Consider the following 54,531-nt stretch of genomic DNA (forward strand, 5'->3'; position numbering starts at 1 on the left):
TCCGGCGTCACCTCGGGGTGGTGCGCGGAGGGCTCGCATACGTGGTGATCCGGAACTGGTTCATGCGCCCCTCCGACGGCGCGCGACCGGGGCTCGCTGAGATCGGGTTCGTCGCCACCGAGCCGGCCTTCCAGGGTCGCGGCGTCGCGACCGCGTTGCTGCGTCACCTGCTGGCGTTGCCCGAGTATCGCGAGTACGTGCTCGAGGACATCAAGGACACCAACGCACCAGCACTCCACGTCTACGCGAAGCTCGGCTTCACGGTGTACAAGCGTCGAAAGGTGCGCTTCGCCCGACGCGTCGGATTCACCGAGCTCGTGTCGATGAAGCTCATTCAGGACCCGGCACCGCAGGCCGACAGTGGGCGATCACCCGGAGTCGTCTGACGATCGGCGCCTCCGACCGCCCGCACGTCAGCGTCAACCGAAGGTGAAGCAGTACACCTCGATGCCGGCATCGAGGAACTCGATCTCGAACCTTCGGTTCCCGATCGGCCCCGGTTGGCGGATCAGCTGGAAGGTGGTCTGCTCGCCAACCACGCCGCGACCGTCGGATGTCACATCGGTTCCGTGCGCGTCATCCACGGGTCGGCCGTCGAGCGTGACCCGGAACGGTATCGAGGAGCCGGCGGCCCGCGGGCCCATCACGAGGTTGACGTCCCGGGCGTGGAACTGGAACGCGACCCTCGCACCCGGGGTGTTCGAGCCGGCGGCATGCCGCGCGACGGTCCAATTCCCTGAGAGATCCCACGAGTTCAGCGACAGGTGCTCCGAGTCGGCGTACTCGTGCGGCAGGTCGAACGCCGCGACGCGCTCCGATGCGAAACCGCTGCTCTGGCTGTACCCGAGGTAGGTCTCAGGAGATCGCAGCGATTGCCAGTCGGCCGCAACCTCGAGTCCTCGGGGCTCGACGTCCACGAGGTCCTGGTCGAGATCTCGAGCCCCCGCGTCAAGCAGGAGTCGTTGGATCACCATCTCGGTCTGCGCATACTCCCCCTCACCGAAGTGGTGGTGGCGGATCCGACCCTCTGCGTCGCCGATGTAGACCGCCGGCCAGAAGTGGTTGGCGAAGGCACCCCACACCCGGTAGTCGCTGTCGACCACGACGGGGTACTCGACGCCGAGCTTTCGGGTCTGTGCGGCCACGTTGTCGAGGTCTGCCTCGAACCCGAACTCGGGGGTGTGCACTCCAACCACGGTCAAGCCCGCTTCCGCGTACTTCGCGGCCCAGGCCCGGACATAGGGAAGTGTCCGAATCCAGTTGACGCACGTGTACGTCCAGAAGTCGACGAGCACGACCCGGCCGCGCAGCGCGTCGGGTGTCAGCGGATCGGAGTTGAGCCATGCCGTCGCTCCGTCGAACGGGGCGAGTCGCCCTTCGTCGGGAAGCGCGCCGCCGTCGCTCGCCAGCCAATGGGCGATGGAACGGATGATGCCGCTGCGGGCGCGACCATCGGAGCCCATCGTGGCATCGGCGTCGATCAGGTTCTGCGAATCGTTCATCGGGATACCTCCAGGGAAGCGTTGCTCGGTCATTCGGACTGGTCCGTTGCGCTCGGTGCCCCGTCGGTTGCGGGTATCGCTCCCTGGGCGAGCTTGAGGCGAGTCCAGACGTTCATGTTGATGATCACCGCCGCGATCTCGGCGATCTCCTGCTCGTTGAAGTGGAGGCGAAGCTCATCGTGCAATTCGGCGAACCGCGCGATGTCGTAGGTCGTGAGGCCTTCGCAGTACGCGAGCGCGGCCTTCTCGTCGGGCGAGAACATGGCGCTCTCGCGCCAGCCGGCGAGATGGGCGACCACCTCGGACGGGATCCCGACTCGGTCCGCCTCGTGGGTGTGCAGGACCAGGCAATAGGGGCACGGATTGAGCTGGGCCACGCGAAGCCGAAGCAGTTCGGCAAGACGTGGCGTCAGCGACAGCTGCGCCGTGTACCCGAACCGAAGGGCCATCTGCTTCGCGAGCTCGTGGAATGGCGTGAGATCTGGATCGAAGCGCGCATTCTCGAACCGCACCTCGGAGCGGCCATCCCCGACCGGTCGTGGTGCGGAAGTTCGAATCGGCGCCTTGGTCATGACCATCCCGGCTGTCAACGCCTGATCTCGGGAAGCTTGTCGCCGATGTGTCCGGGCGCCGTGACGGCGAGCACCCGTTGCACGAAGGCGTCGTACTCCTCCATGAAGTGACGCAGAAAGTCGGCCGTCGCGTCGTTCCTGACCTCGCCGTCGTCGCCGAACACGTCGGAACTGAACGTGATGTACGCCTCGGGTGCGTTCAACTGCGGGGCATCCAGGAAGCTCAGCACGCTCCGCATCGAGGACTGCATCACCGCGGTTCCGATGCCGCCGGGCGAGGCGCCGATGATGCCGGTGGGTTTCATCGCGAAGGAGTTCGATCCCCACGGCCGGGAGCCCCAGTCGATGGCGTTCTTGAGGGCGCCGGGGATCGAGCGGTTGTACTCCGGCGACACGAAGAGGATGCCGTCGGATGCCTCGATCGCCTGTTTGAGTGCTCGCGCGGGTGGCGGGAAATTCGCGTCGTAGTCCTGGCTGTAGAGCGGCAGGTCGCGGATCGAGATCTCGGTGAACTCGAGGTCATCCGGTGCGAGTTTGAGCAGGGCCTTCGAGAGCGTTCGGTTGATCGACGTGCTCGAGAGGCTGCCGACGAAGTAGCCGATCTTGTGGGCGTGCATGAGCGAAGTTCCTTCCTCGGGTGTCCGCCGCGACGTCGGCCATGACGGAGCTCCCTTCGTGCGTCTCAGTGGTCTCCGGCGACGGAGATGATCGTCTTCCCCTGCACGCGCCGGTCGGGCGCGAAGGCCGCCGCGGACTCGGCAAGGGGCCGCACCGCGCCGATGATCGGTCTGAGGCGACCATCCTGGAGACGACGTCCCAGATCGGCGAGACGGATGCGGTCCGGCTCGACGACGAAGAAGATCGCCTGGCCGTTCTCCGGTTGCCGCGGTGGCGGGCCGGCGATGGTCACGATCCGGCCTCCTGGGCGCAGGACGCCGAGGGATTGCTCGAAGACCTCCCCGCCGAGCACGTCGAAGACGAGATCCACCTGGCCGAGGGCCTCGAGTCGATCGGCCTGCAGGTCCACGAACTCGTCCGCACCGAGTTCGAGCGCGGCGTCCCGGTCCTTGGCGCGTCCGGTGCCGATCACCCGTGCTCCCACCTCGTGGGCGAGCTGGACCGCGATGGAGCCGACACCGCCGGCCGCCCCGTGGATGAGCACCGTCTGCCCGGCCTCGAGGCGTCCGTGGTCGAACAACCCCTGCCACGACGTGAGACCCGAGATCGGCACTGCCGCGGCGGTGACGAAGTCCACGCTCGCGGGCAGCGGGGCGAGGTTCCGCGCCTCGACGGCGGCGAACTCCGCCAGGGAACCGTTGCGAGTCCAATCCGTCAATCCGAACACGCGCTGCCCCACGGTGAGCCCGCTGGTGCCGTAGCCGAGCTCCACGACGACGCCGGCCAACTCATGGCCCGGCACGCTGGGCGTGCGGTCCCGGCCGGCACGGTCGACCCAGGTACCCGGCCAGGTCAGCTCGCCGGTCGTGAACCCGGCGGCGTGCACACGAACGATGACGTCGTTCTCGGCGGCGTGCGGGTGATCGATGTCGATCAGCGTCATCGCCTCGACGCCGAGACCTTCCTTGGCGACCGTGATGGCCTTCATCGGCATCATGCCGCCTCGAGGAACGACGTCAGGAGCCCGAGCATCTCCTCCGGAGCCTGTTCGGCGACCCAATGACCGACACCCGGAATGACGGCGGTTTCGACGTTGATCGCGGCCGGCAAGATGCCGCCTGCCGCCGCCGGACCCCAGCTGTTCTCCCCTCCGATCCCGAGCACCGGGATCGTGAGCTTCTCCTGCTGGCGCTGGCCGTTCTGCTCGAGGGTGGCATCCCATGCCCGGTAGAGCCCGAAGCTGGCACGCAGCGCATCCTTGTTGCGGTTGTACAGATCGACGTAGTACCTGATGACTGGGTTCGGCAGCGTCTGCCCGCCGCCCTGGATCGCGAACTCGTACCGATAGAACTCGTCGGCGTTGCTGCGGACCATGTTGATGATCAGCTCGTCGTCGACGCGGTTGAACGGGATGTGCCAGAGCCGGTTGTTGAGGAACTCGGGAAGGAACAGCGGCGGCGGAGGGTGTTCTTCGTCGACCAGGCCGGGAGGGCCGGGGATCTCCGCGACCACCATCCGCTCCACGCGGTCTCGGTGATCCGCGGCCAGCGCGTACGAGATGATGTAGCCGGTGTCGTGGCCGACCAGGGCGAACCGGTCATGGCCGAGTTCCCCCATCAGCGCGGCGAGGTCGTCGGCGAGGGTCGCGGAATCGTAGCCGTCGGCGGGCGTGTCGGTCAGCCCGATACCGCGCTGGTCGACTGCGACGACGGTGAAGGCCTGGGCCAGCGTCGGCATCAGGAAGCGCCACGCGTACCAGTTCTCCGGCCAGCCGTGCACGAGGAGCAGCGGCGGCCCGTCGCCGCCGATCACGGCGTGCTGGCGGATCCCATTGGCGTGGACGAAACGATCCTCGAACGTGTCGAGGAATCCGTCGGGAAGCTGCGGGGCGTCGACGGCCGAGCCGTACTGGCCACCGTTTCGAGCAGCGGCCGGCGACGCGGCGCCGGCCAGGATCGATATGCCGGTCGCGGCCGCGACGCCGCCGATCAGTCCGCGACGAGAAAGCCCGCCGCGTCCAGCTGACGGGGATGTCTCGTCACCGTTCGTTCCGGCACGTTCGGTGTTCATTGGTGTCTCCCTGCTTCGATTGGCGTGTGTGATCTCGGCGCTCGGCGTAGGGAGAAGACCACCGATGTCGGGTCGGCATGTCGGGAAGGGGCGGCTGGACGGCGCCAAGCCGTCATCGCCCGGCGGATCCGGGCGATGACGCTGCGTCGTCAACGCAGTGGGCGGAATGCGGCCCGCATCTCGGCAGTGAACAGTTCCGGTTCCTCCCAGGCGGCGAAGTGGCCGCCCCGCTCGGCCTCGTTGAAGTAGGCGAGGCCGGGGTAGACCGCCTCCGCCCAGCTGCGCGGCGTGGCCCAGATCTCGCCCGGGAACGTCGTGAACCCGACCGGCACCGTGACGGGGGGCGGCGCCTGGCCGCTCGCCAGGGAGGCGGCCAGCGCTCGCGCGTCCTCCCAGTACGACCGGGCCGCTGAGTCCGCGGTGCCGGTCAGCCAGTAGAGCGTGATGTTGTCGAGGATGCTGTCCCGGGTGAGACCGCCCACGGGATCACCGTCGACGAACGCACGCGAGATCTTGACGTAGCTGTCCGTGTCGTGGTCGAGCAACCATGCCGCCAGCCCGATGGGCGAGTCCAGCAGCGAGTATCCGATCGTCTGCGGCCGCGTGGCCATCTCGAGGAAGTAGCCGAAGCCGTCCTCCTTGAAGGTCGCGAATGCCGCGGCCGCCGCTCGCTCCTGTTCGGATTCCCTCGGCAGGTGATCGCCGATCGCGAGCACCGCCGTGAGGAGGCTCAAGTGGTATCCGGCCAGGCCCTCGACGGCCTGGCGTCCCATCAGGTCCGTGACCAGGGCACCGACATCGCCGCCCTGGCCTACGTACCGGGTGTATCCGAGGCGCCCCATCAACTCCGCCCACGCGCGCGCCGTGCGGGCCGAGTCCCACCCGAGCTCGGTCGGCTCCCCTGAGAAGCCGTACCCCGGCAGCGACGGCAACACGAGGTGGAATGCATCCTCGGCGGTGCCACCGTATGCGGTCGGGTCGGTCAGCGGGCCGACGGTCTCCAGGAGCTCGACCACCGAGCCGGGCCAGCCATGCGTCATGATCAGCGGCAACGCGTTCTCGTGCTGGGAACGCACGTGGATGAAGTGGATGTCCACTCCATCGATCTCGGTGACGAACTGCGGCAACGCGTTCAACCGCGCCTCGCCGCGTCGCCAGTCGTACTCGCCCGCCCAGTACTGGGCCAGCGCCTGCATCGTCGCCGACTGCACTCCCTGCGATCGGTCGGCAACGAGCTCCCGAGTGGGCCAGCGGGTCGCCGCGATGCGCCGTCGCAAGTCGTCGATCGCGTCCTGCGGTACGTCGACGGTGAATGGGCGGAGGGCGGTCGCGTCGCCGGCTTGATCGGCCTCGGGCCTGGGTTCGGTGATGGTCATGACCTGCTCCTTCAGAGATCGTGGCAGCGGATGCCCGCGACTCGAATCTCTCGCGGGACTCGCCGGTGCGCGTCCGTTGGATCCCCCAATCCCGAGAGGATGGGCGAGAGAGATGAGGGGAACCCCTCAAGCCCTTGCGCCGGCCCGACCCGGCCCCAGGTCGGCCTAGGCGAAGCCGTGCCGGAGTGCGTACGCGGTCGCTTCGCTGCGTCGGGCCACGCCGATCTTGCGGTAGAGGCTGGTGATGTGTCGCTCGACCGTGCGGTCGCTGAGCCACATGAGGCCCGCGATCTCCTTGTTGCTCAGGCCCTGGGCGAGCAGCCCGAGCGTCTCGATCTCTCGGCGCGTCAAGTGGAGGAGTGGCGAGCGCGCGTGTGCGGCATCGGCTCGGTCGGAGGGTGCCTTCGGGATCGCGCGCTCGACTTTGGTTCGAACCGCTCCGTATGACGACTCGACGTCGGCGACGAAGTGAGCGGCATCCCGGATGCGACGCGAGATCGACTCGAGCGACGCATGGGTATCGTCGACGAGGGATCGGAGGAGCTCGCTGTGGCGGAGCAGTGCGGCCTCGGCGGCGGACCGTGCCGCGTGCTCGCGGGCGAGGCGACGTGCGGTGTGGATCGCGATCGCCGCCTGGCTCACCGCGACGCGCAGCAGGTGCGTCTCCATCGCCGTCGGGAAGTCGCTGCGTCCGGAGGACACGAGCACCAGGCCGGTCTCCCATGGCAACTCGAGCGGGAGGAGGGTCACCCTGAACACGCCGAGCTCCGGCGCGTCGACCTCGGAAGTCGTCAGACCGGGCGTCCGCGTCTCGCATGCGTCAAGCGCCAGTCCCAGCTCGACAGGTATCCGTGGCCCTGACGGCCGCCAGGACTCGAGCGCCCCGCCGTCTCCCAGCGGGTCGTCGAAGCGCGCGTATGCCCCATCGAGACGGATGACGCTGAACAGCACACTCAACAGGCCCGTGGCGATCTCGATCGGCTCATGATCGACCCACATCGCCGGCAGCGCAAGGAGTGCGCCGAGGTCGCGCAGCCACCGCCGGGAATCCGCGACCGCAGTGTCATCCTGCTCCGGCATCAGAGAATCGCCGGTCAACACTGCATCCACGTCCCCTCCGTTCGCTCAGCGATCCGCCCGCAGGCTGCGCTCCTGCAAGAACTCCGACGGAGGAATGAAGAACGGGTTCTCCTGCAGTACCCCACCGATCAGGACCAGCGGATGCGTGCGGAGGATGTCGATGGTGAAGGCGCCGTCGAACTTCGCAGCGTCGTACGAACAGATGACGACGTGCTCGTGGCGCGCGTGGATGAAGTTCGCTCGTGCCTCGAACTCGATGAGGTGATCGGAGGCGTCGGATCGATCGGCCGCCCAGCCCATGTCGCACCACATCCGGATGCGCGGCGAGTCGTGTCCGACGAGTACCTCGTCGAGCAGCTCCAGCATCGCGGTCTGGTCGAAGCGGCCGCCACGGAGGTACGTCTCGGTCCAGGTGCGCACTTCGGCCTGCCGACGCTCGAGGAGCGATCCCGCGTCGTACCCGAGGTGCCGAAGCCGGTTGACCGGTGCTGCTGACGCCGCCGGGTCGACCAGATACAGCAGCCGGTCGCCTCCATCGATCCCCTCCCTGATGAATGGATCGAGAACGGCATCCGCTTCGCCCTCGTTCACGAAGGCGCACACGTGGCGATATCGATCGAGCACCTCGCCCGCGAACGTGACGGCGCTCGCCGTGGGGCGCTCGTCCGCGGCCATTTCGATCTCCCTCCACCGGTCGGGGGGCCCGGGGGTCGCATCGCGAGCCGTCGGGCGGTTCGGCGCTGTGATCACTGCCACTCGTGAGGAAAACTCAAGCTCTCAGTAGAGCCAACACGATATCAGGGCGCGAGGCGTCGGACGAGGATTAAGGACCGAACGATCAGGTACGGCCTGCGTCGTCCGAGGCGAGGTCACCGCCGCCGGATCTTCTCCATCGAGCCGCGACCATTCCCATGGCCCGTGCAAGCCCTCCCGGCTTGCCCACCCGGCTGCTAGCGTGGCCCGCACTCCGAGTGGCCCGCACTCTGAAAGGATCGCCGATGCCGTCGACCCCGTACCTCTTCCGCCCGCCGCGCAGCACGCCCGAGTCGCGGGGCGGCCGGCCGCCCGAACCGCGCACCGAGCGCGTCGACGGGATGGTCATCGAATGGGATGTCACGGTCGCCACCGAGGCCGGACGCACCGTGATCGCTGACGTCTACCGCCCCGACGGCGGGGCGCCGGCGCCCGTCCTCATCGCCTGGTCGCCGTACGGCAAGCACAACCCCGCCCCGATCGGCGTGATCTATCCCGACAGCGGGGTGCGACCAGAGGACATCGGCCCGAAGACGACGTTCGAGGCCCCCGACCCCGACTACTGGATCCCGCACGGCTATGCGATCGTCGTCGCCGACATCCCGGGCACCTGGCATGCCACCGGGCCGGCGACGTACTGCTCGCCCGAGGAGGCCGAGGACTTCCGGGACTTCATCGAATGGGCGGGAACGCAGGAGTGGAGCAATGGGAAGGTCGGCCTCTCGGGCGTCTCGTACCTCACGGTCTCCCAGTGGCGCGTGGCCGAACTGAACCCGCCTCACCTTGCCGCCATCAATCCGTGGGAGGGGTGGAGCGACACGTATCGCGAGGTGGCCCGGCACGGCGGCATCCCCGAGACCTCGTTCTGGCCGTACATCTGGGAGCGCTGGGGCGCGAGCACCGGCGAGATCGAGGACCTCGAACAGGAGACGACCGCGCATCCGTTCTTCGACGACTTCTGGGAGACCAAGGCGGCCCGGCTCGAACGCATCGAGGTGCCGGCGTGGGTCGTCGGCAGTTGGTCGGACCAGGGACTGCATAGTCGGGGCACCCTCGAGGGCTTCCGGCGCATGGCGTCGCCGCAGAAGTGGCTCGACATCCATGGGCGCAAGAAGTGGGCCGAGTACTACCGTCCCGAGAACGTGGAGCGGCAGCGTCTGTTCTTCGATCGGTTCCTCAAGGGCGTCGACAACGACTGGGAGGACCGCCCGACCGTGTTGTACGAGGTGCGAGAGGCGGACGGGCGGGGTGAGGTCGCCGCGGCGGTTGCCTGGCCCCTCCCCGGGGCGCGATACGCACCGCTGTACCTCGGCGACGACGGAACCCTCGCCGAGACCGCGCCCGATGCGGAGTCGTTCGTCGAGTACGACGGACTCTCGAGCGGCATCGGCGCCCACCGAATGCTGTTCGAGTACACCTTCACGCGGCGCACGGTGCTCGTCGGCCACGCGACCGCCGAACTCAACGTCTCTGCGCCCGATGCCGACGACATGGACCTGTTCGTCGGGTTGTTCAAGCGCGGGACCGACGGCGAGGTGGTGGGGTTCGCGCACTACGCCCAGTTCGAGGACGGCCCGGTCGCGCTCGGATGGCTGCGAGCCTCACATCGGACGCTCGACCCCGAGCGATCCGAGCCGTTCCTGCCGGTGCTCGCGCATCGGCAGGAGTTGCCGCTGGAAGCGGACGGACCGACGCACGTGACGATCGAGATCCTGCCGTCGGGCACGGTCTTCGAGGCGGGCGAGTCGCTCGTCCTGGTGGTGCAGGGCAGGGACATCATGGACCACCCCCAGCTCGTGTACGCCCGCCATCGCGACACCGTGAATCATGGTCGGCAGCGCGTGCACCTCGGGGGCGCCGATCCGTCCCGGGTCGTGCTGCCGTACCTCGACTGAGCGCACTTCCGTCCTGCGAATCTGATGCGAGCCCTCACGTACGGGGCCGAGTGGGCGTAGGTTTGCGTTATATCGCGTGTTTCGACCCGGATGGCGACGCACCGGTGCACGATGTCGAGGGGGCCCACAAGCCCCCGGCCGTGACATCCGCTCACCGCGAAGCGCCGCCTCCGGAACGTGGAGGTGGTCGTCGTGGAGGTGCTCTTGTGGGTGTTCCTCGCATTCCTGTTCATGGTCGTCGTGGCGATGACCACCGCATTCCTCGTCGTGCGAGCGATCATCAGGCGCCTCCGCCGGAGCCGTGCGGTCGGCGGTGCGGTGCTTCGCACCCGTGCTCGCCTGAGTCATGGGGCTCGCGGTCGGGTGCGACGACTTCGCGTGCGGCTGCACGACACGCTCGACAGCGGCCGATCGGCGATCGAGCTCGCCGACGGCGGTGACGGGCCACGTGGTGAGCTCTCGCGGCTCTTCCGCCGCATCCGGCAGGAGGGCGAGGCCCTCGACCGACAGCTCCGGCTGATGGAGAGCGAGACGGATGCCGCGGTGCTGGCCGAAGACCTCCCGGGCGCCGCCGACCGTGTCGAACAGGTCGCAGCTCTCGTCCGTCGCCTGCGCTCGGCCGTCGCCTCTGGACTCGGCGACCTCTCCGACGACAGCCTCACCACGCTGCGCTCCGACGTCGACCGCGAGGTCGCTGCGCTGCACACCGGAGTCGAAGCGCTCCGCGCACTGAACCGACGCGACGCGCTCTTCGAGCCGGCCGCGGCCGGCCGATCGCCTCGACCGTTGGAGAGAAGGGGACCCCGATCATGAGCGACAACACCTCGCGGATGCGAACGATCTTCCGCAGCAAGACATCGAAGGCCCTCAACAAGGTCGAGGATCCTCGTGAACTGCTCGACGACAGCTACGACCAGCAGGTCAAGCTCCTGCAACAGGTGCGCAAGGCCCTCGCTGAGGTCGCCACGGCGAAGAAGCGGATCGACCTGCAGGGTCAGGAGCTCGGTGCGCGCTACCAGCGTCTCGCCCACCAGGCACAGGAGGCACTGGCCGGAGGACGCGAGGACCTGGCGCGAGCCGCCCTCGAGCGTCGCTCCCTGATCGAGCGCCAGGTCGCCCAGCTGCAGGAGCAGTACGCGGGCATGCAGAAGCAGACCGCTCAGCTCGAGGAGCGGGAGCGCCGACTCGCCGAACAGGTGGCCGCGTTCCGCATCGAGAAGGAGACCATCAAGGCCACCTACACCGCGTCGGAGGCGCAGGTGAAGGCGAACGAGGCCGTCGCCGGCATCGGCGCGACGGTGAACGACGTCGGAACCAGCCTCGACCGGGCACGCGACCGCGTCGCCCAGATGCAGGCCCGCGCCGCCGCGACCGACCAGTTGCTCGCCAGCGGCGCGCTCCGCGACCTCACCGCCGCGCCCGACGCCGACATCGAGCAGCAGCTCGCATCGCTCAGTGCCAAGTCCGAAGTGGAGCGGCAGCTGCAGGCGATGAAGGATGCCGCGGGCGGGGCGCCGACCGGCGACTCCGGCCGCCGCGACGACGGCGAGGAGTGGCTCAGTATCGGGCCGGGCTCGCCGACGCCGTAGGAGCACGGAGGCAGTCAGCCCAGGTCGCTCAGGGCGTCGATGAGCTCCCCGACGGTGTGCGCGGAGTTCGACGGATGCCGCAGCGGACGGTCGGGGTGGAGCACGTAGTGGTTGCGCCGTCCGCGTCGCTCGCGCTCGACGTATCCGGTGGCCTCGAGGTCGTTCAGGATCGTGACGGCCGACCTCGTACTGACCCCGACGGCCGAGGCGAGTTGCTCGATCGTGGCATCCGGATTCTTCGCCACCTCCAGGAGCACGTGGGCATGGTGCGTGAGGAACGTCCACTGCGGCATGGGTTCATTGTGGCGTCTCAGCGGCGGCGGGCGCGGCTCTCGGCCAACTCCTCCTCCGTGGCCTCGCGGAACATCGGGGTATCCGGTGCGCTCATCGGTCGCCGGCCCTGCCCACGGGTGGCGATGAGGCTCGCGACGACGGTCACCGCGAGGATGCCGACGATGACGCCGAGCGAGAGGGTCGTCGGGACCTTCCACACGTCGTGGAGGGCCATCTTCGCGCCCACCCAGATGAGGATCGCAGCGAGTCCGATCTTGAGGTAGATGAAGCGGTGCACGAGATCGGCGAGCAGGAAGTACATCGCGCGCAGGCCGAGGATCGCGAACGCGTTCGCCGTGAACACCAGGAACGGCTCGCTCGTGACGGCGAAGATGGCGGGGATCGAATCGACGGCGAAGACGATGTCGGTCACCTCGATGAGCACGAGCACCGCGAGGAGTGGCGTCGCGACGAGGGCACCGCCGACACGCGTGACGAGTTTCTGGCCGTGGTAGACGTCGGTCATCGGAACGAACCGGCGGAACACCCGCAGGACTCGTGAGTTGGCGGGGTCACCGTGATCGTTGCGGTGACGGAGCATCTGGATGCCGGTGACCACCAGCAGCGCGGCGAAGACGTAGAGCACCCACGCGAAGCTCTCGAGCAGGGCCGCGCCGAGCGCGATGAAGATGCCGCGGAAGACGAGCGCGCCGAGGACCCCGAGGAACAGCACCCGGTGCTGGTAGCGCGCCGGAACCCCGAAGCTCGCGAAGATGATCGCCCAGACGAAGACGTTGTCGACGGCGAGCGATTTCTCGATGACGAAGCCCGCGAAGTACTGCTGGCCGAACTCGGCTCCGAACAGGCTCCAGATGATCACGCCGAAGACGAGACCCGAGAGCACCCAGAACACCGACCAACCGGCCGCCTCCCGGAGTCCGATCTCGTGCGCCGAACGATGCGCGACCAGGTCGATGACGAGCATCACGACGATGACGGCGAGCACGGCGAGCCATGCCCAGAGTGGGACGTCCACGATTCTCCTTTCCTTCGCATCAGTGAAGCATGCTTCACGTGTCCAATTGATACGTGAAGTGAACTTCACAGGTAATCGGAAGGAACCCGAAGGGTCTGCACGCCTGCTGCGCTCAGGGCGAGCGCAGATGCGGCACGATCGACGCGAGGGTCGCTTCCACCTCCGGCGCAATCCGAGACGATTGCCGAGGCTCCGGACATCCCCCAGTGAGCGCAAGGAATCGGAGGGGCATGTCGACAGACGACCTCGCCCTGCTCGGCCGGATGGCCCAGGGCGACACGTCCGCGCTGACCGTGCTCTACGAGCGCTACAGCCGGGTCGTCTACGCGCGTGCCTTCTCGACCGTCGAATCGCGCCCCGATGCGGAGGAACTCATGCAGGACGTCTTCCTGCTGCTCTGGAAGAAGCGGCGGAAGGTCGAGATCCACGGGGAGACCGTGCTCCCGTGGCTCCTCGTCTCCGTGCGCTACCTCGGCATGAACCGGCGACGGCACAACACACGACGATCCGCGGACTCGCTGAACGATCGCGGCGAGCTCGCCGGAGGCAGCGACCCCGAACGGATCGTGGCGCATCGACGGTTCATCGAGGTCATCGAGGCATCCATCGCCAAGCTCGGGCCGATCGACCGGGCGATCCTCCAGCTGTGCGTCGTCGAGGGGCTGACGTACAAAGAGGCCGCGGCCCGACTGCAGACGAGTCATGCGGTGATACGCAACCGGCTCGGCCGCGCTCGCGCCGCCGTCCGAGCGGATGCCGCCGCCTACCTGGGGGAGGAGGGGTGATGATCGACGTCGAACCGTCACTGCAGGAGTACGAGGAGCTGGGCCGCCGACTCGTCGCGAGGGCGATGCGGCACGAGCGGGTCAGAACCATCCGCCGGCGGGTCGCCACCGGCGGCGTGATCGGTGCGCTCGCGATCGGCGGCATCGGGGCCGCCTGGGTCGCGCTCGCCGACGCCGCGCTCCGAACCAATGCGGCCTACTGCCACGCCGAGGCCGATGCGTCGTCCCCCTTCGTCACGGTCGGCGCGCCCGACGCCGAGGCGCCCGACGGTTCGCTCCTGCACCGTGGCGTGGACCCGATCGAGCTCTGCACCGCGGTGTGGCGTATCGGTGCCGTCGGCCCGCACGCCACCCAGCCTCCCGTCGACGGGGTGACCTACGACGTGCCCGACCTCACGGCCTGCCTCCGGCTCGACGGCATCGTCGCCGTGTTCCCCGTCGAGGCGGGCCGGCCGGGCGACGCGCTCTGCCGCGAGGTCGGCCTCTCCCCCTGGCGCGAATGACCGGTTCAGCGGTCCGCGAGCGAGCGCGCGACGACATGGACGACATGGGAAAGGGAGGGCGGCCCCCCAGCCTGCCCTCCCTCTCCCGAGGACGGCGTCCCCCCGTCGCCGTTCTCCCCGTCGCGTCACCCGCTAGCGAGCGACCCGCCAGGAATCCGCCCGGTCGTTCATGCTGCCGAGCTGGCTCGCGTTGGACACGTACCCGTAGGCCGAACCGCCGTAGTTCTCGTCGTCGAACACTGCGGTGCGGCAGTTGAGGAAGCTCCGGAACGAGGAGACCCGACCGCTCCAACCGATGGCTCCGAGGCTCGTGTACCCGTAGGCGTAGCTGGAGCATCCCGTGGACACCCCCGTGATGATGGCCGAGCCGCCGCCGTAGTTGATGTTGTCGTACACGATGCTCACGACGTAGGCCGCCTGCGCGACCACGCCCGACCGAGCGTCGGCGGCGCCGTACTCCGCTGCCCGGAACGGCTTGCCACCGATCGTGGTCCCTTCGGGCGCCGCGATCTGCACGCCCTTCTGCCGGAGGACTTCGGCGACGAGATCGGCGCCGGGCTCGACGCACAGGCTCTCCTGGGTGACCCCGTCGACCCAGCAGTGGTTCGTGGTGCCCCGATCCGGCGCGGCGAGTGCCGGGGCTCCCCCGGTCAATGCGAGCCCTGCAGCTGAGACGAGCGCAGTGGTGACGGCAGCGATCCTTCGACGCATTCGACTTCCCTTCCCCGGACGATCTAGCTGGATGAAATCGCACGCACGCGGTCGGATGCAACGATCCGAGCGGAGTTGAGACGCATTGCGCGTGCGGAACATTCGAGATCGAGGGAAGCTGTCGAGCAATGGCCCCGGTCGCCACCGCTCCGGGGATCACCATGATCCTCATTCGGTCGAGGACGATCCGATTCCGGAAACATCCTCGCCATCGGCTCTTCGTAGCGCCCGCAACCTGCTTATCGTGCCTCCACAGCCGTGGTCGAGGCGTCGAAGCCGGGGGGGAACTTCGCCGCTCCGACCGCCGCTGCGTCCCCACCCCCAGCATCATCGGAGACCCGCCATGGGCATGCTCATCTACAACGGTCGGATGTCGCTTCCCGTCGACGATCGAACCCTCGCCCACCTTCAGGCGGTCGTCGTGAACAAGCTCCGTCGACGCGAGAGCTTCGCGTTCACGGCCATGGTCGACCGCTCGGAGGTCGTCTCGTGGATCGGGACGTCGACGCCGCTGGAATTCGTCTATTCGGGCAACCGCCGGCCGCTGCTCAATCGCGCCTGGCTCGAATTGCTCGCCGAGTCGGCCTCGTCGAACCGGGGCCTCGTCATCCTTCCCGAACCGCCGGAGCTGCCGGAGCTGCAGGAGCCGACTGAACAGCGCGACACGGTGGCGGTGCCCGGCGAATCGGTGCCGGTCAGCGTCTGAGGGTGTCCGACGGCCGTTCCCCGAATTCGCGCCGGTACTGGTCGGCGAACCGTGGGAGGTGCGCGAAGCCCCAGCGGCGTGCCACCGCGGCGACCGTCACCTCGCTGCCGCGGGCGAGCAGCTCCGACCGGATGGCGTCGAGCCGGATGCGGCGAAGGTACTGCATCGGGGTCTCACCACGCTCACGCGTGAATGCCGCGTGCAGCCCACGCGTGGAGACGAACGCCGCAGCCGCGACATCCGTCATCGTGATCGGCTCGCCGATGTGCTCGCGCATGAAGTCGATCGCGCGCCGCACCACGACCGAACCCCCTGTCCGGCCCTCGCCGGTCTCGAGCCAGTTCGTCGGGAAGACGTGCAGGAACGCCGTCGCCAGCTGGTGGAAGGTGGCCGTGGCGATCATGGGTTGTGCGAAGAGGTCGGGCGTGGCGTCGATCGAGTTGCGGATGCCGCGCACCGTCATGCTCCAGTAGGCCGCAAGCTCGGGGGAGAGCGGTGCAGTGCCGGATCCGCGGATGCGCAACTCGCCGTTGCCCGTCGCTGCTCGCGCAATGCGCTCCACGGCGCGGTGGTCGAGCGCGACGACCGTCGCGCGGTGCGCCTCCCACCTCGCGTCCATCCCCTCGGCGGGGGCCAGGAACGGGTGGCGGATGTCGACGGCCTCGCGACCGTGCACCCCGTCGAACCGCCCGGCGATGCTGACCACCGTCAACCCGGTCGCGCCCGTGGTCGCCGTCCCGCCGACGTCCCACGCGAGTTCGGCCATCGAGAACCGGTCCGCCTCGGCGACATCGACGCTGACGTGGAAGGTCTCGAGGTCGGCGCGACCGTACCTGATTGCGGGAAACGAGTCGGTGAGGGAGCGCTCGACCGCATCGGGATCACGAAGCGACATCGAGGTGCGTCGCACGCCGCTCATCCGGTCCTCTCCTCCCCCGGCGACCCTGCCGGTCCTCCCGGCTCAGCCGGGAAATCTACCTTACGTAGAATCCGGCACGATGCAACCTCAGTGACGCACAGCGACCGCGCGCGACGCAACCCCCTGTACGTGACGCACGCGAGCACGTGACGATGAGCCGGTCACCCTGTCGCGCGGCATCCGCCGCGGGCCCGAGGAAGGAGACCGGAATATGGTCCAGCGAACGCTCACGAGCCCGACCGAACTGCTGCATTTCCAGTTGCGTACGGCGTTGACGATGGAGAACGACTCCCTGGCCGCCCTCGGCGAGCTGGCGAAGGCCGCGAAGTCACCGGAGATCAAGAAGCTCTTCCGACACCACGCCGAGGAGACGAAGGAGCAGATCGAGAACCTCAGCTCGGTCTTCCGGCTGCTCGAGCTCAAGGAGTCGACGGCGCCATCGCCGAGCACCAAGGGCATCTCGAAGCAGGCCGCGTCGCTCCTCGAGCGGAGTGCCCCGAAGCTCCGCGACCAGGTGGCCGTCGCGAGTGCACTGGGCAACGAGCACTACGAGATCTCGGCGTATCAGGGCCTCATCGCGCCGGCCACGGCGATGGGACTGCCCGATGTCGTGAACCTGCTGCGTGCCAACCTCGATCAGGAGGTGCACACGAGCGAGGAGTTGCAGGCGACCCTGCAGAAGCTCGTCGCGTGAATCGGTGACCGCATGAGATCCGGTCACGTCACAATGGACACATGACGATCAACCCGATCGAACGGGCGCAGATGCTCAAGGCGATGGCCTCGGAGACGACCGAGGCCATCGCCGCGCTCGCCGACAGCGGCGAGGTCACCCCGGGGAGCGCGACGTTCGATGCGGTCGCGAAACTCGCCATCCAGGCGAACGGCATCTCCAACGTGCTCGTCGAGGTGCTGAACGAGCTTCGGGTCCGCGGATGAGCTACGAGATCGTGTGGACGTACGTGGTGGAACCCGGCCGGCGCGAGGCGTTCGAGCAGGCGTACGGGCCCGACGGCGACTGGACGCGACTGTTCCGGCGCGACGAGGGCTTCCTCGAGGTGGTACTGCTCGCCGATGCCGACGAGCCGGGGCGGTACGTCACGATCGACCGCTGGCGGGACGCGGCATCCTTCGACCGCTTCCAGGCGCAGCACGGCGATGCGTACGACGCCCTCGATGATGAGCTTGCGAGCCTGTCGGGGCGGGGCACGAGACTCGGCGGGTTCGAGCGGCGCTGACCGCGGCGGTGCTGCCGTGGCATCCGCTGCACCGTCGTGTCAAGGGGCGGCGGCGGCGCGCGCCTCGTGCGACGCTGACGGCATGGACACCCAGGACGCACCCATCGAAGACGGGCACGACGAGGCGAGCATCGACGACAAGATCGCCGGAGTCGCGGAGCAGATGCGCGGCGACGCCGACGTCGGGCATGTCGACGACCTCCGGTCGATGGCTCGCCAGCGCCTCGAGGAGGCGCACCTGCCCGCCGACGAGTCGACGGTCGACGCCGTCCTGCGGGCCGCCGGCCGCGGTTAGGCCTCAGAACAGCAGCGGCACGAGTTGGATCCCGAATCCGCTCGCGATGAGGCGGTTGCGCCGGTCGTTCGTGAGCTGTGCCACCCAGTCGAAGCGCCCGAGGTCGGCGATCTCCACGAATCCACCTGCACGGCCCCCGGCACCGAGGCCCGCGCGGAGCCCGTCGTAGTACCGCGAGTCGAGCGGCTCGGTGATCACCTCGACGTGCGGCAGCGTCTCCGTCAGCCGACGCACGAGACGATCCTCGAGCGCGGGTCCCCGCGCGTCGACGCGGATGGTGGCGCGCCGCATCGGGAATGAGACGCCGAGCTCTCGCTCGCACGCATCGAACAGCCGGTCGTATACCTGCAGGTGTCGTGCGACCGCCTCGACCTCGAACCCGTCGTCGGGACGACCCCGCCCCGCATCGGCGAGCGCGAGCATCCGGAAGTGCCGGGAGTGGGCGCCGTCGTCGTTCGCCACGGTCTGCGCCCGCAGCGTCTGGTGCACCGTTGCAAGGCGGACCTCCGCCGCCGATGTGTCGAGCAGGCGGCGTGCGCACTCCAGTGCGAGCACATTCGTCGGATCCGACACGACCTCGGAGCCGCGCGTCGTCGTCACCGTCCGATCCTGCGACGTCGGCGCGACCACGGAGTTGACGCCGAGCGGCGCCACCGGCGAGAGGAGCACGGCGTCGTAGCCTTCAGCGGCCTCGAGCGCGAGCCGGTCGAGGGTGTTCACGAGCCGCTGGTCGAGCCCGCTCGGCGCGAGAGTACCGTCGCGACGGTACTGGTCGAGAAGATCGGCTGGGCGCCTGCGGCCGGCCTGCTCGCGGACGAGGCGCAGCAGCTCCCCGCGCGTCCGGCTCGGTGATCCCTCGATGCCGGGCAAGCGTTCAGACCTTCGCGCCCGCCCACTCGAGCAGGCGCTCAGCGGGCCACGTCGTGACGATGCGATCGGCGGGCACGCCGTTCGCCTCGGCTCGGGCGGCCCCCAGCTCGAGGAACGAGAAGTGCCCGGGCGCGTGCGCGTCGCTGTCGATGCTGAAGCGGCATCCGGCCTCGAGCGCGAGCTGGATGAGCTCGTCGGGCGGGTCCTGCCGCTCGGGGCGCGAGTTGATCTCCACGGCGACGTCGTGCTCGGCGCAGGCGGCGAACACCGCTCGCGCGTCGAACGTCGACTGCGGGCGCGTTCCGCGGGAGCCCTCGACGAGACGGCCTGTGCAGTGGCCGAGCACGTTGGTGTGCGGGTCGGCGATGGCCCGGAGCATCCGCTCGGTCATCTCCCGCGACTCCATGCGCAGCTTCGAGTGCACGCTCGCGACGACCACGTCGACCCTGGTGAGCATGTCTGGGGTCTGGTCGAGCGCGCCGTCGAGGAGGATGTCGACCTCGATGCCCGAGAGGATCCGGAGGTCGCCGGCGGCGCCGCCCGCGTTCAGCTCGTCGAGCACGTCGAGTTGCTCGAGCAGCCGCTCAGTGCTGAGCCCGTTCGCGACCCGGAGGCTCGGCGAGTGGTCGGAGAGCACCAGGTACTCGAGCCCCATGAGGTTCGCAGCGCGCGCCATGGTCGCGATGGTGGTGGTGCCGTCGGACCAGTCGGAGTGCGCGTGCAGGTCGCCGCGGAGCCGGCCCCGCAGCCCGTCCGTTCCGGGGGCGACGGCCGGGCCGATTCGGGCGCGCAACTCGACCAGGTAGGCGGGCACCTCGCCGCCGACCGCCTCGGCGATGACCGTGTACGTGGTGTCGCCGATGCCCTTGGTGCGCTTCAGGCGACCGTCGCGCACGCGGGCCGCGAGCTCGTCGGCCGAGTACTCGCCGATGACATCGGCGGCCCGCCGGAACGCCTTCGACTTGAACGATGAGGCGCGATCGCGTTCGAGCAGGAACGCGATCTCCTCGAGCGCGGCCACCGGATCCATCTGCCCATTCTGGCCCGCCCCGGGGCATCCGTCACACGGGATGTTCTCCTGGCGGTCCGGCGAGCACGGTCGGGACGTACTCGAGCAGTTGCAGGCGCCCGTCGAAGAGCCGGTGGTCGACGAGTTCGAGGGCCACGTCGGGATAGCCGTCGTAGATCCGATCCTGGCCGGTGGCGCCGGTGATCACCGGAAACACCACGACCCGGAACCGATCGACCAGGCCCGCCATGAGCAGCGACCGGCACAGCGACACGCTGCCGAGCGTTCGCAGCGGCCGGGTTCCGTCCCGTTTCATTGCCCGCACCGCCTCGATCGCGTCGCCGGAGACGAGCTGGGTGTTGGGCCAGGCCAACGGCTCCTGAACCGTCGAGGAGAACACCACCTTCGGCATCTCCGCGAGCTCCGCCATGCCGGCTTCGTCGGGATACTGCTCGGCGAGCCCCGACATCAGCCGGTAGGTGTTGGCTCCCATCAGGGCGGGATGGTCGCGCTCTGGCGAGTCCGCCAGCCAGCCGAGGTACTCGGGGCCTTCCATGCCCCAGAAGCCAGGCCAGCCTTCGGCAGCACCGAAGCCGTCGAGGGAGGTGATGAAGTCGACCGTGAGTTCAGGCATCGTATGTGCCTCCTGCCGTTTCGAACAACCGGGTTCGGGTGGCAGGCTAACTTGAACATCGATGTTCGACAACCCCAACCCATCGAGAACGCCGCGACGGATGCCGCTACAGCTCGACGACCGTCATCCCCGAGCCGGAGCCGCCCGACGTGCCCATCGCGGCGAGCGCCTCGGGCACCTGGTCGAGCGTGATGCGCCGGCCCACGAGCTCGATCGGACGGAAGTCGCCCGACGCCACCGCGCTGAGCATCGATGGGTACTCGTGGGCGGCCATGCCGTGGCTGCCGAGGATCTCGAGCTCGCCGGCGATGACCGCGTCCATGGGCATCGCGGCCATGGCGCTGTCGCCGAACATCAGCCCGACCTGCACGTGGCGCCCCCGCTTCTTGAGGCTGCGCGCCGAGGCGAGCGCGGTCTCGCCGCTGCCGAACGCGTCGACCGACACGTCGACGCCGCCGCCGGATGCCTCGAGGATGCGCGCGGCCGCCCCCTCGCCCCCGCGCACGGGCACCGCCCCGAGCTTCTCTGCGGCCTCGAGCGCGGCGTCGGAGACATCCACCCCGTAGACGGTCACCCCTGCGGCCACGGCGATCATGATGGCCGAGAGGCCGACCCCGCCGCATCCGTGCACCGCGATCTGCTCGCCGGGAGCGAGTCGGCTGCGCGACACGATCGCCCGGTAGGCGGTGGCGAAGCGGCATCCGAGCGATGCGGCCTCGACGAAGCCGAGCCCCTCAGGGAGCCGGATGAGGTTGAGCGCCGCCTCGTCGATGACGACGTACTCGGCGAACGAGCCCCAGTGCGTGAAGCCCGGCTGCGACTGCGCGTCGCACACCTGCTCGTTGCCCGACCGGCATTCGGGGCAGCGGCCGCAGGCGCAGATGAACGGCGCCGTCACGCGGTCGCCGACGCTCCACCCTGCCTCCTCGGGCACCTCGCGTCCGACTTCGGCGATCTCACCGGCGAACTCATGGCCCGGCACGTGCGGCAGCGCGACGCTCTCGTCGTGGCCCATCCAGGCGTGCCAGTCGCTTCGGCACACGCCCGTGGCACGGACGCGGATGACGGCGCCGCGCGGGGGACACGCGGGCATGGGCACCTCCGCGAGCACCGGCGCCTTGCCGAATTCGGTGAAGAGAACGGCACGCACAGGGGTCCTCCGGTTCGGGGTCGATCCTTCGACGAGCTCAGGACATCGCGGATGTCGCGAAAGCCGAACTCCCCCGTGACCGGTCGTCTGCGACATCCGCGAGCCTACCCGCCTGCGAGGGCGTGCGAGCCCGCTCTGCCGGTGTCGTCGAGATTGTGTAACAATATCGCATGCGATTCGTGACGGCCGTGCTGCTCGCCTCGGTGTGCTTCGGCACCACGGGCACGGCGCAGGCCCTCGGCCCCGACGCGAGTGCCGCGTCGGTCGGGGCGGCGCGCATCCTCATCGGCGGCGGCGCGCTCGGACTCGTCGCGCTCGCCATCTACGTCGCCGGGCGTCGGCGCGGTGCGATCGGGACATCCGCCGCCTCGACGCCCGGCGCCGGCTCGTCGGCCGTCGGATCGTCGGCCGTCGGATTGCGGCATCCGCTGCCCTCATGGCTCATCGTCGGCATCGGCGCGGCGGGCGTGCTCGGTTATCAGCCCGCCTTCTTCGCGGGGACCGCGGCCAACGGCGTCGCGGTCGGCACGGTCGTGGCGCTCGGGTCGGCACCGGTGCTCACCGGCGGACTCGACTGGGTGCTGCGCCGCCGCTACCCGGGTCACCGGTGGCTCGTCGCCACCGGAATCGCGACCGCGGGCGTCGGCCTTCTCGCGGCAGCCACCGATCCGGGCCAGGCGGCCATCGATCCGCTCGGGCTCCTCGCCTCCCTCGGTGCGGGCACCTCGTACGCCGTCTACACGCTCGCGGCGAAGGCGCTCCTCGACCGCGGCTGGACGCCCACGGGCAGCATGGGCGCGCTCTTCGGCGGTGCAGCCATCGTGAGCCTGCCGCTGCTCGCGACCACGGATGCCGCATGGCTCGCGACCGGGCCGGGCCTCGCCATGGCGCTCTGGCTCGGCCTCGTCACGACGACGCTCGCCTACCTGCTGTTCGGGGCGGGACTGCGCGGACTCGCGCCGGCGACGGTGTCGACACTCACGCTCGCCGAACCGCTGACCGCCGGGATCCTCGGCGTCGCGGTGCTCGGGGAGACGCTCGGCGTCGGCGCCGTGGCGGGTCTGCTCGTGCTGGCGACCGGCATCACGGTGCTCGCAATCGGGGGCCTGCGGCGAACGCCTCGGCCGGTGCTCGCCTGACCGGCCCGGCCCGGCCCGGCCGGGTCGGAGCGGAGATCGGGGGCCCAGCGGATGTCGGGGGCCGTCGGTAACGTGCCTCTATGGACGTCATCCTCATCCCCGGATTCTGGCTCGACGCCTCCTCGTGGCAGGAGGTGACACCGCTCCTCGAGCAGGCCGGCCATCGCGTGCACCCGCTGACGCTGCCGGGCCTCGAGTCGGCCGGCGCCGACCGGTCGGGCATCGGCCTCCGCGATCACATCGACGCGGTCGTGCGCGTCGTCGACGGCTTCTCGGGCTCGGTCGTGCTCGTGGGTCACTCGGGCGGCGGTGCCATCGCGCACGGCGTCGCCGATGCACGGCCCGACCGCATCGCGCGGGTCGTCTACGTCGACGCCGGGCCGCTCGCCGAAGGCGACTCGATCAACGACGAGTTGCCCGTGGTCGACGGCGAGATCCCGCTTCCCGACTGGTCGGAGTTCGAGGAGGCCGATCTCGTCGACCTCGACGACGGTCTCCGGGCGGCCTTCCGGGCCCGCGCCATCCCCGAGCCGAAGGGTGTCGCGTACGACGGCATCGAGCTCCGCGACGATCGGCGCTACGACGTGCCGATCACGATCATCGCCTGCGAGTTCCCGAGCGCCGCGCTCACCGAGTGGATCGCGGCCGGCTCACCGTTCACCCGCGAATTGGCCAAGATGAAGCACGTCGACTACGTCGACCTGCCCACCGGCCACTGGCCGCAGTTCACGAAGCCCGTGCAGCTCGGGCAGGCGATCGTCGCCGCGATCTCCTGACCGCGGGCCGCGCGGCTCAGAGCTGCGAGCCGTCGATCGAGAACGTGTCGCAGGCACCGGCACCCTGCTCGTAGCCCGCTTCGAACCATCGCACGCGCTGCTCACTCGTGCCGTGCGTGAACGTGTGCGGGTTCACCTGGCCCTGCGTCGCCTCCTGGATGCTGTCGTCGCCGACGGCCGCCGCGGCGTCGATCGCCTGGGTGTACTCGTCGCGCGTGATCGGCTGCAGGAACGGCACGCCCTGCTCATCCTCGGTCTGCGACGCCGCCGCCGCCCACGATCCGGCGAAGCAATCGGCCTGCAGTTCGACGCGGACCGCGTTCGACGTCGGACCGGTCTGGCCGTCCTGCGCGCGTTCGAGCACGCCCGCGATGTTCTGCACGTGATGGCCCCACTCGTGTGCGACCACGTACATCTCCGCGAGGGGACCGCCACTCGCGCCGAACCGGCTCTCGAGCTGGTCGTAGAAGCTCGTGTCGATGTAGATCGTCTGGTCGGGCGGACAGTAGAACGGGCCCGTCGCCGATGAGGCGTTGCCGCAGGCCGTCGATACCGACTGCTCGAAGAGGATGAAGTTCTGCGGCCCCACGTAATCCACGCCGATGTTCGGACCCTCCGCCTGCCAGTAGTCCTCGAGCGAGGCCGACGCGCCCTGCATCCGGCATTCGATGCGCTCATTCGCGTCCTGTCCCGTGAGGCACTGCTCGAGGGCAGTGTCATCGGCCGCAGGCTGGCCCCCGCCTCCGCCGAGGAGTCCCGACAGGTCGACACCCAGGAACTGCGAGAGCAGGAAGATCGCGACCACGCCGATGCCGCCGCCGCCGATGGCGAGGCCGGTGTTCCGTCCGCGATGGGATGCCTTGCCGCCGCTGATGTCCGAGTCCGGGTTGAACGTCATGTTCCGACGCTACTCGGGAGAGCGGTAGGAAGACCGCCGAGGCCCCGGTTCGGCCGACCGGTTGACAACGTCGTCGGAATCGGGTTCGGCTTCTTCGTCATGCCCCTCCGCGTCGCCGTCGTCGTCGTCGTCTTCGTCGTCGTCGTCGTCGTCGTCTTCGTCGTCGTCGTCTTCGTCACCGGCGTCCTCGTCACCGTCGCCCCTCGCAGCGTCGGCCTCATCACCGGCGTCCTCATCCGCTGCGCCGACCGCGTCGGCCGCCTCGCCGTCCTCCGGGTCCGAGCCCTCGTGGCCGGCGAACCGGTCGGTCGCGCGGATGAGCGCATCGAGGATGCCCGGTTCGTCGAATGCATGTCCGGCGTCCTGGATGATGTGGAACTCCGCCTCGGGCCACGCGCGATGCAGCTCCCACGCGGTCATCGTGGGCGTGCACACGTCGTACCGGCCCTGCACGATGACGGCGGGGATGCCTGCGAGTCGCGTCGCGTCACGGATGAGCTGCCCCTCCTCCCACCAGCCGCCGTGCCGGAAGTAGTGGTTCTCGATGCGGGCGAAGGCCGTGGCGTACTCCGGTTCGGTGAAGCGGGCGATGGTGTCGGCCTGGGGCAGCAGCGTGATCGTCGATGCCTCCCAGCGCGACCACGAGACCGCGGCCGACTGGTGCACCTCGGGATTCGGATGCTGGAGCAGCCGCCCGTACGCCTCGATGAGATGACTGCGGTCGAGCAGGGGAATCGGCGCGATGAACTCCTCCCAGAGGTCAGGGAACACCGCGGCGGCGCCGCCCTCGTAGAACCAGTCGAGCTCCTGGCGGCGCAGCGTGAAGATGCCGCGCAGCACGAGTTCGGTGACCCGCTCGGGGTGCGTCTCGGCGTACGCGAGCGCGAGCGCGCTCCCCCACGAACCACCGAAGACCTGCCAGCGGTCGATGCTCAGGTGCTCGCGCAGCCGCTCCATGTCCGCGACGAGGTGCCAGGTGGTGTTCGCCGACATGTCGACTTCGGGCTCGCTCGCGTGCGGGATCGAGAATCCGCATCCGCGTTGGTCGAACAGCACGATGCGGTAGCGCTCGGGATCGAACAGGCGACGGTGCACGGGACTCGTCGCGCCCCCGGGCCCGCCATGCAGGAACACGACCGGCTTGCCCTCGCGGTTGCCCGAGACCTCCCAGTAGATGTGCTGGCCGTCCCCCACATCGAGCATGCCCGTCTCGAGCGGCTCGATCTCCGGATACAGGTCTCTCATGTCCACACGGTAAACGAACGGCGGATGCCCCGCCACCGCGCCGCGCCGCCGCAGCCCTCGGCCCGAGGCATCCGCCCCCCATGCCGGACGTTCTCAGGAACCCGACCTACGCTCGCCGCATGCGACCCGTTCCCGATCAGCTGCGTCCAGGCCAGGAGTCGGTCTGGGACTACCCCAGGCCCCCGCGGGTCGAGCACGTCGACCGGCGCATCACGATCGAACTCGGCGGCGAGCGCATCGTCGACACGCGAGACGTCGTGCGGGTGCTCGAGACGAGTCATCCGCCGGTCTACTACCTCCCGATCTCGGCATTCGTGCCCGGCTCGCTGGCGCACGACCGAGGCTCGTCGTTCTGCGAGTTCAAGGGCTCGGCGGGCTATCTGAGTGTGCGCGGTGGTGACGTGGCGGTCCCTCGTGCGGCGTGGAATTACCCATCGCCCGAGCCGGGGTTCGAGGCGCTCGCCGACCGCGTCGCCGTGTACGCCGCACCGATGGGTGCGTGCACGGTCGACGGCGAGCGCGTCGAGCCGCAGCCCGGCGGATTCTACGGCGGATGGATCACGGCGGAGGTCGCGGGGCCGTTCAAGGGTGGACCGGGCAGTTCGGGCTGGTGAGCCGCCCGCCGACGCGACGGCGACCGTCGGCGCCGGGGCGTAGGCTCGCGGTATGAGGGTCAAGCCGGTCACCATCACCGTCACGGGCGCCGGAGGCCAGATCGGCTACGCCCTGCTCTTCCGCATCGCGTCGGGGGCGATGCTCGGCCCCGAGACACCCGTGCGACTGCACCTGCTCGAGATCCCGCAGGGGCTCCGCGCCGCCGAGGGCGCGGCGCTCGAGCTGCAGGACTGCGCCTTCCCGCTGCTCCACCAGGTCGAGGTGTACGAGGACGCGAAGGTCGCCTTCGAGGGCGCGAGCCACGCCCTGCTCGTGGGCGCGCGCCCGCGGGCCGCCGGCATGGAGCGGGGCGACCTGCTCGCGGCGAACGGTGGCATCTTCGGCCCGCAGGGGGAGGCGATCAACGCGGTGGCGGCCGACGACATCCGGGTCGTCGTGGTGGGCAATCCGGCGAACACGAACGCCCTCATCGCTTCGGCGCACGCACCCGACGTGCCCGCCGAGCGGTTCACGGCGCTCACCCGCCTCGACCACAACCGCGCGCTCGGGCAACTCGCGCCGGCGGTCGACACGCCGGTCGGCGACATCCGGAACGTCACGATCTGGGGCAACCACTCGGCCAGCCAGTTCCCCGACGTCGCGCACGCGACCGCCGCGGGCGACCCGGTGCCGGGGCTCCTCGCGGGGCGGCTCGGCGGCACCGAGGCCGCACGCGAGTGGATCATCGACGAGTTCATCCCGCGCGTGGCGAATCGGGGCGCCGAGATCATCGAGGTGCGCGGATCGTCGTCCGTCGCCTCGGCGGCGAACGCCACGATCGACCACATGCGCGACTGGGTGCACGGCACCACGGGCGGCTGGACGAGCGCCGCCGTCGTCTCCGACGGGTCCTACGGTGTGCCCGAAGGTCTCGTGTCGTCGTTCCCGGTCGAGTCGATCGACGGCGGCTGGCGCATCGTGCAGGGCCTCGGTCTCGACGCGTTCGCGCAGCACCGCCTGGCGACCAGCGTCGCCGAGCTCGACGACGAACGTGAGGCCGTGCGCGCCCTCGGTCTCATCTGACCTGATCCGCATCGAGGAGGATGCCGCCATGACGGATGCCACGACGCTCGACCTCTCGCCCTATCGCCTCCTCGTCGACGAACGGTTCGACGGCGACGAGCTCGCGCGAACGCGCTGGCTGCCGCACTACACGCCGCACTGGAGTTCACGAGCGGCGTCGGCCGCCCGTTACGAGGTCTCCGCGGGCACGCTGAAGCTCCGCATCGACGCCGACACCCCACCGTGGTCGCCCGAGTTCGACGGCGACGTGCGGGTCTCGCACCTGCAGACGGGCGAGCTCGCGGGTCCGCTCGGGAGTCCCGTCGGCCAGCACCGGTTCCGGCCTGGCCTCGTGGTGCGCGAGGAGCAGGACGAGGAGCGTCTGTGGCTGCCGCACTTCGGCGTCATCGAGGCACGGGCTCGCGGCATCCGCCACCCTACGGCCATGGTCGCGCTGTGGGCGATCGGCTTCGAGGAGGAGCCCGCCGACAGCGGCGAGATCTGCATCTTCGAGATCTTCGGCAGCGAGCTCGACGACGACGACGGGCTGGTGGGCGTGGGGGTGAAGCCGCAGCACGATCCGCGGCTCGAGCTCGACTTCGAGAAGGTGCGGGTCTTGGGCGACCTCACGTCGTTCCACGACTACGCCGTCGAATGGCTGCCGGGCGAGCTTCGGTTCTTCATCGACGGCCGCCTCGTGAAGGTCGTCGAGCAGTCGATCGCGTACCCGGTGCAGCTCATGCTCGACGTGTACGAATTGCCGACGGATGCCCCGCGCGACACGTCGTCGCATCCGCTCGTGTTCGAGGTGGCGCGCGTGCGCGAATACGTGCCGCGCTGACCCGCTTAGGCTGGTGGCATGGCCGCAGAACCGATGTCCCCCGCACGCCGCAAGCAGCTCATCGTCGGGCTCGTGGTCGGTGCGCTCGTGGGGGTCGGCATCAGCCTCTGGACGGGGTTCTGGCTGTGGCTCGCCGCCGGCCTCGCCGTGGGCCTCGCGGCGGGCGCCCTGCTGAAGCCGCCGTCGGAGTAGCTACCGCGGGTCGAGGCTCGCCGCCGCGACGTATGCCTCGATACCGTCGATCACGCGCGCGAGCCCGAACCCGAAGGCACGCTCGGGGTCGGCCGGCCCTCCGTACTCCTCGCCCGCCGCCTGACCGACACGACCCGAGATCGGGTAACGCGCCGGGTCGATGATCTGCTCGAGAATGGGCGCGTTCCGCTCCCACCATTCCTCGTCGGTCTCGGAGGTCGAGCGGTGCAGGCGTTCGGCATCCACGTAGGCCCTCGCCGGGCCGACCACGAAGCCCGCGATCAGCGTGACCACCTGGTCCATGTCGATGTCGCTGAGACCGAGCCCCTCGATCGCCCGCAGGCTCCATTCCCACCGGTCGGAGACGTTCGGGCCGAGTGGTGGCCGGCTGGTGTCGATGGAGAGCAGCCACGGATGCCGCAGGTACTCGTCCCATGAGATGCGAGCCATCTGCTCGAGCCGTTCGCGCAGCGACCCGGCCGGTTCGGGCAACGGATGCTCCCCGGCGACGCGGTCGACCATGAGATCGATGAGCTCGGCCTTGCCGGGCACGTACGTGTAGACCGACATCGGCTTGAGTCCGAGTCGCTCGGCGATGCGTCGCATCGAGAGCGCTTCGATGCCCTCCTCGTCGGCGATCTCGACGGCGGTGTCGACCACGGCGTCGACGCTCACGCGCTGTTTGGGCCCGCGCGACCCGACCGGCTCGCCGAGACGGTGGCGCCAGAGCAACCGGAGGGTGCGGTCGGGTTCGCCTCGGCCGGTGGATTCCGTCGACATGGGGGCTAGCCTACATTCTCCGTATGGTGTACGGTTTGAGAATAACCTCGTACACCGTACGTTGAAAGAGAGCGATGACGCAGACAACGAATTCACTCCACCACTCGGCTCCCGCTCTGGAGGCCACAGGACTCCGCAAGCGCTTCGGGGCCACCGACGCACTCGACGGCTTCGACCTCCGGATCGCGCGCGGCTCCGTGCACGGCCTCCTCGGCCCGAACGGCGCGGGCAAGACCACCGCAGTACGCTGCCTCGCCACGCTCACCGAGCTCGACGACGGTCGGGCGACCATCGACGGCATCGACGTGCGCCGCCGGCCCGCAGCGGTGCGGGAGCGCATCGGGCTCGTCGGGCAGTTCCACGCCGTCGACGAGGCACTCACCGCCACGCAGAACCTCGTGCTGTTCGCACGGCTGAGCGGCCTGTCGAAGGCGCGGGCGAGGCGCCGCGCCGACGAACTGCTCGCCACGTTCTCACTGACGGATGTCGCAGGCCGCGCCGTCTCGGGATTCTCGGGCGGCATGCGGCGCCGGCTCGACATCGCGGCGAGCCTCGTGCTCACGCCCGCCGTGCTGTTCCTCGACGAGCCGACCACCGGCCTCGACCCGCGCGGCCGCGCGACCGTGTGGGAGGCCGTGCGGGAGGTCGCCGCCGCAGGCACGACCGTGCTCCTCACCACGCAGTACCTCGACGAGGCCGACCAGCTCGCCGACCGCGTCTCGGTGATGGATCGAGGACACGTCGTCGCAGAAGGAACCCCGGTGGAGCTCAAACGCCGGCTCGGCGGTGACCGCGTGGCGGCCGTACTCGCCGATGCCGAACGTCTCGGCGACGCGGCCGGCATCATCGCCCGGACGGCCGGCGCGGAGGCATCCGTGGACCCCGACACCCGCACCGTCACCGTCGAGGTCGCCGACGGCCCGCGGGCGCTCGCGCCGATCGTTCGCGCCCTCGACGCCGAGCACCTCGCCGTCGACGACCTCACCCTGCGCCGCCCGACCCTCGACGAGGTGTTCCTGCACCTCACGGGCGACGCCGCCGACACCAGCGAACAGCACGCCGAACTGGAGGCCCGATGACCACGACGACCACGACCACCGCCATGACGACGAGCACGGGCGTCCGCGACCGGCGCCGCAACGCGCTTCGCGAGGGCTGGCTCATCGCCGGCCGCGACGTGCTGCACTGGGTGCGCGAGCCCTGGGGCCTCGTGTTCGGCCTGGCGTTCAACATCATGCTGATCCTGATGTTCGGATTCCTCTTCGGCGGCGCGATCGAGGTGCCGGGCGGCGGCGACTACATCGCGTTCCTCCTGCCCGGCATGTTCGCGCTGACGATGCTCTTCGGACTCGAGAGCACCATGACCGCCATGGCGGAGGATGCCAAGCGCGGCATCACCGATCGCTTCCGGTCGCTTCCGCTGTCGAGCGCGTCGGTGGCGCTCGGTCGGGCGATCGCCGACCTTGCGAACTCGGCGCTCAATCTCGGCGTGCTCATGCTCGGCGGTCTCCTCATCGGATGGCGCCCGACGACCGGTCCCACCGAGATCGCGCTCGGCGTGCTGCTGCTGCTCTGGCTGCGCTTCGCGCTGCTCTGGCTCGGGATCTTCCTCGGCCTGACCTTCCGCGGCACCAGCGCCACGACGGCGGTGCAGGTGCTCGTCTGGCCGATCGGATTCCTGTCCACGGTGTTCGTCTCAGCCGAGACCATGCCCGGATGGCTCGGCGCGATCGCCGAGTGGAATCCGGTGTCGGCCACCGCCACGGCGGCCCGCGAGCTGTTCGGCAACCCCACGGGCGCGACCGGCGGCTGGCTCGCCGACAACGCCGTGCTCGCGGCATCCGTCTGGCCGCTCGTGATCGCCCTGGTGTTCATGCCGCTCGCGGCATCCGCCTACCGACGACTGCGGCGCTGAGGCACGGGTGAGAACAGGCACGAGTGGCGGAAACCGGCTCGCAGCACCTGTTGTCGGTACCGCCACGGCGTGTCGCCCTGTTTCCGCGGGAGACGACGAAGGCCGGGTCCTGATCGGGCCCGGCCTTCGCGCGTGCGGATGCTACTTCTTCGACTTCTCGGGAACCGGCAGGGTGCCGGCGGCACGCTTCGCCGCGTAGTAGGCGCGTGCCTCGTCTTGGCGCTCCTGCTCGGCGCCCGACGCGATCTTCGCGCGCAGGTGCTCGGGCTTGTAGCCGAACGCGTCCACGAGATCCTGCGCGTGCGGACGCAGGCGCTCGAGGAGTCGGTCGATGTACGCCGTCACCGCCTGGGCGCGCTGCGGCGACAGCCGGCCGTGGATGAGGTACCACGCGAGGTGCTTCTCGACGAGGCCGAGGCCGAACAGGTCGCGCAGCCAGGTGAGCACCTGCTTCGTGCCCGGGTCGGTCGTCTGCTCCACCGCACGCGTGAACGCCTCCCACTGCAGCAGCTCGGCGTGCGCGCGGGCGGCCTCGATGAGCTCGTTCTGGTTGCGGTTGAAGGCGGCCGCGGCATCCGCCTTCGGCAGCTTGCGCGCGTCGCGGAGGCGACCGGCGATGTCGGCGACCATCGTCTCGACGCGGTCGGTGAGCAGCTCCCGTTGGGTGTTCGTGTCACGCAGCTCCGACACCGAACGCGCCGTGGAGCCGAAGTCGGCGATGGTCTGGGCGAGGCGGCGCAGGCCCGTGCCGTGATAGGCGCGCTCGGCGGTCTGCGTGACGACGTACCGCGCCATGACCCCCGCATCGGCCTTGGCGAACTGCTTCGAGAAGTCGGTGAGCAGGCGCTTCGCGACGAGCTGGAGGAGGACGTTGTTGTCGCCCTCGAATGTCGCGTAGATGTCGAGATCGTGGCGCAGCCCGACGATGCGGTTCTCGGCGAGGAAGCCGGCCCCACCCGTCGCCTCGCGCGCCTCCTGGAGGGTGTCGAGCGCGTGCCATGTCGACAGCGGCTTGAGCGCGGCCGCGATCGTCTCGAGGTCCTGACGGTCCTCGTCGGTGTCGGCCTTGCCCGAGAACACGGCGTCGAACTTCTGCAGGAACTCGTCGTGCGCGAAGACCTGCGCGTAGGTCGTGGCGAGCTTCGGAAGCAGGCGCCGCTGGTGACGCTGGTAGTCGAGCAGCACCTCCTCGTCGGTGTCGCTCGCCGCGTTGAACTGACGGCGCTGGTTGCCGTAGGTGATCGCGATCGTGAGCGCCATGGCGGCTGCGGTCGTCGCCGCGCCATCGAGCGAGACGCGGCCCTGCACGAGGGTGCCGAGCATGGTGAAGAAGCGGCGGCCCGGGCTCGAGATGGGGCTCGAGTAGGTGCCGTCGGCCGCGACGTCGCCGTAGCGGTTGAGGAGGTTCTCGCGCGGCACGCGCACGTCGGTGAAGTGCAGTCGGCCGTTGTCGATGCCGTTGAGCCCGCCCTTGAGCCCGTCGTCTTCGCCGCCGATGCCCGGCAGGAACTCGCCCTCGGCGTCGCGGATCGGCACGTAGAAGGCGTGCACGCCGTGGTTCACGCCCTTCGTGATGAGCTGGGCGAAGACCACGGCGGCGATGCCGTGCAGGGCGGCGTTGCCGAGGTAGTCCTTCCACGCGCCGCGGAACGGCGTGTGGATGACGAACTCCTGCGTCGACTCGTCGTAGGTCGCGGTCGTGCCGATGGCCGCGACATCCGACCCGTGACCGGTCTCGGTCATCGCGAACGCCCCCGGCACCTCGAGCGACATGATGCCGGGCAGCCAGGTGCGGTGGTGGTGTTCGGTGCCGAGATGCAGCACGGCGGCACCGAAGAGGCCCCACTGCACGCCCGCCTTGATCTGCAGGCTCGGGTCGGCGATGACGAGCTCCTCGAACCCGGCGATGTTGCCGCCGTGGTCGTCCATGCCGCCGACCGACTTGGGGAATGCACGGTGCACGGCACGCTGGTCGACGAGGATCTTGAGCTGCTTCAGCACGCGTTCGCGATGCTCCGCCATCGACTGGCCCTCGATGCGCTGGAGGTCTGGGTGCGCGGCGCGCTCGCGTGCGGCGAGGCGGAGGTCGGCCCACGTGCCGAGGAGCTGGCGTCCGAGTGCCGCGACGTCGACCTTGGGCGAATCGGGGGCCGGTGCTGCGGGCGGCGCCGGGATCGGTGCCGCGACCTCGTCCTTCGCGGGCTTCGCAGGCACCGTGGCGGGGCGCTCGCCCGTGGTCTTCGTCGTGGTGCGGTGTGCCGTGTCAACCATCGTCGGTTCTCGTCCTTCGTGTCAGCGGCGGTCAGCTCCCACCACGGTAGGACGACCCGCCCACGGCCGAAAACAGGGCGTCCGGCCCCTACAAGCCGCGTGCGCGACGATTCGTCGGCGCCTGTGGAGAATCTACAATCTGGGGTGCGTACGCCGCAGCGGTATGCACAACCGGATGCCGCGTCATCCGTTCACCCCACCACGCTGAACGGCGCCGATGCGATCAACTAGCCCACACCGCAGAATCGCTCGACGGTCACGCTGGCGTTCGTCTGGAACAGCGGCGAGCGCGACCCTCAACTGGTCGGCTCGCCGGGTGCGAGGCCACTGAAGTAGCGCGTCGCCTCGCGCGACCACAGCAGGAACAGGAGGGCAAGTGCCAGGAGCCCGCTGGGGATCTCGGTCGGCAGGGTGGTCGGCGCCGCGATGCCCGACGAGACCGAGCCCGCCAGCGAGATCACCTGCAGGATCGTGGCCGCGAAGCGGGAGACCGCGTTGCCCCGGAACAGGCCGTACGCGACGACCAGCATGATGGCGCCCAGCACGATCGACGTGACGGCGACCGCGCCGAGAAAGCCCGCTCCGCCGAGCCGCTGCGCCGCCTCCGCGTCGGATTGCACCGCGAGCAGCGCGACGCCGCCGATGATGTCGAAGATGCCGGACACGATCGCGAGGATGGCCACGATGGTGACGCCGAGCGGACGCTTGGGGCCGAACTGGTCTGACATGTTGCTCCTGACGACGCCGGTGCACGGATGCCGCGGGCCATGACCCGTTGCCGCGATCCTAGCCCTCGACGGGCGGTCGACAGCCCATGTCGATGGCGCGCCGCAACGGATCAGCCGTGCTCGGCGACGACGGCGAGGAGCTTCTCACCGTACGCCTCGAGCTTCTTGGCGCCGATGCCGTTGATGCCGTCGAGGTCGGCCAGCCGACTCGGACGCATCTGCGCGATGCCCCGGAGGGTGGCATCGCCGAACACGATGTAGGCCGGCACGCCCTGTTCGCGGGCTTCGCCGGCGCGCCACGCCCTGAGCGCCTGGAAGAGCTCGGCCTGCGCGGGCTCGAGGTCGGCGGCGGGCGACGCCGCCTTCGGCCCGCGCGAGCGGACGGGGCGGTCGGGTTCGGTGCGGAGCATGACCGTGCGCGCGCCGGAGAGGACGCCGGCCGCGGCATCCGTCAGCGCGAGCGTGCCGTACTCGCCGTGGGTCGCGAGCAGCCCCTGGGCGAGGAGCTGGCGCACGACCCCGCGCCACTGCTGCTCGCCGAGGTCGGCGCCGATGCCCCACGTCGCGAGGGAATCGTGGCCGTACTGGCGAACCCTTGGGGTCTCCTTGCCGCGGAGGATGTCGATGAGGTGGCCGGCGCCGAACTGCTGCCGGCGCTCGCGCTGCAGGCGCACGATCGTCGACATGAGCTTCTGCGCCGAGATCGTGCCGTCCCACGCGGCGGGAGGCTCGAGGCAGGTGTCGCAGTTGCCGCACGGCTCGCTCGCCTGGCCGAAGTAGGCGAGCAGGTTCTGGCGGCGGCACTGCACGGTTTCGCACAGCGCCAGCATGGCGTCGAGGTGGGCCGCGAGCCGCCGGCGGTGGGCGAGATCGCCGGGACTCTCGTCGATCATGCGGCGCTGCTGCACGACGTCTTGGAGTCCGTACGCGAGCCACGCGGTGGCGGGCAGGCCGTCGCGGCCGGCCCGACCGGTCTCCTGGTAGTAGCCCTCGACCGACTTCGGCAGGTCGACGTGGGCGACGAAGCGCACGTCGGGCTTGTCGATGCCCATGCCGAACGCGATGGTTGCCACGACCACGACGCCGTCCTCGCGGAGGAACCGCTCCTGCGTGCGGCGACGCACGTGCGCGTCGAGACCGGCATGGTATGGCATGGCGTCGACGCCGTTCGCGGCGAGGAATGCGGCGAGCTTCTCGGTCGACGCGCGGGAGAGCGCGTAGACGATTCCCGAGACCGGGGTGCCCGCGCCCGTCCGTGTGGGCGCTGTCCGCCCCTCGCTGCGGACGAAGTCGAGCAGCTGCCGACGCACGTCGATCTTCGGCGCGATTCGATACTGGATGTTGGGCCGGTCGAAGCTCGACACGAAGTGGCGTGCGCCCTCCAGGGAGAGCCTCGTGGTGATCTCGCGGTGCGTGGCGTCGGTCGCGGTGGCCGTGAGCGCGATGCGCGGCACGTCGGGCCAGCGCTCGGCGAGTTCGGAGAGCGCGAGGTAGTCGGGTCGGAAGTCGTGGCCCCACTGCGCGACGCAATGCGCCTCGTCGATGGCGAAGAGGGCGACGCGGCCCTCTTCGAGGAACCGCTTGACCGGTTCGGCATTGAGGCGCTCGGGCGCGATGTACAGCAGGTCGAGTTCGCCGGCGAGGTAGGCGCGCTCGACGGCGGCGCGCTCGGCCGGCTGCTGGCTCGAGTTGAGGTAGGCGGCCCGAACGCCGTTGCGTACGAGCGCGTCGACCTGGTCGTGCATCAGGGCGATGAGCGGCGACACCACCACGCCCGTGCCCTCGCGAAGGAGGGCGGGGATCTGGTAGCACAGGCTCTTGCCGCCGCCGGTGGGCATGAGCACGACCGCGTCGCCGCCGCCCGTGACCTGCGCGATGATCTCGGCCTGCTCGCCGCGGAAGGCGTCGTAGCCGAAGACCGTGTGCAGGGCCTCGGCGGCGGTGGTGAAGCGGGCGGGGGCGGCGCGTGCCACCAACCGGGTCGCCGTCGCGGCGGCACCGGCATCCGGGTCAGCAGCCGCGGCCGCGTCGGAAGGGGCCCAGCCGAGGTCGGCAGGCGGGGCCCACTCGTCGTCGGGCGGCGGGAGCTCATCGGGATCCCAGGGGACCTCCTCGGCCCAGTGGGGTTCCGCGTTCGAGCTCACCTGACGAGTGTAACGAGCGCCCCTGACGGCTGGCCGGGTCATCCCCAGGGCGGACGATGGCCCCGCACGAACAGGAACGGCCCCGGACCTCAGTCCGGAGCCGTTCGCTGCGTTGTCGAGACTCAGTTCACAGCGGAAGCGTGAACGAGCTCGTCGTGCCGGTCGGGGTCGTGATGATGAATCGCGACTCCGCAGTGGCGCCCGCCGGAATGGTGAACGTCACCGTCGCCCGGCCGATCTCGTCGAACGTCGACGGGTCGGGGAACGACGGGTCCACCGTGGCCGTTGTGAGATCGGTCCCGTCGAGCGAGACGGTCACCGTGCCCGCCTTCGGGTCGTTCACGGTGCTGAAGTCGAGCGACGAGAGGTTCACGGTCGCCTGGTCGCCGACGATGCTCACCACATCCACGCCGACCGCGCGCTGGGCGTAGTCGGGCGCCGCCGAGCCGAACGCCTGGAAGTACGCGACCATCGCCTCGAGGTCGATCTTGCCCGTGTCGGCCGTGTTCGCGCCGTCGCGGAAGGTGACGAAGTTGTCACCGCCCGAGGCGAGGAACGAGTTGGCACCCACCTTGTAGGTCGCCGCGGGGTCGAGCGCCACACCGTCGAGGAAGATCTCGGTGATGTGCGAGCCGGCAGCTGCGTTCGGGTCGTACGTGTAGGTCAGCGCCTTGTTCACGCCGAGCTTCAGGAACGGACGAGACGCACCGGCGGGCTGCCACTGCTCCTCGAGCACCGCCTTGACCTGCGCGCCGGTGAGGTCGAGCGTCACGAGCGTGTTCGCGAACGGCTGCACGTTGGCGGCCTCGCGGAACGTGGTGCCGTCGGCGTTGATGTCGGCGCGGAGCCCGCCGGGGTTCATGAACGTGATCTGCACGCCACGGTCCTGGTCGTCCTCGTTCAGTGACCAGAGCTGCACGTCGGCGACGAAGTTGCCGAGCGTCGACTCCCCGCCGCGGTTCTCGACGAGCGCGGGCTGGCCGTTCACGACGCCCGGCTGTTGCGCACGGCTGAAGACGCCTTCGGCGACGCCGATCTCGACGTTGCCGAGTTCATTCGCGACTTCCGTGGCCGCGGTCACGATCGGGACGATCGCGGGGTCGGGCTCGAAGAGGTACTCCGTGACATTGCCACGATCGTCGAACGCGGTGGCCATCGTGTAGATCGTGTTCTGCATCCGGTGGATCTTGCCACTCTTCTGGTTAAAGGTGATCTCCATGTTGCTGAACCGCTCGCCGTACTGGCCGCTCGAGATGACGGGCCGTCCGTCGATGACGTGGTTGTACGCCAGGTGGGTGTGACCCGAGACGATGGCGTCGATGTTGTCGTTCGCGTTCAGCACGATCTGACCGAACCGGGAGTTCGGGTCGGTCGCCGATGCGACATCCGTTGTCGCGGCGCCCTCGTGCACCAGCATGATCACGACGTCGGCTTCGCCGTTCGCGTCGTCGCCGTCGCTGAGCTGGTCGGCGACGCGGTTGGCGGCCTCAACGGGGCTGCCGACCGTGATGTCCTCGATCCCGGAGGGGCTCACCAGCGAGGGCAGCTCGTCGGTCACGGCGCCGACGAACCCGATGCTCACACCTTGGAATTCCTGCACCCAGTACTCGGGCAGCGCCGGGTCTCCGGTCTCGGCGTCGTAGATGTTGGCGCCGAGGTACTCCCATTCGGCGAGCGGCATCACCCGGTCGGTGAGGTCGGCGAAGCCCTTGTCGAACTCGTGGTTGCCGACGGCGCTCACGTCGAGGCCCGCAGCGTTGAGGCCCTCGATCGTGGGAACGTCCTGCTGGATGAACGACGTGAACGTCGATGCGCCGATCATGTCGCCGGCGGCGGCGAACACCGTGTTCGGATTCGCGTCACGGAAGAAATCGACCGCGGTCGCGAGCCGGGCGATGCCCGCGGCCGTGCCGTTCTGCTCGATGCGGCCGTGGAAGTCGTTGACGGTCACGAGATTGATGTCGACGAAGGCCTTCGCCTGCGCCTTCGGCGGCAGTCCACCGTCGGGCACGGCCTGCGCCGGCGCCATCGCGCCGAGCGTGAGACCCACGGCCGAGGCCGTGGCGAGCGCGCCGGCGGCGACCCACCTGCGTGAACGTGTGGTGCCCCTGGTGCGGAGGCCCGCACCATTGGAATGTGGTTGCATCCCTTGTCTCCTCTGCGAGTCGCCCGAGGAGCGTCGGATCCGCATTCCCCGGCCATGCGCCCCTGGCACGCTGTACAGGGGACTCTCGCAGCATATGTTCACGCCCCCAGCGAGGGAAGAGTTGAGTGCCTTTCCTCGCCCTCTGGATGCCAATCGTTCACGGATCCTGCTCACATGAGCACGAGTCCTCGGCTTCCCGGCGCGAATGAGCGTCACGCGTTGCAACGCTAGGCTGGCCGCCGATGCTCACCGCCGTCTTCTCCCTCAGCGGCGCCCTCGTGTTCGGCGCGGCCGACTTCCTCGGCGGCCTCGCCGCCAAGCGCGTGAACGCGATGCTCGTCACGGCGGTGGCGGGGCTCACGGGCTTCCTGCTCCTGCTCGTCGTCGCGCCCTTCCTGGGTGGCGGATGGGCAGCGCACGACGTGCTCTGGGGTGTCCTCTCGGGGGTCGCCGGCGCGGTCGCGATCACGCTCCTCTACGCCGCCCTCGCGATCGGCCCGATGAGCATCCTCTCGCCGCTCACCGCCGTCATCTCGGCGGTCGTGCCGATGGTCTGGGGGCTCGTCGTGAGCGGCGAACGACTCGCCTCGCTCGGATACTGGGCGCTCGGCCTCGCGCTCGTCGCGGTCGTGCTGGTCGGGTTCGTGCCCGAGCGGGGCGCCGTGCGGCCCAGCCTGCGCGGCCTCCTCATGGCCACGGGATCGGGCCTCGCGATCGGCACGTTCTTCATCACGATCGACCAGACCACCGACGAGAGCGGCATCACGCCGCTGATCCTCAACCGCGGCGTCAGCGCCGGGCTCATCTTCCTGGTGCTCGGCGTGCTCGCCGCGGTGCATGCCCTGCGACGGCGAGGCGCGACGACCGAGGGCGAGCGGATGCCGCGGGCCTCCGCCGGCGGACTCCGCCTCGCCGTCGCGTGCGGCGTCGTCGACGTGACGGCCAACGCGCTGCTCCTGCTCGGCATCCGCGCCGGCGACCTCTCGGTCGCGGCGGTGCTCGGCGCGATGTATCCGGCGGGCACGATCCTCCTCGCCGCGGTCGTGCTGAAGGAGCGCATCGCGCCCGTGCAGTGGGTGGGCCTGGCGCTCGCGCTGGCGGCGGCGGGGATGCTCGCGCTGGCGTAGGGGTCTCGGGACGCGTCGCTTCCGGGGGCGCTCCTCGACCCCGAGGCGCTACAGGCGCACGACCTCGGTGATGTGCACGATCGCGGTCCCGACCTCGGCGGACGCCTCGAGGTCGACCTCGCCGCGGATCCGCCAGTCGTGGTGGCCCGCGGGGTCGTCGATGGTCTGCTCGACCCGCCAGGTGCCCGCCGCGGCATCCGTCTCGTCGATCGTGACGAGTCTCGGCGAGCGCGCCGGCCCGCCCGTGCCGATCGCGTCGTGCTCGGCGTAGTAGCGGTCGAGCGCGTCGGCCCAGCCCGCGTCGGGGTCGAGTTCGGCGAGCTCATCGTCGCGTTCGAGCGCGGCAAGTTGCACGCGCCGGAACAGCTCGTTGCGCACGAGCACCGTGAATGCGCGTCGGTTCGTGACGACCGACGGCGGCGCGGGCGGCACCACGGGCGCTTCGTCCTCCGGCAGGTGCGCGGTGGGGTCGACGAGCTCGTTCCACTCGTCGACGAGGCTCGAGTCGACCTGGCGCACGAGCTCTCCGAGCCACTCGATGAGGTCGAGGAGCTGCTCGTCCTTCGCCTCGGTCGGCACGGTCTGCCGGATCGCGCGGAACGCGTCGGAGAGGTAGCGCAGCACCAGCCCCTCGCTGCGGGCGAGCTGGTAGAACGCGACGTACTCGCCGAACGACATCGACCGCTCGAACATGTCGCGCACGACCGACTTCGGCGACAGCTCGAAGTCGCGCACCCACGGCTGGCTCGACGCGAACGTTTCGAACGCGTGCGCGAGCAGCTCGGCGAGGGGCTTCGGCCAGGTGACCTCCTCGAGCAGCTCCATGCGCTCCTCGTACTCGACGCCGTCCTGCTTCATCGCGGCGACGGCCTCGCCTCGGGCCTTGTACTGCTGCTGCGAGAGGATCGGTCGCGGGTCGTCGAGCGTCGACTCGATGACGGACACGACGTCGAGCGAGTAGTGGCCCGTGCCCTGCTCGCTCGTCTCGGGGTCGAGCAGCTCGATCGCGGCGAGCGCGAACGGCGACAGCGGCTGGTTGAGCGCGAAGTTCGGCTGCAGGTCGACCGTGAGCCGCAGGTCGGCCAGTCGCCCGGGCGCCGAAGCGGGCATGAGTTCGACGACGCCCGCGTCGCGCAGCGTGCGCAGGAGCTCGAGGGCGCGGCGGGCGAGCTCGAACCGGCGCGACCTCGACTCGTGGTTGTCGAAGACGAGCGAGCGGATGCCGCGGGCCACGTCTCCCCCGCGGCCGACGACGTTGATCAGCATCGCCGCCGTGAGCTTCAGCTGCGGCTCGAGCGGCTCGGGCTCGGCGGCGACGAGCCGTTCGTACGATCCCGCGCCCCAGGTGATCTGGCCGGCGGGCGCCTTCTTGCGCACGACCTTCTTGAGCTTCTTCGGGTCGTCGCCCGCCTTGCGGACCGACGACTCGTTCTCGATCTCGTGCTCGGGCGCGAGCACCACGACGGTGCCGGCGGTGTCGTAACCGGCACGGCCCGCGCGCCCGGCGATCTGGTGGAACTCCCGCGCCGAGATCTGGCGCATCTTCTGCCCGTCGAACTTCGCGAGGGCCGTGATGAGCACGGAGCGGATGGGCACGTTGATGCCGACGCCGAGCGTGTCGGTGCCGCAGATGACGCGGAGCAGCCCGCGCTGCGCGAGCGTCTCGACGAGTCGCCGGTAGCGGGGCAGCATGCCGGCGTGGTGCACGCCGATGCCCGCGCGCACGAGCCGTGAGAGCGTCTTGCCGAACGCCGTGGTGAACCGGAAGCCGCCGATCGCCTCGGCGATCTCGTCGCGCTGCTCGCGTGTGACCACCCGGATCGACGACAGCGCCTGCGCGCGCTCCATGGCCTGCGCCTGCGAGAAGTGCACGATGTAGACGGGCGCCTGCCGCGTCTCGATGAGCTCCTCGACGGTCTCCTGCACGGGCGTCTTCGCATAGGAGAAGTGCAGCGGCACCGGGCGCTCGACGCCGGTGACCCGTGCGGTCTCACGCCCGGTGCGGCGGGCGAGGTCGTCGGCGATGGCGGTGACATCGCCGAGCGTCGCCGACATGAGGATGAACTGCGCCCGCGGCAGCGTGATGAGCGGCACCTGCCACGCCCAGCCGCGGTCGGGGTCGCCGTAGTAGTGGAACTCGTCCATGACGACCTGGTCGGCCGCGGCATCCGCCCCGTGCCGCAGGGCGAGGTTGGCGAGGATCTCGGCGGTGCAGCAGATGATCGGGGCATCCGGATTCACCGAGCTGTCGCCCGTGACCATCCCGACGTTGCGGGCCCCGAAGATCTCGACGAGCTGGAAGAACTTCTCGCTCACGAGCGCCTTGATGGGCGCCGTGTAGTAGCTGCGGCCGCCCTGGGCGACGGATGCCGCGTGCGCGGCCACCGCGACGAGCGACTTGCCGGTGCCCGTGGGCGTCGACAGGATGACGTTCGCGCCCGAGACGATCTCGATGATCGCTTCGTCCTGGGCGGGGTAGAGCGCGAAGCCGCGCTCGTCTGCCCACTCCACGAACGCCTCGTACATCGCGTCGGCGTCGTACGGGCGCGGAGCGCGGTCGAGGAGCGGCTGGGTCATCCGTCCGAGTCTGTCACGCGCCGGGCGGGCGTCGCGCCCGTGCCCCGGAGTCAGGCGCGGGGCGCGAAGTCGGCGGCGAGCCGGCCGAGGGCGTCGCCGTCGTCGGCGTCGAGCTCGTCGGCGGATGCCTCGAACGCCCCGGATGCCCCCGATGCCGCCGCGGCCGGCGCGACCGTGACCTCGGGCCCGCCTGCGGGTGACCATGCGATGCTGCCGTGCTCGAAGCATCCGCTGAACTCGCCCGTGCCGGGCTCGTACCGCACGTCGGCGACGGGCAGGCCGAGCGTCGAGTGCTCCCAGCCGAGAAGCGCCCAGATGTCGCGCACCATGCCGTGCACCACGGCGGCGCCATGGCGGGCCGTCCAGTAGATCGAGCCGCCCTCGAAGTGCGCATAGCCGCCGTGCACGCCCACCAGCGGCTGCTCGTCGGTGGTCGGCAGGCCGAGGAACGACGACTCGCGGCCGAGGTCCTGCCAGCGCGCCGCGATCTCGCCGTGCACCTCGTGGGCTCCAGTGCGCTCCGACCAGTAGACGGTGCCGTGGTCGTACTCGCGGCGGTACACCTCGGCGTCGCCGACCCGGGTGTGCGGCGTCCGCGCCTCGCCGAGCCACGCGTGCTGAGCGCGCTTCTCGCTGATCGCCGGCACCGCGAGGAGGAGCCGGCTCGACGGGTCGAAGCGCACCGCCGCGCGGAAGTCCGACCAGCTGACCGCGCGGTCGCGGCGGCTCGTGCGGTGGTCGGCTCGTGCGTGGTGGGTGGGCGACATTCGCTGGGGTCGCGTCATCCGCTGGTCCATGGTGGTGCTCCGCTCATCGGCCCGGACATCCGGGGAGGACCCGGTGATCCGGGTGAGACAGGGGAAGCCGGCCGGCACCTCACGTCGAGTGGAGGCGCCAGGCCGGCTTTCCGATCGCCGGCCGTGGAGACAGTTCCCCCTGCGGCCCACGGCTCGACGATCGACTCCCACGTTACGAGCGGTGCGCACAGGGTGGATCAGGGCTATCCCTGATCTTCGGATGCCGCGTCAGCGCGTGCGTTCGACGGCCGCGCGGGCGGCGGCGGTCGTCGTCGCCACGATCGACTCGCGTCGGGCGACCGCGCGGTCGGCGCCGCCGCCGACGAGGAACCCGTCGAGTTGCCCGAGGACGGGCCAGGCGTTCACGAGCGACACGATGGTGAGCAGCAGTTCGCCCGCGGTCTTGCGGGAGACGCCGGGCAGCATCTCGGCGAACCGCTCGAGCTTCTCCGCGTGGTACGCGGCTCGCGTGGCATCGGCGGCGGGGGCCGTGCCCCGCTCGAGCCCCTCCCAGAACACGAGGCGCGGGATGACGCCGTCGGCGACATGGTGGTCGAAGAGGCGTCCGGCGTAGTCGCCCACGGCCTCGGCGCCGACGCCGGTCATCGGCACGTCGTCCATCGAGGCGCGGAGCCTCGTGCCCAGCACGGCGGCGAACAGCTCGTCCTTCTTGCCGAAGTACTGGTAGATGCGCTCCTTGTTGACGCCCGCGGCCTGGGCGATGCGGTCGACGCGTGCACCGGCGAGACCGTGCTCGGCGAACTCGGCGGTCGCGGCGTCGAGGAGTCGTCGTCGCGTGCGCTCGGTGTCCCAGGCCATGCGGCCAGTCTACAATTTCCAACTAGGTAGTTGCGGATGCCCCTCCGGCGTGCTTCAATTTACAACCATTCAGTTGGAGATTGACCGAGGAGACCACATGTCCACCGATTCCATCACCCCCGTCGCGACATCCGCCCCCGCCGCATCCGCCCCCGCCGCCCCTGTCGCGGCCCCCGCGCCGCCCTCGGTGCACGTCCGCGCCGTCGTGACGTGGCTCGCGATCTTCCCGCTCGTCGCCCTCGGCATGCTGGCCATCGCCCCGTTCGCGGAGTCGTGGCATCCGGTGCTCCGCGCATTCGTGCTCACGCTCGTCGTCGTGCCGCTCGCGGTGTACGTCGTCGTGCCCCGCCTCATGCTCGGATACGCCGCGATGCGCCGGCGCCGCGCCGCCCGCGTTCGGGGGTGAGCGCTTGATCCGGTCGATCGCGGGCCAGTAGCGTTCGGACTGGCCGACATCCGCCGGCGCGTCATCGTCGCAGGAGGACCGCATGCTGATCGCCGAGCAGAGGGGCGTCGCCGCCGAGGCCCCACCGCAGACGGGTGACTTCGACGTCGCCCTCGTGGTGGTGCACGGCATGGGCAGCGCCTACAAGAGCCAGATCCTGCTCGAGTGGGCCGAGCCGATCCTCGAGCGCATGGACTGGCTCGCGCGCGACCGCATCTACGGCGCCGACGAGAGCCATGGCGTGAAGATCCATGCCGCCGATCTCGCCGTCGACACCCCCGTGGTCGCCGCGACCGTGCGGTACCCGAAGCGGCGCGACCCCGATGCGGCGCCGGATGCCCCGATCGAGACGGGGGTGCGCAACATCGCGATCCTCGAGGCGCGCTGGTCGGAGTCGTTCGTGCCGATGACCCGGGCGCAGGTGTTCCGCTGGGCCGTGCCCTTCCTCTGGCGGGTGATCACGCGCACCCTCCGCCTGTTCCTCGGCACGATGGTGCTCCTGCCGTGGATGACCCTCGTGAACCACCTGCGCATGGACCGCCGCCTCCTGTTGCTGCCGCGCACGGTGAACCTGATCGTCGACCTCATCCGGCTCATCGTCAGCACCGTCGCGTTCATCGTGACGTGGGTGTTCCTCGTGGCCGTCGGGATCGTCGCGACGCCGATCCTGCCCCTGCTCAGCCCGCTCCTGCTCATCCCGTGGTTCAAGGGCGTCGCGCAGGGCGTGCTCGACCAGCTCGTCGAGTCGATCGGGGATGTCGCGACCTGGAAGGAGCGGCCCGTGCGGGCCTCGGCGATGCGCCTCGTCGTGCGCGACGCGCTCACCCGGGCCAAGGAACTCGTGGGTGACGGCGACGTGCACCTCTTCGCGCACTCGCAGGGAGCGGCGGTGTCGACGTACGCGCTCTTCGAGGAGCTCGACCCGGCGGCCTACCACGTGCGAAGGCTCACCACGGTGGGCGCCGCGGTCGTGCTCCTCGGCCGGGAGAGCTGGCGCGGGCGGAAGGACGGGTACACGCCCGTGCAGACCTGGATCGAACGGAACCGCGCGGCGGCGCCCGGCGAACGCGTCGAGTGGGACAACCACTGGGCGACGTGGGATCCGTTCTCGGCAGGGCCGATCGCCGACACTCGCGACGGCGCCCGGAAGCGCTGGCGCGCCGCGTACTTCCCGTCGGCCGGCACGATCGCCGACGGCCCCGAGGAGCACGCGGTGCACAACACCAGCCAGCCCTTCCTCGACCACGGCATGTACCACGCGAACACCACCCAGGTGGTCGAGCCGACGGCGCGACACCTGCTCGGGCCCGAGTTCCCGCCGGTGCCCGACCCGGTCGCCTACCTGCGCAACCGGCTCGTGGTCATCGACAAGAAGTCGCTCGGGCTCTCGACCATCGCGGCGGTCGTGATCGCGGCGGTCCTGCCCGGACTGCCCCTGGCATCCGTCGCCTTCGCCTGGCTCGTGACATTCGTCGCGGGCGCCGTCGGTCGCGCGGTCGCGTTCGTCACGTCGGTCGACGTCGAGGCCGGTGCCGCGTCAGGCGTGAATGCCGTGGCGTTCCTCGTCGACGACGGTCAGCTCTCGGCGATCGGCTGGGCCGTGGCATCCGCTCTGGTGCTCGCGCTCCTGATCTGGCTGAACCAGCTCATGCAGGGCCAGACCGAGCGTTCCATCGTGTGGGACCGCTGCCCGCTCGACGTGCGCACCTGGCTCGTGCTCACCGCCATCCCCCGCGCGATCTACGTGCTCGCGGCCGCCGCGGTCGTGTGGTTCGCGATCTTCGCGTGGAACGTCCCTCGGCTCGACCCGGCCGCCCTCGTGTGGGCGGGCGTCGGGCTCGCGGTCGTCGCGGGCTTCGTCATCGTCGAGCCGCGGTTCGCGCCCGCGCCGTCGGTCGTGCCGGCGCATCCCGCACCGGGAGGAGCGGCCGTACAGCCGCCGCGCGAGCCGCTGCGGCTCGGCGTTGCGATGAAGAGCACCGAGTACCTCGCCGAGCTCGCTGCCCGGCGCGCGGCGCTCCGCCCCGAGGGTCCGTGGGCCACGTGGTGGGCGAAACGGTTCCACGACTGGCGACCGGAGGCCGAGCACGAAGCGGCCGCTCCCAGCCGCGACGCCTGACCGATCGTCTCGCCGTCAGTCGCGGCGTGCCGACGGCGCCTGCACGGTCGGGCGGAGCACGCCCCCCGGGTCGCCGCCGGTCGTCAGCTCGACGATCGCCTCCACGAGCCGGAACGGCACGAGCGCCACGAGGTGCACCACGATGAGCGGAGCGAGCACCCCCGTCGCGACGTTGAGCAGGAGCATGAGCGGCGCGAGCCGCCACCACGGCACCGCGGCGAGCGCAGGCACGAGCACGAGTGCGAGCCAGGCCGGGTTCAAGAACGCGGCGACGGATGCCCCGGCCACGACGACCGCGCCGAGCACCGCCTGCGCCAGGAAGAGCAGGCCGACGACGCCCCCGAACGCACGCTCTCGATCGGCCGACACCCACGCCCACATGAGCCAGGCACGCAGCAGGGGTACGCCCTGCTCGCGGAGCGCCGTACGGAACACGCGGTCGTCCTCGCGGCGCAGGGCCAGCGCGGCCCGTCGATCGCCGAGCTCGTCCGCCACGTCGGAACGGTCGTCGTGCAGCAGCGCCGGCGCCGACTGTCGCCCGTAGCTCGCGATGAAGTTCCAGAGCCACGACGGCACCGACGCGAGGTCGCTCGTGCGCCCGGCGCGGACGTCGTACCGGTGCCCCGACACCGGGTCCTCGTAGACGAAGCCCTCGCGCACCTCGAAGCGGTAGCCGTCGGCCGGGCGCTGCGCGAGCAGCAGCTCCTCGAGGTCTCGTCCGTCGTCGGTCCGGAACGGCATGCGGTCTCCTTCGCTCGCGACCCATCATGCCGCGCGCGGTCAGTCGAGCAGGAGCGCCACTGCGAGGAGCCGGGCACCGGCGCTCATCGTCGTGACGATCCGGATCACGAGCGGCCGCCCTGAAGTCCGAGCAGCCCGAGGACCTCGACGAGGAAGTCGCGAAGCTCTGCCTCGGACGTCTCCCCGGGCCGGACGAGGACCCGCCATACCAGCGCGCCCCCGACCACGTCGCTGAGCAACGCCGCGTCGGCAGCCGAGCCGCGCGATGACTCCTCCATCAGCGCTCCGAACGCGCTCCATCGCGGCCCGAGGACCTCGGTCCAGTACCGCTCGATCAGCTCCGGTCGGTCGGGTGCTGCTCCGATCAGGCGCGCCAGCAGGGTGCGCGAGGCGGGCTGCGCCAGTTCTCTCGGAATCGCATCCGTCATCCAGGCCAGCACGTCATCCACCGACATCGCCGCCGCGTGGCCGAGTGGCCGTTCGGCTCGCTCGCGCACCCGCGCGATCGCGTCGACCAGCAGCGCGTCCTTGTCCCTCCAGCGCCGGTACACCGTCGGCCGCGTCACGCCCGCGCGCGCGGCGATGCGCTCGATGGTCGCTCCGTCCGGCCCCTCCTCGATGAACAGCTGCAGCGCCGCGCCGAGGATGGCGTCATCCACCGCGGGGTCCCGTGGACGGCCGCGTCCTCGAGTCGGCGAGCTCACGCCGGCTCTTCGCGGGCGCCCGCCGGAACCAGGTGCCGACGCAGGAACTCGAGTTGGTCCGCCATCACCTGCCGACGGATGTGCGGCGCGTTGTAGAAGTCGAAATGGCCGCCGGAGTACCGCTTCAGTTCGCCACGCGGCGCCCGTTCGGCGATGGGGCGCGTCATCTCCTCGGGCGTCACTCGGTCGTCGGCGGCGATGCACACGAGCAGCGGCGACTGAACGAGCGGCGCGAACTTCTCGGGCCGATACCACATCATCTCGAGCAGCCCGCGCGGCGCGACCTCGTTCCGCCAGGTCGTGCTCTCGCCCCTCAGCAGCTCCAGGTGCCGCTGGGCATCAGGCACCGCGGTGACGGCGACCGTACCGGGCGCACCGACCATCGGGATCAGCTTCGGTGGCAGCCGGAGGACGCCCCGGAGGCCATCGGAGAGCATCGCGCCCATCAGCCGCCAGGCGTCCTTCGCGCTTCGCCCCTCCACCTCCTTCGGGAATCCATTGAAGGGGATCTGGGCGATGACGGCGGCGATCCGCGAATCGCGCGCGGCCAGCACGACCGCATGCGCTCCGCCCAGCGAGTTGCCCCACACGGCGACGCGGTCGGCATCGATGCGCGGGTGCGCCCGTGCGACGGCGACCGCCGCCGAGAAGTCCTCGAGCTGGTCGTTCACGTCGACCACCTGCCGAGGCTCACCGCCGCTCGCACCGAAGCTGCGGTAATCGAAGAGCAGCGCGGCGAACCCACCCTCGGCGAAGCCGGCCGCCACGTCGAGCAGGCGGTCCATCGTCCCACTGAACCCGTGCGCGAGGACGACGGCCGGCAACGCCCGCTCGGCGTGCTCGGCGTGCTCGGGGAGGAAGAGGACACCCGCACAGCGAGTGCCGCCGACGTCGAACGCGATGTCCTGCAGATGGGGGCGCATGGATTAACGATACACATGTGCATTGTTATTCACAAGAGACGGCTCCGGCCCATAGGCTCGGGATGCAGGCGGAGTCGGACGGGCGGGGGAGACGAATGGCCGAAGCGGGCGAGCAGGGCGGGAGTTCCGGGATCGACGCGGCGGCGGCATCCGTCGACCTCGAGGTCGTCGACGCCTGGTGGCGTGCGGCGAACTACCTCAGCGTCGGGCAGATCTACCTCATGGACAACCCGCTGCTCGACGAGACGCTCACGCCCGAGCACATCAAGCCGCGCCTGCTCGGCCACTGGGGCACCTCCCCCGGGCTCAACCTCGTCTACGCGCACCTGAACCGGGCGATCGTCGAGCGCGGAACTCCCGCGCTGTACGTGTGCGGACCGGGACACGGTGGCCCCGCCATGGTCGCCAACACCTGGCTCGACGGCACCTACTCCGAGCTGTTCCCCGCGGTCGCGGCTGACCGCGACGGTATGCGGCGCCTGTTCCGCCAGTTCTCGTTCCCCGGCGGAATCCCGTCGCACGCGGCGCCCGAGACACCCGGTTCCATCAACGAGGGCGGCGAGCTGGGGTACTCGCTCATGCACGCGTACGGCGCCGCGCTCGACAACCCGGGCCTCGTGGTGGCGTGCGTCATCGGCGACGGCGAGGCCGAGACCGGACCGCTCGCCGGGAGCTGGCGCGGGCACGCGTTCCTGAATCCCATGACCGACGGCGCCGTGCTGCCGATCCTGCACCTCAACGGCTACAAGATCGCGAACCCGACCCTGCTCGCGCGCATCCCCGAGTCGGAGCTCGTCGAGTTCCTCCGCGGCAACGGCTACGAACCGCTGCTCGTCACCGGCGGCTTCGACGGCGAGGACCACCTGGCCGTGCACGCGCGCATGGCCGACGCGATCGACGTCGCGTTCGAGCGCCTTTCCGACATCCGAGCGGATGCCGCGACCGGCGCCTTCGACCAGCGGCCGCCGCGGTGGCCCGCCATCGTGCTGCGCACCCCCAAGGGCTGGACGGGTCCGCGTGTGGTCGACGGAGTGCAGGTCGAGGGCACGTTCCACGCACACCAGGTGCCGCTCGCCGGGGTACGTGAGAACCCCGAGCACCTCGCGATGCTCGAGGAGTGGCTGCGCTCGTACCGGCCCGAGGAGCTCTTCGACGGCGACGGCCGCCCTGCCACCGCCCTCGACGCGCTGCGGCCGCGCGGCGAGCTGCGCATGAGCGCGACCCCGGTGGCGAACGGCGGCATCGTGCGGCGCCTCGAGCTTCCGGACACCGATCCGTTCGCGCTCGATGTCCCGGTCGAGGCGCGCGGTGCGACGGGTGAGGCCACGAAGGTCTTCGGCGAATGGCTCGCCGAGCTCATGCGCGCGAACCCCGACGACGTGCGACTGTTCGGTCCCGACGAGGTGCTCTCCAACCGGCTGGGCGCGGTGTTCGAGGTCACCGACCGGGCGTGGGCCGCCGAGCTGCATCCGCTCGACGAGCACCTCGCGAGGTCGGGCCGCGTGATCGAAGCGCTCAGCGAGCACCTCATGCAGGGCCTGCTCGAGGGGTACCTGCTCACCGGGCGGCACGGACTCATCACGAGCTACGAGGCGTTCATCCACATCGTCGACTCGATGTTCAACCAGCACGCGAAATGGCTCGAGTCCGCCAACGACGTCGCGTGGCGCGGCGACGTCGCGTCGCTGAACTACCTGCTCTCGTCGCACGTGTGGCGGCAGGACCACAACGGGTTCTCGCACCAGGACCCGGGCTTCCTGAACGTCGTCGTGAACAAGCAGGCCGACGTCGTGCGCGTCTACCTGCCGCCCGACGCGAACACGCTGCTCACGACCATGCGGCACGTGTTCGACACCCAGAACCGCGTCAATGTCGTGGTCGCCGGCAAGCAGCCGCAGCCGCAGTGGCTGTCGGCCGACGAGGCCGAGGCGCACGTCACCGCCGGCCTCGGGGTCTGGGCATGGGCGGGCAACGAGCCCGACTTCGACCCCGACGACCCCGCGGCATCCGTGCCCGCCGTGGTGCTCGCGTGCGCCGGCGACGTGCCGACCCTCGAGACCGTCGCGGCCGCCCAGCTCCTGCGGAACCGCCTGCCGGAGCTGACCGTACGCGTCGTGAACGTCGTCGACCTCATGCGCCTGCAGGACCCGTCGCACCACCCGCACGGCCTGCCCGACCTCGCGTTCGACGGGATCTTCACGCGCGAGTCACCCGTGATCTTCGCGTTCCACGGCTACCCGTCGCTCGTGCACCAGCTCGCCTACCGCCGCACCAACCACAAGAACCTGCACGTGCGCGGATTCGTCGAGCGTGGCACCACGACGACGCCGTTCGACATGGTGCACCTCAACGATCTCGACCGATACCGGCTCGCCCTCGACGTGCTGCGCCGGGTGCCCGGACTCGCGGGCGAGCCCGGGGTGGCCGAGATCGCCGACGAGTGGCATGCCGCTCGAGCCGCCGCGCGCGACCATGCGTACGAGTACGGCGAGGACCCCGACTGGATCACGGGGTGGGAGTTCCGCGCCTGAAGCTCCCGCGTACTCAGGTGCGCGGCGGGAGGCGGCGCGAAGCGTCCGATTCTGCGGATATACGATCCGACACCCCGCCGCTCGGGCGGCCACAGCGGCGTGTCGGATCGTATATCCGCGGTTTCGGACAGACAGACAGAGACAGAAGCGGCGCGCGGCTCGCAACTGAGGCGCCTACCAGCGGTCGTGCACCAGGACCCGGATCTCGCGGTCGTAGAGCTCGCGCACCTGCGCGTCGAAGCCCTCGGGCAGTTCGAGCGACCCCGCCGCGGCGTTCGCCCGGGCCTGCTCGGGGCTGCGCGCACCGGGGATGACCGAGCTCACGCCGTCCTGCGCGGCAATCCAGGCCAGGGCGACCTGCGCCGCCGTGGCGTCGGGTGCCGCAGCCCGGGCGAGCTCCGAGAACTCGGCCGCGGCACGCACACCCGTCTCGTAGTCGACGCCCGAGAACGTCTCGCCCACGTCGAAGGACTCGCCGTGCCGGTTGAAGTTGCGGTGGTCGTTGGCGGCGAACTGCGTGTCGACCGTATAACGGCCCGAGAGGAGCCCGCTCGCGAGCGGCACGCGCGCGATGATGCCGACGCCGGCCCTACGGGCCGCGGGCAGCACGTCGTCGAGCGGCTTCAGCCGGAACGCGTTGAGGATGATCTGCACGCTCGCCACATTCGGCCGGGCGATCGCGGTGAGCGCCTCGTCGACCTGCTCGACGCTGACGCCGTACGCGGCGATCGCACCCTCGTCGACGAGCGTGTCGAGCGCGTCGAACACCCGGTCGTCGGAGTACACCGAGGTCGGCGGGCAGTGCAGCTGCACGAGGTCGAGCGTGTCGACGCCGAGGTTGGCGCGGGAGCGGTCGGTCCAGGCACGGAAGTGCTCGAGCGAGGAGTTCTCGTGCTCCTGCGGCATCCGACGGCCCATCTTCGTGGCGACGGTCACGCCCGAGCCGGGGTGCTCGCGCAGCCAGCGGCCGATGAGGGACTCGCTGCGGCCATCGCCGTAGACGTCGGCCGTGTCGAAGAACGTGACGCCGGCCTCGTGGGCGGCGTCGAGTACGGCGAGCGCGTCGGACTCGTCGACCTCTCCCCAGTCGGCGCCGAGCTGCCAGGTGCCGAGTCCGATGATCGAGACAGTGCGGCCGGTGCGGCCGAGCGTGCGGGTCTGCATGGGGTCGAGCCTAGCCCGCAGCTGCATCGCAGCGAGGGCTCACCCGACCGGGATGGGCACGGCGCGACCACTCACCACGATGCCGCCACGCTCGGGGATGTCGACCATCAGCTCGCTCGGCCGGCCGACGTGACGCCCCTGCTCGATCTCGACCCGCGCCGGCGGCGTGACGACGCCGAGGTGCCGAAGGTACGCTCCGACGGCGGCCGCCGCGGCACCCGTCGCCGGATCCTCGGTGATGCGGCCGACCGGGAACGGGTTGCGCGCCTCGAACCGAAGGCCCCCGCCCGCGGCATCCGGAAGCCGGTGCAGCACGATGATCGTCGCGGGCCAGGCCTGCGCGTCCATGAGCTGCCGGGCCGCCGCCGGGTCGAATCGGAAGCCGTCGAACGCCGCCGCGTCCCGCAGTACCAGCACCGGGTGCCGGTTCCCGGCGAACGCGACGAGCGGCGGATACCGGTCGTCGAGGTCCTCACGCACCAGTCCGAAGAGGTCGAGCAGCAGGTCGAGCACGTCGTCGGGAAGGGGGAACGTCTCGGGCTCGACGCTCGTGAACGCGGCTCGCAGGGCGCCGGCGTCGTCGGAGGTCTCGATCGCGACCTCGCCGACCGGGGTCGCGAACCGGATCAGGCCGGGTCCCTCGCGTTCCGCGATCGCGACCGCGGTGGCGACGGTGGCGTGACCGCAGAACGGCACCTCGGCGACGGGCGAGAAGTAGCGCACCACGCGGGCACCGCTCGACTCCCCCGTGATGAACGCCGTCTCGGCGTCATCGACATCGGCGGCGATGCGCTGCATCTCGGTGTCATCGAGGGCGGAGGCGTCGAGCACCACCCCGGCAGGATTGCCGCCACTCGGCTCGTCGGTGAACGCGGCGTACCGGAGGATCTCGGGGGTCGTCATCCCGCAATCATGCCCTGATCGGCGAGTACCGTGTCGCCGACCAGGTGTCGCACACCGCGCTCGACTTCGTGTCGCGCCATCCGGCCGCCCGCAGCACGGAGCGCACGGCGTTGTCGCCCGGTGCCGTCGAGCCGCGGCCCTTGCCGTGCACGACCCAGACGTGGGTCGCGACGCCGCACTCCCCGAACCACACGGGCAGCAGTTCGAGCTCGGCGTCGCTTCTCACGACCACGACGACGAGCTCCGCCTCCCATGGCGCGGCGCGCGGGGCATCCGCCAGCGCGTCCTCGAGCTCGGGCCGGGGCAGCGCTCCGCGGACCGCGATGGGCGTGCCATGGGTCACGCCGAGCTTCTCGGCCAGCGTCGGCGGCGGTGTGCTGAGGGCATTCGCCCATGCGGATGCCGCCGGCCCGAGCCGGAACCGATAGGTGTCCCCGTCGGCCTCGAACGACACGATCCCGTCGACCGCCTGCACGTGCGTCCACGCGGTGCGGGGCACGCTCGCGCGGCGTTCGCCGGAGATGTGCAACCCCGCCGATTCCAGGTGCAACGTGACGGCGGCACCCCCGTGCTCGCCGATCCAGGTTGCCTTCGCCTGCCTCCCCATGCTTCAACCCCCTGCATCATGATCGTCGCCGTCGGATCATGATGCAATGCCCCCATGGGGTGTCACGCCGGCTGTCACGCCCGTAGCTCGTGCAGGCGAATGGGCCCCATCCCGCCTGTGGGGCGGGCATGGGACCCATTCTCCTGCGGAAGCGATCGGTTCAAACAAGGGGCTGAGGGCTCAGGCCTCCTGCTCGGCCCCGAACCGCTGACGGGCCTCGATCGGGATGAGCGGATGCTCCGCCCGCGCCCTGATCTGCTGCACCGCCCACGAGTTGCCGTCGGGGTCGGAGAAGCCGAAGAACGTCCCGCCGTCGCGAGGGTCGATCACCTGGATCTCGGTGCACTCGACTCCGCGCTCGACCAGCTCCGCACGTGCCGCTTCGGCGTCTGCGACGACGAGCTGCACGCCCTTCAGCGACCCCGGCGTCATCTCGCGCTGCGCAGGGAGTGTGCCCATGACGATCGAGCAACCCGACCCGCGCGGGGTGAGCTGGGCGAAATGCATCTCGCCCATGACGGTGTCATGGTCGAGCTCGAATCCGACCCGATCACGGTAGAACTCGATGGCGCGATCCAGATCGCTCACCGGGACGATGACGACCTCGAGGGTCCAGTCCATGATGTGCTCCCTCCTTCGTCGCGGGGGTCAGGCCGCGAGCACCTCGTCGAGTCGCTGGTAGCCCTCGCGGAGGCCCTGCTCCATGTTGCTCTGCACCATGCCGTCGCGGGTCTCGACGCTCGGGTACACGGAGTGGAT

The 54,531-nt window shown here is 70.1% G+C and carries 56 protein-coding genes and 1 pseudogene (2 of these 57 cut by a window edge); 23 read left to right on the plus strand and 34 right to left on the minus strand.

Features of this window, described 5'->3' with window-relative positions; genetic code table 11:
- A protein-coding gene (locus AB0K73_RS09365) for a GNAT family N-acetyltransferase (RefSeq protein WP_360517398.1) crosses the window boundary here: on the plus strand, positions 1-386 show its 3' portion. Its footprint begins 259 nt before the window's first position; only the last 386 of its 645 coding nucleotides appear in the window; its start codon lies beyond the left edge, outside the window; its stop codon occupies positions 384-386.
- A 33-nt stretch (positions 387-419) separates the two neighbouring features.
- Here the strand turns inward: AB0K73_RS09365 and AB0K73_RS09370 are convergent, their stop codons facing one another.
- The 8 genes from AB0K73_RS09370 to AB0K73_RS09405 form a co-directional block, all read right to left on the minus strand.
- Entirely contained in the window at positions 420-1,502 is a 1,083-nt protein-coding gene (locus AB0K73_RS09370; RefSeq protein ID WP_360517401.1) for a redoxin domain-containing protein, read from the minus strand.
- 29 nt (positions 1,503-1,531) lie between these two features.
- The gene (locus tag AB0K73_RS09375) at positions 1,532-2,014 is read right to left on the minus strand and encodes a carboxymuconolactone decarboxylase family protein (protein WP_360517404.1); all 483 of its coding nucleotides are present in this window, start codon (positions 2,012-2,014) and stop codon (positions 1,532-1,534) included.
- 74 nt (positions 2,015-2,088) lie between these two features.
- Positions 2,089-2,691, minus strand: coding sequence for an NADPH-dependent FMN reductase (locus AB0K73_RS09380; RefSeq protein WP_360517407.1), 603 nt, complete (start codon positions 2,689-2,691; stop codon positions 2,089-2,091).
- A gap of 65 nt (positions 2,692-2,756) precedes the next feature.
- Positions 2,757-3,680, minus strand: coding sequence for an NADP-dependent oxidoreductase (locus AB0K73_RS09385; RefSeq protein ID WP_360517410.1), 924 nt, complete (start codon positions 3,678-3,680; stop codon positions 2,757-2,759).
- 5 nt (positions 3,681-3,685) lie between these two features.
- Complete coding sequence (locus AB0K73_RS09390) at positions 3,686-4,762, minus strand: alpha/beta hydrolase (protein ID WP_360517413.1); 1,077 nt, start codon at positions 4,760-4,762, stop codon at positions 3,686-3,688.
- 149 nt (positions 4,763-4,911) lie between these two features.
- On the minus strand, positions 4,912-6,138 hold the full coding sequence (locus AB0K73_RS09395; RefSeq protein WP_360517416.1) for an epoxide hydrolase N-terminal domain-containing protein: 1,227 nt from the start codon (positions 6,136-6,138) through the stop codon (positions 4,912-4,914).
- 165 nt (positions 6,139-6,303) lie between these two features.
- Positions 6,304-7,218, minus strand: coding sequence for a helix-turn-helix transcriptional regulator (locus tag AB0K73_RS09400; protein WP_360517419.1), 915 nt, complete (start codon positions 7,216-7,218; stop codon positions 6,304-6,306).
- A gap of 45 nt (positions 7,219-7,263) precedes the next feature.
- On the minus strand, positions 7,264-7,893 hold the full coding sequence (locus AB0K73_RS09405; protein WP_360517422.1) for an MEDS domain-containing protein: 630 nt from the start codon (positions 7,891-7,893) through the stop codon (positions 7,264-7,266).
- Between the two features lie 323 nt (positions 7,894-8,216).
- Between AB0K73_RS09405 and AB0K73_RS09410 the strand changes: the two genes are divergently transcribed.
- The 3 genes from AB0K73_RS09410 to AB0K73_RS09420 all read left to right on the plus strand — a co-directional run bounded on the left by AB0K73_RS09410 (position 8,217) and on the right by AB0K73_RS09420 (position 11,455).
- Positions 8,217-9,866: a CocE/NonD family hydrolase gene (locus tag AB0K73_RS09410; protein ID WP_360517425.1), complete on the plus strand. Its 1,650-nt coding sequence runs from the start codon at positions 8,217-8,219 to the stop codon at positions 9,864-9,866.
- 192 nt (positions 9,867-10,058) lie between these two features.
- Complete coding sequence (locus AB0K73_RS09415) at positions 10,059-10,679, plus strand: hypothetical protein (RefSeq protein WP_360517428.1); 621 nt, start codon at positions 10,059-10,061, stop codon at positions 10,677-10,679.
- Entirely contained in the window at positions 10,676-11,455 is a 780-nt protein-coding gene (locus AB0K73_RS09420; RefSeq protein WP_360517431.1) for a PspA/IM30 family protein, read from the plus strand. Before AB0K73_RS09415 ends, AB0K73_RS09420 begins: the two co-directional genes overlap by 4 nt.
- Before the next feature lie 14 nt (positions 11,456-11,469).
- Here the strand turns inward: AB0K73_RS09420 and AB0K73_RS09425 are convergent, their stop codons facing one another.
- Together AB0K73_RS09425 and AB0K73_RS09430 are read right to left on the minus strand one after the other, a co-directional pair.
- On the minus strand, positions 11,470-11,748 hold the full coding sequence (locus tag AB0K73_RS09425; RefSeq protein ID WP_360517434.1) for a helix-turn-helix domain-containing protein: 279 nt from the start codon (positions 11,746-11,748) through the stop codon (positions 11,470-11,472).
- A 17-nt stretch (positions 11,749-11,765) separates the two neighbouring features.
- Positions 11,766-12,764 (minus strand): TerC family protein, encoded by a 999-nt coding sequence (locus tag AB0K73_RS09430; protein WP_360517437.1) that lies wholly within the window; start codon positions 12,762-12,764, stop codon positions 11,766-11,768.
- 230 nt (positions 12,765-12,994) lie between these two features.
- Between AB0K73_RS09430 and AB0K73_RS09435 the strand changes: the two genes are divergently transcribed.
- Positions 12,995-13,549 (plus strand): sigma-70 family RNA polymerase sigma factor, encoded by a 555-nt coding sequence (locus tag AB0K73_RS09435; RefSeq protein ID WP_360517440.1) that lies wholly within the window; start codon positions 12,995-12,997, stop codon positions 13,547-13,549.
- Positions 13,549-14,052 carry a hypothetical protein gene (locus AB0K73_RS09440; RefSeq protein ID WP_360517443.1) on the plus strand — a complete coding sequence of 168 codons (504 nt, stop codon included), beginning with the start codon at positions 13,549-13,551 and terminating at the stop codon, positions 14,050-14,052. The genes AB0K73_RS09435 and AB0K73_RS09440 overlap by 1 nt, the downstream gene beginning before the upstream one ends.
- A gap of 132 nt (positions 14,053-14,184) precedes the next feature.
- Here the strand turns inward: AB0K73_RS09440 and AB0K73_RS09445 are convergent, their stop codons facing one another.
- On the minus strand, positions 14,185-14,763 hold the full coding sequence (locus tag AB0K73_RS09445) for a hypothetical protein (RefSeq protein WP_360517446.1): 579 nt from the start codon (positions 14,761-14,763) through the stop codon (positions 14,185-14,187).
- A 343-nt stretch (positions 14,764-15,106) separates the two neighbouring features.
- On the opposite strand from AB0K73_RS09445, the gene AB0K73_RS09450 reads away from it, so the two are divergent.
- Positions 15,107-15,469, plus strand: coding sequence for an ATP-dependent DNA ligase (locus AB0K73_RS09450; protein ID WP_360517449.1), 363 nt, complete (start codon positions 15,107-15,109; stop codon positions 15,467-15,469).
- Here AB0K73_RS09450 and AB0K73_RS09455 read toward each other — a convergent pair.
- The gene (locus AB0K73_RS09455; RefSeq protein WP_360517452.1) at positions 15,459-16,388 is read right to left on the minus strand and encodes a helix-turn-helix domain-containing protein; all 930 of its coding nucleotides are present in this window, start codon (positions 16,386-16,388) and stop codon (positions 15,459-15,461) included. The two genes, AB0K73_RS09450 and AB0K73_RS09455, sit on opposite strands and share 11 nt — an antisense overlap.
- A 211-nt stretch (positions 16,389-16,599) precedes the next feature.
- Between AB0K73_RS09455 and AB0K73_RS09460 the strand changes: the two genes are divergently transcribed.
- The 4 genes from AB0K73_RS09460 to AB0K73_RS09475 all read left to right on the plus strand — a co-directional run bounded on the left by AB0K73_RS09460 (position 16,600) and on the right by AB0K73_RS09475 (position 17,921).
- A complete protein-coding gene (locus AB0K73_RS09460; protein ID WP_360517455.1) occupies positions 16,600-17,082 on the plus strand; it encodes a DUF892 family protein in 483 nt (160 codons plus the stop codon).
- 41 nt (positions 17,083-17,123) lie between these two features.
- Complete coding sequence (locus AB0K73_RS09465; RefSeq protein WP_360517458.1) at positions 17,124-17,327, plus strand: hypothetical protein; 204 nt, start codon at positions 17,124-17,126, stop codon at positions 17,325-17,327.
- A complete protein-coding gene (locus AB0K73_RS09470; protein ID WP_360517461.1) occupies positions 17,324-17,626 on the plus strand; it encodes an antibiotic biosynthesis monooxygenase family protein in 303 nt (100 codons plus the stop codon). The genes AB0K73_RS09465 and AB0K73_RS09470 overlap by 4 nt, the downstream gene beginning before the upstream one ends.
- An 82-nt stretch (positions 17,627-17,708) precedes the next feature.
- A complete protein-coding gene (locus tag AB0K73_RS09475; protein ID WP_360517464.1) occupies positions 17,709-17,921 on the plus strand; it encodes a hypothetical protein in 213 nt (70 codons plus the stop codon).
- Positions 17,922-17,924: 3 nt separating this feature from the next.
- Here the strand turns inward: AB0K73_RS09475 and AB0K73_RS09480 are convergent, their stop codons facing one another.
- The 4 genes from AB0K73_RS09480 to AB0K73_RS09495 all read right to left on the minus strand — a co-directional run bounded on the left by AB0K73_RS09480 (position 17,925) and on the right by AB0K73_RS09495 (position 21,584).
- The gene (locus AB0K73_RS09480; protein WP_360517467.1) at positions 17,925-18,791 is read right to left on the minus strand and encodes a hypothetical protein; all 867 of its coding nucleotides are present in this window, start codon (positions 18,789-18,791) and stop codon (positions 17,925-17,927) included.
- Between the two features lie 4 nt (positions 18,792-18,795).
- On the minus strand, positions 18,796-19,821 hold the full coding sequence (locus AB0K73_RS09485; protein ID WP_360517470.1) for a PHP domain-containing protein: 1,026 nt from the start codon (positions 19,819-19,821) through the stop codon (positions 18,796-18,798).
- A 31-nt stretch (positions 19,822-19,852) separates the two neighbouring features.
- Entirely contained in the window at positions 19,853-20,434 is a 582-nt protein-coding gene (locus tag AB0K73_RS09490) for a dihydrofolate reductase family protein (protein WP_360517473.1), read from the minus strand.
- Positions 20,435-20,540: 106 nt separating this feature from the next.
- Positions 20,541-21,584, minus strand: a complete 1,044-nt coding sequence (locus AB0K73_RS09495; RefSeq protein WP_360517476.1) for a zinc-dependent alcohol dehydrogenase family protein — start codon at positions 21,582-21,584, stop codon at positions 20,541-20,543.
- A 170-nt stretch (positions 21,585-21,754) separates the two neighbouring features.
- Between AB0K73_RS09495 and AB0K73_RS09500 the strand changes: the two genes are divergently transcribed.
- Both AB0K73_RS09500 and AB0K73_RS09505 read left to right on the plus strand, forming a co-directional pair.
- A complete protein-coding gene (locus tag AB0K73_RS09500; RefSeq protein ID WP_360517479.1) occupies positions 21,755-22,723 on the plus strand; it encodes an EamA family transporter in 969 nt (322 codons plus the stop codon).
- A gap of 80 nt (positions 22,724-22,803) precedes the next feature.
- Complete coding sequence (locus tag AB0K73_RS09505; RefSeq protein ID WP_360517482.1) at positions 22,804-23,499, plus strand: alpha/beta hydrolase; 696 nt, start codon at positions 22,804-22,806, stop codon at positions 23,497-23,499.
- Between the two features lie 16 nt (positions 23,500-23,515).
- Here the strand turns inward: AB0K73_RS09505 and AB0K73_RS09510 are convergent, their stop codons facing one another.
- Together AB0K73_RS09510 and pip are read right to left on the minus strand one after the other, a co-directional pair.
- Entirely contained in the window at positions 23,516-24,397 is an 882-nt protein-coding gene (locus tag AB0K73_RS09510; RefSeq protein ID WP_360517485.1) for a neutral zinc metallopeptidase, read from the minus strand.
- A 294-nt stretch (positions 24,398-24,691) separates the two neighbouring features.
- Positions 24,692-25,642, minus strand: a pseudogene (pip, locus tag AB0K73_RS09515) (prolyl aminopeptidase); the annotation flags it as partial.
- A 119-nt stretch (positions 25,643-25,761) separates the two neighbouring features.
- Between pip and AB0K73_RS09520 the strand changes: the two are divergent.
- From AB0K73_RS09520 to AB0K73_RS09535, 4 genes are read left to right on the plus strand one after another with little or no spacing between them, the layout of a single operon-like run.
- Positions 25,762-26,256 carry a DUF427 domain-containing protein gene (locus AB0K73_RS09520; RefSeq protein WP_360517488.1) on the plus strand — a complete coding sequence of 165 codons (495 nt, stop codon included), beginning with the start codon at positions 25,762-25,764 and terminating at the stop codon, positions 26,254-26,256.
- 52 nt (positions 26,257-26,308) lie between these two features.
- Positions 26,309-27,319: a malate dehydrogenase gene (locus tag AB0K73_RS09525; RefSeq protein WP_360517491.1), complete on the plus strand. Its 1,011-nt coding sequence runs from the start codon at positions 26,309-26,311 to the stop codon at positions 27,317-27,319.
- A 28-nt stretch (positions 27,320-27,347) separates the two neighbouring features.
- Positions 27,348-28,139 (plus strand): glycoside hydrolase family 16 protein, encoded by a 792-nt coding sequence (locus tag AB0K73_RS09530; protein ID WP_360517494.1) that lies wholly within the window; start codon positions 27,348-27,350, stop codon positions 28,137-28,139.
- An 18-nt stretch (positions 28,140-28,157) separates the two neighbouring features.
- Positions 28,158-28,331 (plus strand): HPP family protein, encoded by a 174-nt coding sequence (locus AB0K73_RS09535; protein ID WP_360517497.1) that lies wholly within the window; start codon positions 28,158-28,160, stop codon positions 28,329-28,331.
- On the opposite strand, the gene AB0K73_RS09540 is transcribed toward AB0K73_RS09535, so the two are convergent.
- Complete coding sequence (locus tag AB0K73_RS09540; RefSeq protein WP_360517500.1) at positions 28,332-29,111, minus strand: TetR/AcrR family transcriptional regulator; 780 nt, start codon at positions 29,109-29,111, stop codon at positions 28,332-28,334.
- A gap of 74 nt (positions 29,112-29,185) precedes the next feature.
- Here AB0K73_RS09540 and AB0K73_RS09545 point away from each other — a divergent pair, with 74 nt between their 5' ends.
- Complete coding sequence (locus tag AB0K73_RS09545; protein ID WP_360517503.1) at positions 29,186-30,190, plus strand: ATP-binding cassette domain-containing protein; 1,005 nt, start codon at positions 29,186-29,188, stop codon at positions 30,188-30,190.
- Entirely contained in the window at positions 30,187-31,026 is an 840-nt protein-coding gene (locus AB0K73_RS09550; protein ID WP_360517506.1) for an ABC transporter permease, read from the plus strand. Before AB0K73_RS09545 ends, AB0K73_RS09550 begins: the two co-directional genes overlap by 4 nt.
- A gap of 141 nt (positions 31,027-31,167) precedes the next feature.
- On the opposite strand, the gene AB0K73_RS09555 is transcribed toward AB0K73_RS09550, so the two are convergent.
- The 4 genes from AB0K73_RS09555 to AB0K73_RS09570 form a co-directional block, all read right to left on the minus strand.
- On the minus strand, positions 31,168-33,297 hold the full coding sequence (locus tag AB0K73_RS09555; RefSeq protein WP_360517509.1) for an acyl-CoA dehydrogenase: 2,130 nt from the start codon (positions 33,295-33,297) through the stop codon (positions 31,168-31,170).
- Between the two features lie 296 nt (positions 33,298-33,593).
- Positions 33,594-34,025 (minus strand): hypothetical protein, encoded by a 432-nt coding sequence (locus AB0K73_RS09560; protein ID WP_360517512.1) that lies wholly within the window; start codon positions 34,023-34,025, stop codon positions 33,594-33,596.
- Between the two features lie 110 nt (positions 34,026-34,135).
- On the minus strand, positions 34,136-36,169 hold the full coding sequence (recQ, locus tag AB0K73_RS09565) for a DNA helicase RecQ (protein WP_360517515.1): 2,034 nt from the start codon (positions 36,167-36,169) through the stop codon (positions 34,136-34,138).
- Positions 36,170-36,296: 127 nt separating this feature from the next.
- Positions 36,297-38,315, minus strand: coding sequence for a bifunctional UDP-sugar hydrolase/5'-nucleotidase (locus tag AB0K73_RS09570; RefSeq protein WP_360517518.1), 2,019 nt, complete (start codon positions 38,313-38,315; stop codon positions 36,297-36,299).
- Between the two features lie 242 nt (positions 38,316-38,557).
- Here AB0K73_RS09570 and AB0K73_RS09575 point away from each other — a divergent pair, with 242 nt between their 5' ends.
- Positions 38,558-39,442, plus strand: coding sequence for an EamA family transporter (locus tag AB0K73_RS09575; RefSeq protein ID WP_360517521.1), 885 nt, complete (start codon positions 38,558-38,560; stop codon positions 39,440-39,442).
- 48 nt (positions 39,443-39,490) lie between these two features.
- Here AB0K73_RS09575 and AB0K73_RS09580 read toward each other — a convergent pair whose 3' ends face one another.
- The 3 genes from AB0K73_RS09580 to AB0K73_RS09590 all read right to left on the minus strand — a co-directional run bounded on the left by AB0K73_RS09580 (position 39,491) and on the right by AB0K73_RS09590 (position 43,635).
- On the minus strand, positions 39,491-42,019 hold the full coding sequence (locus tag AB0K73_RS09580) for a DUF3516 domain-containing protein (RefSeq protein ID WP_360517524.1): 2,529 nt from the start codon (positions 42,017-42,019) through the stop codon (positions 39,491-39,493).
- 50 nt (positions 42,020-42,069) lie between these two features.
- Positions 42,070-42,804 carry a hypothetical protein gene (locus AB0K73_RS09585; RefSeq protein ID WP_360517527.1) on the minus strand — a complete coding sequence of 245 codons (735 nt, stop codon included), beginning with the start codon at positions 42,802-42,804 and terminating at the stop codon, positions 42,070-42,072.
- A 240-nt stretch (positions 42,805-43,044) separates the two neighbouring features.
- Positions 43,045-43,635: a TetR family transcriptional regulator gene (locus tag AB0K73_RS09590; RefSeq protein ID WP_360517529.1), complete on the minus strand. Its 591-nt coding sequence runs from the start codon at positions 43,633-43,635 to the stop codon at positions 43,045-43,047.
- A 97-nt stretch (positions 43,636-43,732) separates the two neighbouring features.
- On the opposite strand from AB0K73_RS09590, the gene AB0K73_RS09595 reads away from it, so the two are divergent.
- Both AB0K73_RS09595 and AB0K73_RS09600 read left to right on the plus strand, forming a co-directional pair.
- The gene (locus AB0K73_RS09595) at positions 43,733-44,041 is read left to right on the plus strand and encodes a hypothetical protein (RefSeq protein ID WP_360517532.1); all 309 of its coding nucleotides are present in this window, start codon (positions 43,733-43,735) and stop codon (positions 44,039-44,041) included.
- Between the two features lie 82 nt (positions 44,042-44,123).
- On the plus strand, positions 44,124-46,199 hold the full coding sequence (locus tag AB0K73_RS09600; RefSeq protein WP_360517535.1) for a hypothetical protein: 2,076 nt from the start codon (positions 44,124-44,126) through the stop codon (positions 46,197-46,199).
- 15 nt (positions 46,200-46,214) lie between these two features.
- Here the strand turns inward: AB0K73_RS09600 and AB0K73_RS09605 are convergent, their stop codons facing one another.
- From AB0K73_RS09605 to AB0K73_RS09615, 3 genes are all read right to left on the minus strand, one after another.
- Positions 46,215-46,940 (minus strand): DUF1353 domain-containing protein, encoded by a 726-nt coding sequence (locus AB0K73_RS09605; RefSeq protein WP_360517538.1) that lies wholly within the window; start codon positions 46,938-46,940, stop codon positions 46,215-46,217.
- A gap of 104 nt (positions 46,941-47,044) precedes the next feature.
- On the minus strand, positions 47,045-47,599 hold the full coding sequence (locus AB0K73_RS09610) for a TetR/AcrR family transcriptional regulator (protein WP_360517541.1): 555 nt from the start codon (positions 47,597-47,599) through the stop codon (positions 47,045-47,047).
- Positions 47,600-47,640: 41 nt separating this feature from the next.
- Complete coding sequence (locus AB0K73_RS09615) at positions 47,641-48,567, minus strand: alpha/beta fold hydrolase (RefSeq protein ID WP_360517544.1); 927 nt, start codon at positions 48,565-48,567, stop codon at positions 47,641-47,643.
- Positions 48,568-48,662: 95 nt separating this feature from the next.
- On the opposite strand from AB0K73_RS09615, the gene AB0K73_RS09620 reads away from it, so the two are divergent.
- Positions 48,663-51,098 (plus strand): phosphoketolase family protein, encoded by a 2,436-nt coding sequence (locus AB0K73_RS09620; protein ID WP_360517547.1) that lies wholly within the window; start codon positions 48,663-48,665, stop codon positions 51,096-51,098.
- A gap of 174 nt (positions 51,099-51,272) precedes the next feature.
- On the opposite strand, the gene AB0K73_RS09625 is transcribed toward AB0K73_RS09620, so the two are convergent.
- The 5 genes from AB0K73_RS09625 to AB0K73_RS09645 form a co-directional block, all read right to left on the minus strand.
- Positions 51,273-52,262: an aldo/keto reductase gene (locus tag AB0K73_RS09625; protein ID WP_360517550.1), complete on the minus strand. Its 990-nt coding sequence runs from the start codon at positions 52,260-52,262 to the stop codon at positions 51,273-51,275.
- A gap of 39 nt (positions 52,263-52,301) precedes the next feature.
- Entirely contained in the window at positions 52,302-53,165 is an 864-nt protein-coding gene (locus AB0K73_RS09630; protein WP_360517553.1) for a PhzF family phenazine biosynthesis isomerase, read from the minus strand.
- Positions 53,166-53,172: 7 nt separating this feature from the next.
- Positions 53,173-53,772: a hypothetical protein gene (locus AB0K73_RS09635; RefSeq protein WP_360517556.1), complete on the minus strand. Its 600-nt coding sequence runs from the start codon at positions 53,770-53,772 to the stop codon at positions 53,173-53,175.
- Positions 53,773-53,952: 180 nt separating this feature from the next.
- On the minus strand, positions 53,953-54,393 hold the full coding sequence (locus AB0K73_RS09640) for a VOC family protein (protein WP_360517560.1): 441 nt from the start codon (positions 54,391-54,393) through the stop codon (positions 53,953-53,955).
- Between the two features lie 27 nt (positions 54,394-54,420).
- A protein-coding gene (locus tag AB0K73_RS09645; protein WP_360517563.1) for an SRPBCC family protein crosses the window boundary here: on the minus strand, positions 54,421-54,531 show its final stretch. Its footprint extends 372 nt past the window's final position; 111 of the gene's 483 nt are visible here — the last part of the coding sequence; its start codon lies beyond the right edge, outside the window; it ends in the stop codon at positions 54,421-54,423.

This window comes from Agromyces sp. NPDC052230 (assembly GCF_040679595.1).
Classification (GTDB): domain Bacteria; phylum Actinomycetota; class Actinomycetes; order Actinomycetales; family Microbacteriaceae; genus Agromyces.

Excerpts from the sequence above, each read along its gene's own strand:
- AB0K73_RS09370 (WP_360517401.1), bottom strand. The coding sequence starts at position 1,502 with ATGAACGATTCGCAGAACCTGATCGACGCCGATGCCACGATGGGCTCC.
- AB0K73_RS09380 (WP_360517407.1), bottom strand. The coding sequence starts at position 2,691 with ATGCACGCCCACAAGATCGGCTACTTCGTCGGCAGCCTCTCGAGCACG.
- AB0K73_RS09385 (WP_360517410.1), bottom strand. The coding sequence starts at position 3,680 with ATGAAGGCCATCACGGTCGCCAAGGAAGGTCTCGGCGTCGAGGCGATG.
- AB0K73_RS09390 (WP_360517413.1), bottom strand. The coding sequence starts at position 4,762 with ATGAACACCGAACGTGCCGGAACGAACGGTGACGAGACATCCCCGTCA.
- AB0K73_RS09395 (WP_360517416.1), bottom strand. The coding sequence starts at position 6,138 with ATGACCATCACCGAACCCAGGCCCGAGGCCGATCAAGCCGGCGACGCG.
- AB0K73_RS09400 (WP_360517419.1), bottom strand. The coding sequence starts at position 7,218 with ATGCCGGAGCAGGATGACACTGCGGTCGCGGATTCCCGGCGGTGGCTG.
- AB0K73_RS09405 (WP_360517422.1), bottom strand. The coding sequence starts at position 7,893 with ATGGCCGCGGACGAGCGCCCCACGGCGAGCGCCGTCACGTTCGCGGGC.
- AB0K73_RS09410 (WP_360517425.1), top strand. The coding sequence starts at position 8,217 with ATGCCGTCGACCCCGTACCTCTTCCGCCCGCCGCGCAGCACGCCCGAG.
- AB0K73_RS09420 (WP_360517431.1), top strand. The coding sequence starts at position 10,676 with ATGAGCGACAACACCTCGCGGATGCGAACGATCTTCCGCAGCAAGACA.
- AB0K73_RS09425 (WP_360517434.1), bottom strand. The coding sequence starts at position 11,748 with ATGCCGCAGTGGACGTTCCTCACGCACCATGCCCACGTGCTCCTGGAG.
- AB0K73_RS09435 (WP_360517440.1), top strand. The coding sequence starts at position 12,995 with ATGTCGACAGACGACCTCGCCCTGCTCGGCCGGATGGCCCAGGGCGAC.
- AB0K73_RS09440 (WP_360517443.1), top strand. The coding sequence starts at position 13,549 with ATGATCGACGTCGAACCGTCACTGCAGGAGTACGAGGAGCTGGGCCGC.
- AB0K73_RS09445 (WP_360517446.1), bottom strand. The coding sequence starts at position 14,763 with ATGCGTCGAAGGATCGCTGCCGTCACCACTGCGCTCGTCTCAGCTGCA.
- AB0K73_RS09450 (WP_360517449.1), top strand. The coding sequence starts at position 15,107 with ATGGGCATGCTCATCTACAACGGTCGGATGTCGCTTCCCGTCGACGAT.
- AB0K73_RS09455 (WP_360517452.1), bottom strand. The coding sequence starts at position 16,388 with ATGAGCGGCGTGCGACGCACCTCGATGTCGCTTCGTGATCCCGATGCG.
- AB0K73_RS09460 (WP_360517455.1), top strand. The coding sequence starts at position 16,600 with ATGGTCCAGCGAACGCTCACGAGCCCGACCGAACTGCTGCATTTCCAG.
- AB0K73_RS09465 (WP_360517458.1), top strand. The coding sequence starts at position 17,124 with ATGACGATCAACCCGATCGAACGGGCGCAGATGCTCAAGGCGATGGCC.
- AB0K73_RS09470 (WP_360517461.1), top strand. The coding sequence starts at position 17,324 with ATGAGCTACGAGATCGTGTGGACGTACGTGGTGGAACCCGGCCGGCGC.
- AB0K73_RS09475 (WP_360517464.1), top strand. The coding sequence starts at position 17,709 with ATGGACACCCAGGACGCACCCATCGAAGACGGGCACGACGAGGCGAGC.
- AB0K73_RS09485 (WP_360517470.1), bottom strand. The coding sequence starts at position 19,821 with ATGGATCCGGTGGCCGCGCTCGAGGAGATCGCGTTCCTGCTCGAACGC.
- AB0K73_RS09490 (WP_360517473.1), bottom strand. The coding sequence starts at position 20,434 with ATGCCTGAACTCACGGTCGACTTCATCACCTCCCTCGACGGCTTCGGT.
- AB0K73_RS09500 (WP_360517479.1), top strand. The coding sequence starts at position 21,755 with ATGCGATTCGTGACGGCCGTGCTGCTCGCCTCGGTGTGCTTCGGCACC.
- AB0K73_RS09505 (WP_360517482.1), top strand. The coding sequence starts at position 22,804 with ATGGACGTCATCCTCATCCCCGGATTCTGGCTCGACGCCTCCTCGTGG.
- AB0K73_RS09510 (WP_360517485.1), bottom strand. The coding sequence starts at position 24,397 with ATGACGTTCAACCCGGACTCGGACATCAGCGGCGGCAAGGCATCCCAT.
- AB0K73_RS09520 (WP_360517488.1), top strand. The coding sequence starts at position 25,762 with ATGCGACCCGTTCCCGATCAGCTGCGTCCAGGCCAGGAGTCGGTCTGG.
- AB0K73_RS09525 (WP_360517491.1), top strand. The coding sequence starts at position 26,309 with ATGAGGGTCAAGCCGGTCACCATCACCGTCACGGGCGCCGGAGGCCAG.
- AB0K73_RS09530 (WP_360517494.1), top strand. The coding sequence starts at position 27,348 with ATGACGGATGCCACGACGCTCGACCTCTCGCCCTATCGCCTCCTCGTC.
- AB0K73_RS09535 (WP_360517497.1), top strand. The coding sequence starts at position 28,158 with ATGGCCGCAGAACCGATGTCCCCCGCACGCCGCAAGCAGCTCATCGTC.
- AB0K73_RS09540 (WP_360517500.1), bottom strand. The coding sequence starts at position 29,111 with ATGTCGACGGAATCCACCGGCCGAGGCGAACCCGACCGCACCCTCCGG.
- AB0K73_RS09545 (WP_360517503.1), top strand. The coding sequence starts at position 29,186 with ATGACGCAGACAACGAATTCACTCCACCACTCGGCTCCCGCTCTGGAG.
- AB0K73_RS09550 (WP_360517506.1), top strand. The coding sequence starts at position 30,187 with ATGACCACGACGACCACGACCACCGCCATGACGACGAGCACGGGCGTC.
- AB0K73_RS09555 (WP_360517509.1), bottom strand. The coding sequence starts at position 33,297 with ATGGTTGACACGGCACACCGCACCACGACGAAGACCACGGGCGAGCGC.
- AB0K73_RS09560 (WP_360517512.1), bottom strand. The coding sequence starts at position 34,025 with ATGTCAGACCAGTTCGGCCCCAAGCGTCCGCTCGGCGTCACCATCGTG.
- AB0K73_RS09570 (WP_360517518.1), bottom strand. The coding sequence starts at position 38,315 with ATGCAACCACATTCCAATGGTGCGGGCCTCCGCACCAGGGGCACCACA.
- AB0K73_RS09575 (WP_360517521.1), top strand. The coding sequence starts at position 38,558 with ATGCTCACCGCCGTCTTCTCCCTCAGCGGCGCCCTCGTGTTCGGCGCG.
- AB0K73_RS09580 (WP_360517524.1), bottom strand. The coding sequence starts at position 42,019 with ATGACCCAGCCGCTCCTCGACCGCGCTCCGCGCCCGTACGACGCCGAC.
- AB0K73_RS09585 (WP_360517527.1), bottom strand. The coding sequence starts at position 42,804 with ATGACGCGACCCCAGCGAATGTCGCCCACCCACCACGCACGAGCCGAC.
- AB0K73_RS09590 (WP_360517529.1), bottom strand. The coding sequence starts at position 43,635 with ATGGCCTGGGACACCGAGCGCACGCGACGACGACTCCTCGACGCCGCG.
- AB0K73_RS09595 (WP_360517532.1), top strand. The coding sequence starts at position 43,733 with ATGTCCACCGATTCCATCACCCCCGTCGCGACATCCGCCCCCGCCGCA.
- AB0K73_RS09600 (WP_360517535.1), top strand. The coding sequence starts at position 44,124 with ATGCTGATCGCCGAGCAGAGGGGCGTCGCCGCCGAGGCCCCACCGCAG.
- AB0K73_RS09605 (WP_360517538.1), bottom strand. The coding sequence starts at position 46,940 with ATGCCGTTCCGGACCGACGACGGACGAGACCTCGAGGAGCTGCTGCTC.
- AB0K73_RS09615 (WP_360517544.1), bottom strand. The coding sequence starts at position 48,567 with ATGCGCCCCCATCTGCAGGACATCGCGTTCGACGTCGGCGGCACTCGC.
- AB0K73_RS09620 (WP_360517547.1), top strand. The coding sequence starts at position 48,663 with ATGGCCGAAGCGGGCGAGCAGGGCGGGAGTTCCGGGATCGACGCGGCG.
- AB0K73_RS09625 (WP_360517550.1), bottom strand. The coding sequence starts at position 52,262 with ATGCAGACCCGCACGCTCGGCCGCACCGGCCGCACTGTCTCGATCATC.
- AB0K73_RS09630 (WP_360517553.1), bottom strand. The coding sequence starts at position 53,165 with ATGACGACCCCCGAGATCCTCCGGTACGCCGCGTTCACCGACGAGCCG.
- AB0K73_RS09635 (WP_360517556.1), bottom strand. The coding sequence starts at position 53,772 with ATGGGGAGGCAGGCGAAGGCAACCTGGATCGGCGAGCACGGGGGTGCC.
- AB0K73_RS09640 (WP_360517560.1), bottom strand. The coding sequence starts at position 54,393 with ATGGACTGGACCCTCGAGGTCGTCATCGTCCCGGTGAGCGATCTGGAT.